Origin of the sequence: Algibacter lectus (assembly GCF_004368925.1) — a bacterium.
GTDB classification, from domain to species: Bacteria; Bacteroidota; Bacteroidia; order Flavobacteriales; family Flavobacteriaceae; genus Algibacter; species Algibacter lectus.
The window spans coordinates 1-57,671 of the sequence record NZ_SORL01000011.1 but is presented as its reverse complement, the minus strand read 5'-3'; the positions used below and the strand labels follow the sequence as shown (position 1 = coordinate 57,671).

The following is a 57,671-nucleotide window of genomic DNA, read 5'->3' as shown; positions in this document are numbered from 1 at the left end:
TCATTCGATTTTCGGCAGCATTTCTTTTAGGTTTAGCTTTTTATTTCAAACGTTTAATAAGTCCCAAACTATTACAAGTATTCAGTTTCTCTTTATATGTTATCCCCATTATACTTTTAATCTTAGGTCTCTCAGGTAAGTTTAACATATTTAAAATGGATGAATATATTCAGGGTGATTACACAACAGAAATAACTGAAAATGGAAAAACAAAAAAAGCATCTTTAACGAATGATACACGTACATTTTTATATGTTGAAGCTCTAGGCTCGGCGTTAAAGAATAACTATATACTGTTTGGGCGTACACCCTCACGCGGTTACGATTCTGTTTCTTTTGGTAATGAAGCTAAATTTGTTCTAAAAACAGGTAAACAAGAACGTTTTGGGTCTGAAGTAGCTATACTAAACATTTTTACTTGGAACGGGCTAATTGGAGTAATACTCTATTTTCTTGTATTTGCTAAGGCGTCGTTTTTGGCATTATATAGATCTAAAAACTATATAGTAAAACTATTAGGAGTCTTTGTTGCCTTTAGATGGGCCTACTCTTTTGCAGAAGAATTTACCATATTTGGACTACAATATATATTTTTATGGATTACTATTGGAATATGCTACTCAACAAAGTTTAGAGGAATGAATAATACTGAAATAAAAATTTGGGCTAGTAGTATTTTTGAAAAACGATATCGAAAAATAGAATACCTTATTTACAAAAAAAGAATGGAATGGTTATTAAAAAAATAGCAGTACTCTTAACATGTCATAACCGCAAGGCTAAAACGTTAGAATCTTTAAAAAGCCTTTATTTAAACAAAGTACCGTCTGGCTATACCTTCGACGTTTTTTTAGTAGACGATGGCTCTACCGATGGTACAGCAGAAGCTGTTAAAGAAGAATTTCCCAAAGTAAATATCATTACAGGTAATGGTAATTTATTTTGGAATCAGGGTATGCGATTAGCATGGAAAACTGCTGCTAACTCCAATGCATACGATTTTTATTTATGGTTAAATGATGATACTATAATAGAACCTAATAGTCTAAATCATCTTTTTGATTGCTATGAAGAAATCATTGCCATTGATGAAAAGCCATCCATTATGACAGGAGCGTGTTATTTTTTTTCTAATGAAAAAAAATTCTCATATGGAGGCAGAACAGAAGCAGGCCCAGTTATACCAAATGGAAAACTGCAAAAATGTAAATACATAAATGGGAACATTGTATTAATCCCAAAATTAATACACGACCAATTAGGAAACTTATCGTCGGATTACACGCATGGCATGGGGGATTATGATTACGGCCTAAGAGCTATAAATAAAGGCTTCAACTGCTATACAACAAAAGAATATGTTGCAAATTGCCCACCAAATGAAGGAATTCCTGGCTGGTGTAACCCAGAACTATCTTTAACAAAAAGATGGAAACAATTACACTCTCCATTAGGTTTAAATATTAAGGAGTATAATACATTTAGAAAAAAATTCTGGGGACAAAAATGGATTTTATTTGCATTAAAAGCTTATGCGAAAATGATTTCACCTAAGACTTATAGTAAAATTTCAAATTAACACCCTAATAAGATGCTTGTACCAATTTGCTTATTCACATACAATCGATTAGACGAAACCATACTTACAATTAACGCCTTAAAATCTAATTATTTAGCAGAAGCAAGTGACTTATACATTTTTTCTGATGGAGGAAAAAACGAGAGCGCTTCTAAAAAAATTGAAATTGTTCGCAAATATTTAAAAACAATAACTGGGTTTAAATCTATTACTATTTTTGAATCTGAAACAAATAAAGGTCTTGCAAATTCTATAATAACAGGTGTTACAAAAATTCTTGATAAGCATGAAAAGATTATTGTTCTAGAAGATGATTTAATAACAAGTCCAAACTTTTTAGATTTCATGAATCAAAGCTTGAATTTTTACAAGAATGATGCAAACATTTTTTCGATCTCAGGTTACACATTTGACTTAAAAAGCTTACCGATTGACAAAGATTTTTACTTTGGATATAGAGCATCCTCTTGGGGTTGGGCCATATGGAAAAATAGATGGGAAATTATCGATTGGCAAGCTTCTGACTATCACGAATTCAGTACTAACAAAACATTAAAAAAACGTTTTAATAGAGGCGGATCGGATATGTCAGGGATGCTACGGAATCAAATGGAAAGCAAAATAGACTCTTGGGCGATACGCTTTTGTTACCACCAATTTAATCAAGATTTAAAAACTGTATTTCCAAATAAGTCAAAAGTTCAAAGTATTGGATTTTCTAAAGAGGCAACTCATACCTCTGGAACAAAACGTTTTATTACCGAACTAGACGAAGGTTATAAAACAGTATTCAAATTTGAAATATTTGATGAGATGAATAACACTTTGGTTAAAGAATTTCAGAATAAGTTTTCTATAAAAACAAGACTACTTGATAAAATCAATCAAATTATTCAATTCTAATTTTAACTTTTATTTTTAATTAATTACATATACACCTGTTTAGTGAAAATATTAATAATACATAATAAATACGGCAAATTTAGTGGTGAAGAAGCTGTTGTAGAGGCTCAAATAGCATTATTACAGGAAAATGGTCATGAAGTAATCACTTATTTTAGAAGCAGTGAAGAATTGGAAGACATGACCAATGCAAAGTTAAAAGCTTTTGTATCTGCATTTAGCAATCCAACGTCAAACAAGGCTATAAAAGATATTCTCTTCAAAGAAAAGCCCGATGTAGTTCATATTCATAACTTATACCCATTGATTTCTCCTGCTATTTTACCGATGATAAAAAAAATGGGGTTTCCAATAGCCATGACTGTTCATAATTATCGCTTGTTATGCCCTAGTGGTTTGTTTTTTTCAAATGGGAAAATTTGTGAAAAATGCACGGGTTCATCTAAAGAGTTAAATTGTATTACAAATAATTGCGAGGGTTCCCTTTTCAAGAGTACCGGTTATGCCTTACGAAATATGTGGTCTAGATTAAAAAACTATTACACGAGTAATATTGATGTATTTCTATGTTTAACTGAATTTCAAAAACATAAATTGGTTGCTAATGGTTTTTCGAGTGAAAAATGTGAGGTGTTACCAAATTTTCACAATAAAACTATTAAAGATATTGATTACAATATAAAAAACAGGAACTATGTAGCTTTTGCTGGCCGTATTAGTCCTGAAAAAGGCATACCATTATTATTAGCAGCCGCAAAAAGATTACCTCATATTCCTTTCAAATTAGCAGGAGGTATGCGCGATGGCTATGAGCAAGAATTAGACATTCCTGAAAATGTAGAATTTAAAGGCATGATACCTTCTTCTGAATTATCTCATTTTTACACAAACGCTCGTTTTTTAATACTATCCAGTATTTGGTATGAAGGCTTCCCTATGGTATTTCCAGAAGCTATGGCGCATAAGCTACCCATTGTGGCTCCTAAAATGGCAGGATACCCAGAAATAGCGGAAGATAATTTTAACGGATTACTATTTGAACCCGGTAACGCAGATGCATTATCAACTGTAATAGATACACTTTGGAATAATAACGAATTGGCTACAAAATTAGCTGAAAATGGTTTTGAAAAGGTGAAGATAAAATACAGTTCTCATGCCTACTATAACATATTGACAAACAATTATAAAAACATAATTAGCACATGCAATTAAAAGATTTAGTAGATAATAAAGTTTATACTAATCCCATTTCGGAAATTAGTATAGATAACAAATCCATTATTAACACTATAAATCCACATTCCTATTGTGAAGCTAAAAAAGACAGCGAATTTACTAAAGCTCTACTAAGTAGCGATGTACTATTACCCGATGGATCTGGAATTGTATTAGCCTCTAAAATTTTATCAGGAAAAACCATAAATAAAATTGCTGGAGCAGATATTCACCAATATTTATTAGAACAAGCTAACTTAAAAGGGGATAAAGTTTTTTATTTAGGAGCCTCTGAAAACACTTTGCAACTTATAGAAAAAAGAATAGCTAAAGACTACCCGAACATTTCGGTATCGAGTTACTCACCGCCCTATAAACCTGAATTTACCTCAACAGATACGAGTAAAATGCTTGCCGCAGTAAATAGCTTTAACCCTAAAATTCTCTTTGTAGGTATGACAGCCCCAAAACAAGAAAAATGGGTGTATGCAAACCAAACATCTATAAACGCTAATATTGTAACCTCTATAGGTGCTGTGTTCGATTTTTATGCAGGTACTGTAAAACGCTCTAGCCCTTTTTGGATAAAATTAGGTTTAGAATGGTTACCCAGATTAGTAAGAGAGCCTAAACGGTTATGGAAACGTAATTTTGTCTCTACCCCCTTGTTTTTATGGGATCTCCTTAAAACTAAATGTGGCATTTAATCTTTATAAAAATATTCAATATGCAAGATCCCCTCTCAAGCTTAATATTCCTCGCCATAGTAAGCGCCATCTTTTCATTTGGCCTAGTAAGCTATATTATTCCAAAAATTATATTTATGGTGAACTTCCATAATTTAAACGAAGTGCCAGGCGAGCGCAGTTCGCACACCAGAGCAACCCCTACTATGGGTGGACTCGCCTTTTTTGTGACTTTGATACTCAACTTATTTTTGTTTAAACCGGTAGACACCGAATATATTGGATTAAATTTAGCAGCAGCCATCACCATTATATTCATTGTGGGCTTAAAAGATGATTTAGCGGTATCAACTCCCAGAGCCCGTGTTATTGTAGAAATTTTCGCCATTTGCATTGTGTTTTTACATTCAGACTTCCATACGGCTTCACTAGCCGGTTTTATGGGTATTCACGAGGTACCGACAATACTTTTAGATGTGTTTCATGTTATTATTGCACTCACCATAATTAATGCTTACAACCTTATTGATGGTGTGGATGGTTTAGCTTCTACTTTAGGTATTTCCATTTTCTCTATGTTTGGGCTTATCTTTTTAACCATGGGTTTAAACTATTACTTTTTAATATGCGTGAGTCTTATTTGTGTTTTATTAGCCTTTATGCGTTATAACTTTTCGCATGAGAAGAAAATTTTTATGGGCGACACGGGGTCTTTAGTGATTGGTTTCTGCATAGCCATATTAACCTTGAAATTTTTAACCTTAGACACTACGCTATTTCACAAATTCACTTTTGCGCCGCAAAACAAATTGTTAATTGTAGCCGCTATTTTAGCTGTTCCGTTGTTTGACATGATGCGTGTTATTGGGGTGCGCCTCTTAAAAAAACAAAGCCCGTTTACAGCTGACAGAAACCATATTCATCACATATTATCAGACTTAGGCTTAGAACATTACAAAATAGCCATACTATTAGGCTTATTAAATTACACCTTAGCGATTATTCTAATTTTTTTCGCTTCAATTTTTAACTCCTTTCAAATGATGTTTATATTGCCAATTATTTTCGTTTTACTTTTGGCTATATTCCATAAACTTAAATTGCTGTCATTAAAAAAAATAAACAACTAAAGAATCTCTCGAACATGAAAAAAACATACCTAGGCTTAATTACAACTGTTATCACTTTACTCCTTATTAATAGTTGTGCCTCTTCAAAAGACATCCAATATTTCCAGAATGTTGAGGATGGTGTTTTAAAAGATTCTAAATTATCCTTTGGAGCTAAAATACAGAGTGGTGATCTTTTACTTATAAATGTATCGACTATTAATGCAGAAGCTGCTGTTCCTTTTAATCTTTATGACACACCTATGCTTCAAAATTCGGTAGCCGGAGCAAAACCCATAGCATACTTAGTTGATGATGATGGTAATATAAACTTCCCTGTATTAGGCCGTTTGAAAGTTGCGGGATTAACAACAAATAACTTAATTAAAAAGCTAGAACTCGACCTAGTGGAATATATAACCAAACCGACTATAAACATCCGTTTTGCCAACTTTAGGGTATCTGTATTAGGTGAAGTAGCAAGACCAGGATCTTACCAAGTACTCAACGAAAGAATTTCTGTTATAGAAGCCATTGGTTTAGCGGGAGACCTCACTATTTATGGACAAAGAGATAATGTGTTATTGGTGCGTATAGAAAACGGAGAGAAAGTTTTTGTAACCCTCGATTTAACAAATAGTGAAATATTTGACTCACCTTATTATAATCTTAAACAAAACGATATTATTTACATCTCACCTAATAAAACGAGAGTGAATGCCTCTGCTGTTGGTCCTAATACAGGAATCATAATATCTTCGGCTTCTTTGCTTATTACTGTATTGGCTCTAATTATAAAATAACAACATATGTCAAATCAAGAAAAATTTCAAGACTTTATGCTTGTTGAAGAGGAGAGTATAAATATCCGTCAACAAATTGAAAAATATTTATTTTATTGGAAGTGGTTTGCATTAGGCCTTATTATGGCTATAATGTCTGCTATTGTCTATTTGCGCTACACACCAAACTCTTATGAGGTATCTACAACTATTTTAATAGATGATGAGGGTAATGGCGGTCTCTCTTCTGAATTAGCGGCCTTTGAAGAATTAGGCATCGGTGGAGGCAATAAGAAAAACATAGAAAATGAAATGGGGATTTTAAAATCTAGAAGTTTAATGACCCGTGTTGTTAAAAAACTAGACCTCAACATTTCTTACTTTAAAGAAGGTAATGTTAGAGACACCGAAATTTATAAAGAGGAACTGCCTTTTAAAGCTTCTTTTTTCATAAAAGATTCTACATTCTTTGATCAAGGCACATCATTTACCATTAAAGTACTTTCGGACACCACTTTTGAATTATCTAGCACCGATGAAAAATCCGGAGTCACTTATACCTATGGTGAAAGCATTATTCAACAATACGGAGACCTTATCATTACACCTATTGATATTTCCAAAGATGATATTAACACGGTTTATATTGTTAATACAGCTCCTTTAAAAGCGGTTGTCAACAGCTATATAAGAGCGATTAATGTTAGCCTCTTATATGAAAAAGCGAGCATTCTAGAATTAAAACTAAAAAGCCCGGTAAAATTAAAAGCTCAGCGTGTTTTAGATGAATTAATTCGTCAATATAACAAAGATGCCATAGAGTATAAAAGCTTAATTGGTAACAACACAGATAAATTTATTAACGAAAGGTTAGAGCTTATAGAAGAAGATCTTAAGAAAGTTGATAAAACAGCAGAGACCTTTAAAACAACAAACCAACTAACAGATATCCCTTTAGAAACTGGTATTGTTTTAGAAACAAATTCGGTAGTTGAAAAAGAAATTATTGATTTAAACACCCAATTAAAATTAGTTAATTATGTGACAGAACATATGAGTTCTGGTGATCATAGCTTAATACCAGAAAACTTAGGGATTAACGCTAGCGATGTGAATTCGAGTAGTAATCAATACAACGAAATATTATTAGAACGCAACAGAATAGCGCAAAGTTCAGGAAAAAGCAACCCCGTACTTTTAAACTTAGAAGCACAACTATCTCAGTTGCGCAGCAGTGTCTCTCAAGGCTTGACCAACTTAAAGCGTAGTTTATCTATTTCTTTGGAGCAAGCTAAATCACAGGAACGCTCTATTGACAGCAGAATAACCTCAGCACCGAGAAAGGAACGCGAGTTTAGAGACATACAACGTCAGCAGCAAATTATAGAAACACTGTATTTATTTTTATTAAAAAAACGAGAAGAAAACTCTATTTCTCTTGCAGTAACCGTCCCAAACGCTAAACTTATTGATGCCGCAGATGGTAATGACGATGCGGTAAGCCCTAAACGCAAAATGATTTACGCCGTTGCATTGTTTTTGGGGCTATTAATACCTTTCGTTATATTATCTTTAATATTCATTTTAGATACCAAAATACATAATCAAGAAGATTTAGAAGATGTATTAAAGACGCCTATTATTGGAAATATACCTAAGACCTTAGATGGTAATAAAATATTAACCAAATCGGATCGTGGTAATGTCGCAGAGGCCTTTAGAATGTTAAGAACCAACATGAACTTTATGCTAGGTAATTTAAAAGAGCAATCTAAAGCGATTTATGTAACCTCGACTATTCCTGGAGAAGGAAAAACCTTTGTATCAATTAATTTAGCAACAGTACTCGCTATGTCTAACAAAAAAGTACTGCTTATTGGCGCGGATGTCCGTAAACCTAAAGTAGCCGAATATCTAGATATGACGGAAGCAACCAATGGTTTAACCGTGTTTTTAGCGGATAAAAGTATACAAATTAACCAAATTATTGAAACGGCTAAAAATGGTGATTTTGATGTGATACAATCTGGAATGGTACCACCAAACCCATCGGAATTATTAATAAACGGACGCTTTGATGAGGTGCTTAATTATGGTAAAGAACATTACGACTATGTTATTGTAGATACCGCTCCGGTAAACATGGTGACTGACACCTTACAAATTGCCTCGAAAGCCGATTTATTTATCTATTTGGTACGCGCGAATTATTTAGACAAACGTCTTTTAGAAATCCCCAAAAAGCTATATAACGAGAAACGAATACCAAATATGACGGTTGTAATAAACGGAACTGATGTGAAGAAAGGTTACGGCTATGGCAACGGCTATGGGTATGGCTACGGACATGAAGAAGAGAAAAAGTCTTGGCTTAAAAGGTTAACCAACCGAAGCTAAAAAAGTACACGGCTCTATTTAGAACCAACACTAATATCATTCTAATAAAAAAACCGATGAAGCTAGACTTCATCGGTTTTTCCTTTTTATAAACTATTAAATATGGTCTAATTGATTCTACTAACTCATTTAACTTCACTAAACACTTTATGAATTACTAACGTTTAAGAGCAAAATAACCTCGTAATTCTTTATTTTCATTATTTTCATCTTTATAATGTGCTACAAACCAATAGCTCCCATCTGGAAGTGGCGTACCTCGGTATGTACCATCCCATCCGTTTTGATTCGGTTTTATTTGTTTTAACAGGGCGCCATGGCGATTATAAATAAACACCACCGCTTCTGGATGCGATTCTAAACATTTAATATTCCATGATTCATGATAACCATCGCCATTAGGCGTAAAGAATTTAGGATAAAAAATAAGATCAACGGTACCTTTAATTTCAGTAGTACAAGCGTAAATATCACGAACCGCTACATCATGTTGACTACATCGGGATACCTTTTCGAAAACAGCCTTACTTTGCCAAATGCCTCCATCTAATTGGTATTCATAAAACCCACTACCTCCTGTTACATATAGTTCGATAGTTCGATTTTCGCTAAAACTATCTGGTGAAATAATAGTCGACAATTCCAATGGTTCTATGGAATATACCTCAATACGTTTGGTAATAGATTGTGCACATTCATCACTATTAGGAGTAAACGTATAAGTTGTCGAAATATTATTATTTATAATTGGAGACCATAAACCTTTAATGCCTTCTATAGATGTTGTGGGTAATGAATCGATTAAAACACCTTCGCAAACACCATTTACAATATCGAAAGTAGGAATCGTTATGGTTACAGTAATTTGCTCTGCACATTCATCAATATTTGGAATAAAGGTATAGGTTGCCGTTTTACTAGTATCTATTTCTGGAGACCATACACCTTTTATTCCTTCATTAGATTCTGTTGGTAAAACAGAAACGGTATTAGCACCACACACATCGTTTATAAAATCAAAAGTAGGAGTAACAATTGGAAAAACAGTTATGGTTATTAATTCATTAAAAATCTCGCCACATTGGTCAGTAATAGTAACGGTATACTCTGTAGTAATATTTGGAGACAATATTGGCTTCGAACTACTAGCGTTACTAACTCCTGATATCGGTAACCAAGAATATGTAACACCGTTAGAAATACTAACATCCTTTTCTATAGCTTCACCGGAGCAAATAATTTCATCGCTCGCAATTAAATCATCAATAAATGAGATACGGTTAAGGCAAACCTCTTGTAAATTAGTAGCTCCACCAGTTCCCCCAACAAACCCAAAATAGACACTATCATCATTGTTGAAAATAGAACTTTTAAAATCTTGCCTTTTTGATAGTCTCAACACACAATCAAAATATACATTAATAGTTTGTATTGAAGCAATCCACTCTACCTTTACGTCATGCCAGGTATCATCTTCTATATTGCCATCTGTACTTAGAACAGCACTCACTGGCCCAGCCAAATTGGATGGCAACCTATGATCAGTAACTCCATTTTCAATGAGTGCTATATGGTCTTCCTTTATATCTCCACTAGTCGGATTATAATACGTATCAAATTCTAATGTCAATGAAGGCGAAATACCTCTATACCCCATTCCTCCAGCAGCACTTCCAATTTCCGCTTCAGGAGTCCCTTTAAACACAAGCCCCATACCATCAGCTCCAGAATCATCCTTACCAAAATAAGCTTGATAAGCAATAATAAAATCATTAGAAAAATCGATAGAATAATCAAACCAAACACCACCAGCCTGCCCCCTTAAATCTGGCGTAATTTGAAAGCAATTTTCACCTAAACTAGAAGCATCGCCAATAGTAGTTGCCTTTAACTGCGCCATAGCAAGATGACCACAACACATAACAAGGACAAACAGGAATACTTTTTTTATGGAGCTGCTTAAAAAAGCCATTCTAGAAGATTTAATAACTAAGCGAAATATACAAGTTTTACAATAGAACCACTCTTATTTTCTTACAAAATCGGTGATTATTATCGTTAATTTAATATTAGAAGCTGTTGTATTTTAATTAATAACAAATTGATAAAAACACAGCCTAAAAACTCAAAATGTCGCAACTAAAAAAGCCTTATTAAAAAAACGAGATATAGCCTGAGTTCACTTAGCATCAATTCACTAAAAACTCAGGCACTATTAACAAAATAGCAAAAGCCATCTTTTATTCCGCATAGGTTATTTAAGTAAACTTAATACCCTAAATCCAGCAATTCTTTTTCGCTATAAACACCACCTGATTTTGGTTTTACATCTCGCAATGCTTTTATTTGCTCAACGTCTATTCCTTTTGATCCTTCGGAAAAGGTACTATGTAAATAGCTAATAATATTTTTAATATCACGATCGGTAAACGCAGGGTTATTAGCAAGTCCGGGCATTGTTCCGTTTAATTCATACAATGTTCCATTAACATGTACAGGTCCTGCCAAACCATGCAACAATACCAATGCCAACCTTTTAGTTGAGCCTCTTACATATTCTGAATTTTCTAATGGCGGTGCTAAACCATCAACACCTTCACCATTAAACCCATGGCAAGTTGCACAGAAGTTTCTAAATATTTTATATCCAAACGTGTTAGACATCGCTGGCTTAACCTCCGTATTTTTCGCCTTATTACTTTGCTTGTTTAAAATGGTTTTATCTAAAACAACACTTAACACGTTTTCAGAAACCATACTTTTTTCTTCATCTAAAAATATTTTGTACGCTTCCTCTACACCTCTTAAACTACTAATAAGACTCTGCTGATAGATAATATTTTCGGCATATCGATTTGAAAGTTCAAAAAGAATTGGAAATATCTGCCCCGTTGAAACTTGTGCCCAACCGCCTAAAGTGCTTAAAATATACAAATCTAATTCAGCATCATCCCTTTTAACTAACCCCGCTATGAGCGGTAGTACGGAAACCAAATTACTTTCACTGGCATAATTTTCCAACAACACTAATGTATGATTTAGAACTTCCGTCTCACTTTCCGAAGATAAAAGCACTTCCAATGTATTAAAATCAAGTTGCCCCAAACCGTTTAAAGTATGCAAAGCATGTATTTGAGCGATAGCATTTTGTGTATCTAAAGCTACATGTTCCAAAAGCGAAACTGCCTTATTATCACCTTTAAAAACTAATAATTGTTGCGCCCTATCGCGTAACCAACCATTTTTACTGCCTAGTAAACCTACCAATTCTGAAGTTGATAATTTTTCAACATTAATAATATCCTTCGGTGAGTTTTCATTTTTTACCACACGTAATATACGCCCCATACCAACAATGGTATCTAAAGCTTTTTTGGCGTATTGATTTTTTAAATAAGCGGTTAAAAACACTTTATCCTGAAGAATACCACGATGCATATCCACGATATACATATTACCATCAGGACCATTATTCAAATTTACCGGACGAAAACCTTCATCTGTGGAGGCCAAAAATTCGGTTTCAGCAATGGCTTGTGTAGCGCTTACTATTTCATCTTCAAAAGTTAAAATATTTCGTTTTACCACATTGGCTTCGGGCGCACAAACAAAGGCATTTTCTCTATATTGAGCACCAAAATTATTACCTGTGTAAATTAAAGGACCGCATGCGGATGTGACATTAACCAATAAACTATCCTTATCTAAAACACCATTTACATAGCCTCGGTTAACTGAAGTGGGATGCAACGGATACACGCGTTGATCGACTGTTAACCGCTTGTTTAAAGCTGCTCCACCTTTAAAATACGGATTTTTATCGGTAACATTTGGCAACACATAGTCTCCCATTAATTGCACTGAATTGGTATTATAGTACAACCTACCAAAATTATCTTTTGTGATACCCCACTGCCCCCTAAAAGCAGTTTGTTCTTTTTTCCATTTTCCGTTTTTTCGTTGGTATCTGTATTTAGATTTTGCATTATAAATCCAATTATCTAAATGCATCATTAAACCATTTGGCTGATGTTCTACATTACCACCATAGGCGTAAGCAGAATCGACTAAAACTTTATTAAGAGGCTTATCATCTTCAATATCCACAAACCAAAGATTTGGTGGTTCTGCATACAATAAACCGCCATAAACATGAGAAATAGCGCGCGGTAATACCAAACTGTCTAAAAATATTTTGGAATGATCGGCAACCCCATCATGGTCTGAATCTTCCATTATAGAAATTACACCATTGGGCATTTCATCACCAATGCCTTTTAAATTTCGCATATACCCCTTCATCTCAACAACCCACATACGCCCTTGATTATCATAATCCATAGCCACTGGCGCTTCAATAAAAGGCTCTGAAACAGCGACTTCTAAATGAAACCCATCTTCTATTTGATAGGAATCTAGTGAGATTTCAGGCTCCTCATACGATACTTTTTTACAGCCAATAATAAAAATTAATAGAATGAGATTTAATACTAAAGTTTTACTTGAAGCGATTTGAGTTATAAAGGAACGCGTTTGAAATGCCATTAATTATTAGTTTTCAGGGAGTTTTAAAGTACATTTTTATGCCCTTTATGTTGTTTTTATAATCATAAAATTACAACAATTTTGAAAAGTAGAAAACTAGTAAAATCATAAAGGTTTCAGAAATTTCAATTATTCAAAAGAAACTTGAATAAACTAAAAAAACCTCTTGATTTCTCAAAAGGTTTTTAGTCGGGGTGGCAGGATTCGAACCTGCGGCCTCCACGTCCCAAACGTGGCGCGATAACCGGGCTACGCTACACCCCGAATATGATTATCTCTAACCGGGTGCAAATATACATTTTTCTATAATATAGACACTATTTTTTTTAGTAATTTTAAAAAAAATTATCTTTAGTTTACAAAGCAGTCAAACAACACCTGTTTTTCATGCTTAAACCAAATCAACTGTATATAGCTAAACCCTACAATGAAAACTTATAAATCTTTTATTTTCAACAAAATAACCATCATTGTAATTTTATTTTTCAGCTATACCTCTGGAAATGCGCAGCAAATTATCACTGGGCGAATTCTTGAAAAAGAAAATGGTACAGCACTTCAATTCGTCACTATTACAAATCATGAAAACAAAATAGTTTCAACTTCTAATCATTTAGGATATTTTAAAATATCGAATTCTGGTGTGTACCGCGTTTCAAAAACGGGCTATCAAACCAAAACGGTAGATTTAAAATCCGACAACGTTATAATTCAACTGGAATTAAATCCTGATCGATTAAACGAAGTGATTGTGAACGCCTATCAATTGCCTTTAGAACTAAAAAAAGCAAATACCACTATCGATATTATTTCATCTAAAAATTTAGAGCGCAGTAATACCACCTCACCTATTCAAGTACTGAATCGCGTTCCAGGAGTTTTTATGCAATCGGGCGCATTAAACACAAACAAAATTTCAATACGAGGTATTGGTTCTCGAAATTTATACGGGACATCTAAAATACGTGCTTATTTTCAAGATATCCCGTTAACGTCTGGTAATGGAGAAACTACCATTGAAGATTTTGAACTCAGTGCTTTATCCCGATTTGAAATTATAAAAGGTGCCGGTTCTAGCATTTATGGCGCTGGGCTAGGTGGCACCATACATTTAACGCCAGAGCATGCTTACCTCAATCAAACTTCAGCTGAAACAGATATCACAATAGGTTCTTTTGGTTTAGTAAAAAGTGTTTTAAACGTCAACCACGGAACAGATAAAAACAGCTATAAACTAATCTACAGCAACACGGAAAGCGATGGTTACCGCGATAATAATGCATACAACAGGCAAACATTCACGATAAACACCAATCATTATTTAAGCCAAAAAGATGACCTATCTATTATAGCCAGTTATGTGGACTTGAACGCTTTTATCCCGAGTTCCTTAAATGAAGATGCGTATAATAACAATCCGAAATCTGCCGCCTTTACATGGGCACAGGCCCAAGGGTATGAAGATGCACAACGTGGTATATTTGGAGCATCATGGAATCACCAATATCACGACAACCTAAAACAAACTACCAGTATTTTTACATCTTTTAAAAAGGCTTATGAACCGAGACCTTTTGATATTCTAACCGAAAACACATGGGCTTACGGATTAAGAAGTCGTTTTTTAGGACGATGGAAAAAATTTAATTACACACTAGGTGGCGAATTCTTTAAGGACCGCTACATATCCAAAAACTACGAAAATTTATATCAAGAAGCTCCCGAAGGATCCGGCAGTATTGAAGGTGATAAATTTTCCGATTTCAAAGAAAACAGAACCTATTACAATCTCTTTTTTGAAAGCAACTATCAAGCTTCAGAAAAAACAATGCTGTCTTTTGGGTTAAACCTAAACAAGACCGCATACACTTTATCAGACCGTTTTATTTCAGATGAAAATCCCGACCAATCTGGCGACTATAGTTTTAAAGCCATACTGTCTCCTAAATTTGGAATATCGCATCAATTATCAAAACACATCAGTTTATATTCTAATATTAGCCATGGTTTTTCTCCACCTTCAACTCAAGAAACCTTGCTTCCTGATGGTTTAGTAAATACGGATATAAAACCAGAAACAGGTTGGAATTTCGAACTAGGAACACGAAGTGCTTTTTATAATAATCGCTTACAATTTAACCTCGCTTTATACAGATTAGATGTGCGAAACCTTTTAGTCGCTAGACGAACGGGTAACGACCAATTTATAGGCGTTAATGCAGGCCGAACGCTACACAATGGATTAGAAACCGTTATAAAATATCAATGGCTAACATCTAAAAAAATATCGCTAAACCAATACATCACGTACTCCTTAAACCATTTTGAATTTAAAGATTTTGAAGCTGATGGAAATAATTTTTCGGGCAACAAACTAACTGGTGTGCCATCTAACCTATTAAACACAGGTTTAGATTTAGATACTGCGTTCGGTCTTTATGCCACCGTAAATTACCAATATGTAGGGCGCATACCAATAACAGATGCCAACACACTATTTTCCGATCGCTACAGTTTAACCAACATAAAACTGGGTTTTAAGCACAACTTAAGTAACAACCTAAATTTGAATATCCATTTTGGTTTGGATAATGTTTTTAATACGCATTACGCCTCACAAATACTCATTAATGCCACAGGTTTTGGTGGTGCCGCGCCAAGATATTATTATCCAGGGCAACCATTAAATTATTACGCTGGAGTTAACTTAAGTTATAAGTTTTAACTAAATTTATAAAAAAAACGAAAAAATGAAACAATTTCACATACTATACACCATACTCGCCCTTTCGTTAAGTGCTTGTGCGCAACAAAGCGAATCTAAAATAAAAGCCGAACCGCCCGTGGCTTTAAATTACACTACAGAAGTTGTTGTTCCCGATTTAAATATTCCTTGGGGCATGGTTTTTCTACCAGATGGTAGCATGCTAATTACAGAAAAAGCAGGCGAACTTATTCATTTTAAAAACGGAACAAAAACAAATATTTCAGGCTTACCAGAAGTGTATCTTCGTGGTCAAGGTGGTTTATTAGATATTGAAATTCATCCCGATTATGCACACAATGGTTGGATTTATATAACATACGCTTCCGCGGAAGGTGAAGGCGATGGTGGTAATACCGCCCTTATGCGTGGCAAATTAAAAAATAACGCCTTTGTTGAAAAACAACTGTTATATAAAGCCGGACCAAACACGAAAAAAGGACAACATTTTGGTTCTAGAATTGAATTTGATAACGATGGTTACCTTTATTTCTCTATTGGTGAACGTGGTAATCGTGACGAAAACCCACAAGATATTACACGCGACTGTGGTAAAATATACCGACTTAACGACGACGGTAGTATACCTACAGACAATCCGTTTGTAAACACACCAAATGCTAAAACAGCCATTTATAGCTACGGACATCGCAATCCACAAGGCATGGCAATCCATCCGGAAACTGGAGCCATTTGGGTTAATGAACATGGACCAAAAGGTGGCGATGAAATTAATATTATAACAAAAGGCAAAAATTACGGTTGGCCCGTAATCTCGTATGGTGTAAATTATAGTGGTACGGCCTTTACAGAAATTACCGAAAAAGAAGGCATGGAACAGCCGTTATTTTATTGGGTGCCTTCTATCGCGCCAAGTGGTATGACCTTTGTTACTTCAGATAAATATCCAGATTGGAAAAATAATATATTAGTTGGCTCTCTAAAATTTCAATATTTAGAGCGTTTAGTGCTCGAGAATAACAAAGTTGTAAAACGCGAAGAATTGTTTAAAGATATTGGCCGTGTACGTAACGTTATTCAAGGACCAGATGGTTATATTTATGTAGCCGCAGAAGGCACTGGCATTGTTAAAATTATTCCGAATAAATAAAATTTAAATTATGAAATTAATTGCATGTTGCTTTTTAATTTGCTGTTCGCTATACAGCATAATTCCGACTAAACCGAATTATACACAAACCGACCCACTAAAAGAAAGTATTGTTCGTGGTCGTGAAATCTATAACGATTTTTGCATGTCTTGCCATTTACCTAGCGGAAAAGGTGTAGAAAAAGTGTATCCGCCATTGGCAAAATCTGATTATTTACAAACAGAACGTATTGCGAGTATAAAAGCTATAAAATTTGGACTCACAGGACGCATTGTTGTAAACGATAAAATATACAACGGCACCATGATGCCATTAGGTTTAAGTGATGATGAGGTGGCCGATGTTATGAATTACATTACCAATGCTTGGGGCAATAAAAACGACAAAATAATTACGGAAGACGAAGTTGCAAAAATTAAAAAATAAAGATTACTTAAACCTTTACAATTAATTAACTTTGCAAAAAAACAAAAACACATGCTAATTATAGGAATTGCAGGCGGTACAGGCTGCGGAAAAACAACGGTTGTTAATCAAATTCTACACGAATTGCCAGAGGGTGAAGTGGGTATCATCTCGCAAGATTCTTATTATAACGACAACTCACACTTATCTTACAACGAGCGTGGTAATATAAATTTCGATCATCCAAGATCTATCGATTTCGATTTATTAGCAACACATTTAAAAGCATTAAAAAAGGGAAAAAACATACACCAACCCGTATATTCTTTTGTAAAACATAATAGAACAGGCGATACTATTTTAACACACCCGAGAAAAGTAATGATTGTTGAAGGTATATTAATACTAACAAACCCGGAGCTTCGTGATATGTTTGATATTAAAATATTTGTACATGCCGATACCGACGAGCGTTTAATTAGACGTTTAAAACGTGACATTAGCGAGCGTGGCCGTGATATAAATGAGGTTTTAACGCGTTACCAAACTACGCTAAAACCCATGCACGATCAATTTATCGAGCCTATGAAAGAATATGCAGATATTATTATACCAAACAATAAATACAATACGGTTGCAGTAAATATTGTGCGTACTATTATTAACGACAGACTCTAAATGGCGAAATTCAATAAAAATACAAGTAAATATTTAAAACCTTTCAAAAATTGGTTTATCTTGATATTTACTGGTTTCCTGATTTGGATGATTTTTTTCGATGCGAACTCTTGGGTTATTCATCACGAATTAAACTCGGATATTGAAGCTCTAGAAAATGAAAAAGAGTATTATCAACGAGAAATTGAAAACGATAATAAAGCCATTAAAAAGTTAAGCTCGGAAGATGGCTTAGAGAAATTTGCTCGAGAAGAATACTTCATGAAACGAGAAAATGAAGACATTTACATTATTGAATATGAAGATAGCTTAAAAGTAAAACAAGATGATTAAAGGTTTGTTTGATGGTTTCGATTCGGTTTCAACTAAACAGTGGAAACAAAAAATTCAGTTCGATTTAAATGGAGCTGATTTTAACGATACCCTTATCTGGAACTCAAACGAAGATATTGCCGTAAAACCATTTTATAACGCAGACGACTTAAAAAAGCACACACCTTCAACCTCTAATATTTCCCCTTGGAGAATTGGGCAAACTATATTTGTTGCCCATACTGAAAAATCGAATTTAAAAGCTGTAGATGCCATTAAACGCGGAGCAGAACATATTCATTTCATTATTCCTTCCGAAGAAAATATTTCAATAGAACATTTAATTAAAAACATTGATACCGATAGTATTTCTATTCATTTAGAATTACAATTTTTATCAGTAGGTTTCATAAAAAGTATACACACCCTTCCGGGGAAAAAGAACATTAGTATTGCCGTTGATATTATCGGGAACCTTTCAAAAACAGGGAATTGGTTTAATAACCTAACCGATGATTTCTCGAAGTTTGAAACCAGTTTTCAGTCTTCTCAATCCATTAGCATCAATACTAGTCTGTATCAAAATGCAGGCGCAAATATGGTTCAGCAATTGGCCTACACCCTAGCCCATGCCAATGAATATCTCAATCATTTAAAACTAAACCCAGAGTCTTCAGCATCTATTCAAACGATTTTCACAGTTTCGGTAGGTTCTAATTACTTCTTCGAGATTGCAAAACTGAGAGCGCTTAGGATACTTTGGAGCACGTTAGCTTCAGAATACCAAATTAACACCGATTGCTATATTAGTGCAGTTCCAACAAAACGCAATAAAACACTATACGATTACAACACCAATATGCTGCGCACAACCACCGAGTGTATGAGTGCGATTTTAGGTGGCGCAAATAATGTATGTAATTTACCTTACGACGCCATTTACCATAAAGACAACGAGTTTGGCGAACGTATTGCCAGAAACCAACTGCTTATTTTAAAGTATGAAAGCGCTTTTGACAAAGTAAATAATGCTGCCGATGGTGCGTATTACATAGAATCGCTAACCGAGCAATTAGCAGAAAAAGCATTAGAATTATTTAAAGATATTGAACGTAATGGCGGATTTTTAAATCAGTTAAAGTCAGGCACCATTCAACGTAAAATAAAAGAAAACGCAACCAAAGAACAAGAGCAATTTAATAGTGGTGAACGTATTTTATTAGGCACAAATAAACACAGTAACCCAAACGATAAAATGGCAGAACAATTGGAGATTTATCCTTTTGTAAAAATTAACAAAAGAAAAACTTTAATTGTTCCCATTATAGAAAAACGAATAGCAGAACAAATAGAACAAACCAGATTAAAAAATGAAAAACAAAATGAAATCGACAATTAACTTTATTTTATTTTTAGGAGCTTTAACTGTAGTAAGCTGTAAAAAAGAAAACACGTTTAACGATTACAAATTTTCAGAAAAAGGCAGCGTTATTACGTGCAATAACCAAAACACAGCCTTAATAAACGAAGCCTTATTTAGCTTTGAAGCCGATATTGCAGTATTTTATGCACAAAACGGACAAGAGAATGTACCTAATGCCTATGGGCAGTTTCTTAGAGCGGCAAGTATTAACCGTATTAAATACGAAGACATAGTTTCGCCACATACCGTAAAAGTTTTTGAAGCTTTAAAACATGTAAACGATCTTTGGGATGCTAACAACCCAGATAGTCATTTAAACTATAAAGGCGACTTACTAGAATGTATTTCGAGCAACCTAAAAGACAAAAAACTAAAAACAACTTATGATGCTCTAGTTGCCACTAATAGCATGAAACCAGAATTATTTGGAACGCCATTAGCTAGAAATTACAGAGCAGCAGCATCGGATAAAAATCTAGCAGCTTATATTGCTTTAGACTTATATTACGCTAAACTTTTTGGTATCGATTTATCGAATGTAAAAGAAAAAACTGTTGTTGAACAAAAAGTAGATTTTAATAAAAGACCAACAAAATAAGCATATACCTTGAGAAAAAATCTTCAACATATCACTTTAAAGGCAAAAACTGAAGGCGCTAATTTGGATGTCGATAAACAAGAACCGTTTATCACTTCCGAAGGTATTCCGTTTAAACCTACTTATTCTAAAGTAGATCTTGAAGACTTAGAACATCTCGATTTTGCTGCAGGAATTCCACCGTATTTACGTGGCCCATACAGCACCATGTATGCTAAAAGACCTTGGACCATTAGGCAATATGCAGGTTTTTCTACAGCCGAAGACAGTAATGCATTTTACAAACGTAATTTAAAAGCTGGACAAAAAGGACTTTCAGTAGCTTTTGATTTAGCTACACATCGTGGTTACGATTCTGATCACGAACGCGTCGTCGGTGATGTTGGAAAAGCAGGTGTTGCCATAGATTCGGTGGAAGATATGAAAATACTTTTCGACCAAATTCCGCTCGATAAAATTTCGGTTTCTATGACCATGAATGGCGCTGTTTTACCCATTATGGCCTTTTATATTGTGGCTGCAGAAGAACAAGGCGTAACACCAAACTTGCTTGCAGGCACTATCCAAAACGATATTTTAAAGGAGTTTATGGTGCGTAACACCTATATCTATCCTCCAAAACCATCGATGCAGATTATTTCGGATATTTTTGAATATTCGAGCAAGCACATGCCTAAATTTAATAGTATTAGCATTTCCGGCTACCACATGCAAGAAGCTGGTGCTACCTGCGATATTGAACTGGCTTACACTTTAGCCGATGGTTTAGAATACATTAGAAAAGGTCTAGATGCAGGCTTAGATATTGATACGTTTGCACCGAGATTATCCTTTTTTTGGGGAATTGGTATGAATCATTTTATGGAAATTGCTAAAATGCGTGCCGCTCGTATGTTGTGGGCCAAATTAGTAAAGCAATTCAATCCTAAAAATCCAAAATCATTATCATTACGTACACATTGTCAAACATCAGGTTGGAGTTTAACCGAACAAGACCCGTTTAACAATGTCGCTAGAACAACTATTGAAGCTACCGCTGCAGTATTTGGAGGTACGCAAAGTTTGCACACCAATGCTTTAGATGAAGCTATTGCGCTACCAACCGATTTCTCGGCACGTATTGCAAGAAACACGCAAATCTATTTACAAGCAGAAACACAAATTACAAAAACGGTAGACCCTTGGGCTGGCAGTTATTTTATTGAAAAGTTAACCGCCGATATCACAGAAAAAGCATGGACTTTAATTGAAGAAGTTGAAGCGCTTGGCGGCATGACAAAAGCCATTGAAGCGGGAATACCTAAACTTAGAATAGAAGAAGCTGCTGCTAGAAAACAAGCTAAAATAGATTCTAACCAAGATATTATTGTTGGTGTAAACCAATATGTTTTAGAGGAAGAAGCTCCAATTTCTACGCTAGAAGTCGATAATGAATCGGTTAGAAATTCTCAAATTGAACGCTTAAATACTATAAAGTCGAGCAGAAATTCTGAAAAAGTAAAAATAGCTTTAGAAAATTTATCTGAAGCGGCACGTACAGGAGAAAATAATTTATTAGCTTTAGCTATTGAAGCTGCAAGAGAACGTGCAACTTTAGGTGAAATTAGTGATGCCCTAGAAGTTCAATTCGGACGCTATAGAGCACAAACCAAATCTTTTTCTGGTGTGTATAGTAAAGCAATAAAAGACGATAAATCCTTTAAGAAAGCTCAAGAATTAGCCGATATTTTTGCTGAGCAAGATGGAAGACGCCCAAGAATTATGATTGCCAAAATGGGGCAAGATGGTCATGATCGTGGTGCTAAAGTTATAGCAACTAGTTATGCCGATATTGGTTTTGATGTTGATATTGGTCCGTTATTTCAAACACCCGCAGAAGTTGCTAAACAAGCCGTTGAAAACGATGTACACATTTTAGGTGTATCTTCTTTAGCTGCCGGACATAAAACCTTAGTACCACAAGTTATTGAAGCTTTAAAAAACTATAATCGTGACGACATTATGGTTATTGTTGGGGGTGTAATACCGAAACAAGATTATCAATTTTTATTTGATGCTGGTGCAATTGCTGTTTTTGGCCCAGGAACAAAAATTAGCGAAACAGCAATAAGAATTTTGGAGATTTTAATTGATTAAAATTTAACCTAAAAACTTCAATAACATGATTGCAAATACTATTGATGAGGTTATTGAACAATTAGAATACATCATTCAAGATTCTATTGTAGAAGAAAGCACACTTGGTTATTTTGCGGCTCTATACCAAAAAGTAACGATTACCGTAAAAAACAAATTAGGTACAAATTATTTCGATGATGATATACGCATGGAGAAATTAGATGTCATTTTCGCAAATCGCTATCTAACCGCTTATGCCAATTACAAAGAAGGCAAACCTATTTCTAAATCTTGGTTATCGGCCTTTACAACGGCAACACAATGGCGCCCAATAGTATTGCAGCATTTACTTTTAGGAATGAATGCACATATTAATTTAGACCTTGGTATCGCTGCAGCAGAAATAACAAATCCAAATACAATCAGTGATTTACAGGCCGATTTCAATAAAATTAACACCATTTTAAGTGCACTAGTTACTGAGGTTCTAGACGATTTGTCTCAAATTTGGCCCACACTAATAAAAATATTAAAATTCACGAATAAGGTGGACGATTTTTTAATAAACTTTAGCATGACTGTAGCTAGAGATGGCGCTTGGACATTTGCCAATGCTTTAGTAAACCAACCTAATGTGTTTTCCAAAGATCAGGCTATACTGCAACGCGACTTAGACATTACTGAGTTTTCAAAAACCATTACAAATCATAAATTCACAGTAAAAATGATACTTTTGGCCGCGAGAATTGGCGAACGTGGAAATGTTTCTGATAAAATTAAAACACTACTATAAATAAAGCATAAAAAAAGAACGACTAGCGTTCTTTATTCTTTAACATCTTTAAATACATGTTTTCTACTTTTGTACGTGCCCATGGCATTCTGCGCAAAAATTTTAAACTAGATTTCACAGATGGATTATCGGTAAAGCATTTTATTTTAATATTATAGCCCATATACTCCCAACCATAATGCTCTACCAAATCGTTTATAATTTGCTCTAACTTTATACCATGTAACGGGTTATTTGGTTGCGATTCCATCTACTAATGCTTTTATTTTAACTGCTTTTTCAAAATGATCCAGTTTATGGGTTTCAATCCACCAAGTAGCGGCTTCCATTAACAACTCCGGGTTATCATTCTTATTTTTAAAAAATGCATAAAAGGAAACTCCAACGGAGCCTCCTTTTGCTGCTATTTTTTTATCGCAAACTTCAATAATTTTATCTTTTAAAACCTGCTTCATCTTTTATTTACGTCTATCTGTATTACGTTTTGGACGCCTAGAATTACTGCTTTTATTGGAACTTTTACTAGAGTTTCCAGATTTATTAGATGATGGTCTAGAATTTCTATTTTGACGACCTTGCCCTTGTTTAATAGGTTGTGTAGATGCATTTGGGTCAGGCTCAAAACCTTCCAATACTTCCACAGGAAGCTTATTACCAATAAGTTTTTCGATGTCTCTTAAAAACGTAGTTTCATCTGCACTAACAAGCGATAAAGCAACACCATTGGCTCCTGCTCTACCCGTTCTACCAATTCTATGTACGTAATCTTCTGGAATGTTAGGAATTTCAAAATTGATAACATGTGGTAATAACGGAATGTCCAATCCACGTGCAGCAATATCGGTAGCCACTAACACACGAATGCGTCCGCTTTTAAAACCTGCCAATGCTTTTGTACGTGCACCTTGACTTTTATTTCCATGAATGGCCGCCGCAGAAATTCCTGCTTTATCCAATTTCTCACAAAGTTTGTTTGAACCGTGTTTTGTACGCGCAAAAACTAAAACTTGCTTCCAATTTCCATCAGAAATTAATTTTATAATTAAAGGCGTTTTTAAACCTTTAGCCACACGATATACTTTTTGAGTAATCGCTTCTACAGCTGTATTCTCCGGAGTGGCTTCAACCTGAACCGGATGATTTAAAATACCATGAGCTAACTTTTTAATATCTTTAGAAAACGTAGCCGAGAACATTAAATTCTGGCGTTTTTCTGGCATCGATTTAATAACGCGCTCAATATCACGTAAAAACCCCATATCTAGCATACGGTCTGCTTCATCTAAAACAAAAATCTCCACACGTTTAAGTGATAGTAATCCTTGATTTTGCAAATCTAATAAACGTCCCGGAGTCGCTACTAAAACATCAATACCCTGACGAAGTGTTGCTACTTGTGGCTTCTGGTTTACACCACCAAAAATAACGGCACTACGTAAATTTAAAAACTCACTATATTCTCTAACATTAGCATAAACCTGCGCTGCTAACTCACGCGTTGGCGTTAAAATTAGGGCACGTATTGGTCTATACTTTTCTTTCGGATTTTCCGATAAAATATGTAAAAGTGGTAATGTAAAACCTGCTGTTTTCCCTGTTCCTGTTTGTGCCGAAGCTAAAACATCGTGACCTTCCAAAACTGGAGGAATCGCTTTTTCTTGAATTGGACTTGGGGTAGTGTATCCTTTTTTGCTAATTGCTTTTAGCAAGGCTTCGGATAAGCCTAAAGATTGAAATGACATATAAATTGTTTAGAAAGCTCTTTTTGCGAGCCGTTGAGATGACAATTTATGTAGTAAACACCATCTCCTTTTTATTAAGCCGCAAAGGTACACTTATTTTTTTCGTTGTTAGTTTATTTCTTTTTTTTAAACCAAAACGAGTAACTTCGTAATAAATTATCAAAACATTAAATTTTATATGAAAAAGGCCCTACTACTATTAGGATGCGTAATACTTTTATTTTCAAGCTGCCAAAAAGCAAAAAAACAAACCCCTTTAATGACTTATATTGAAGAACCACACTCGTTCGCTAAACCAAATGAAGCGGTTATCACGCATTTAGATTTAGATATAAAAGTCGATTTCGATACTGAAATTATTTCGGGAACAGCCTCTTATTTAATTAACAATAACGATGCCTCCGAAATTATTCTAGACTCAAAATTCTTAGAAATTGAAAAGGTACAAGCCGATGGCACAGACACTAATTTCAAATTAGGAGCTTTTGATTCTCAATTAGGAAACCCTTTAAAAATAGCAATAAAACCAGAGACTAAACGTATTACTGTTTTCTACAAAACCACAGACAAAACAGAAGCATTACAATGGTTAAAACCTCAACAAACAGCCGATAAAGCACAGCCATTTCTATTTACTCAAGGTCAAGCGATTTTAACTAGAACTTGGATCCCGATACAAGATAGCCCTCAAATTAGAGTAACATACAACGCAAAAGTAGCCGTGCCAGCACAACTTATGGCGGTTATGAGTGCTGAAAACCCTAAAACAAAAACTGCAGATGGTGTTTACAACTTTAAAATGACTCAACCCATTTCACCATATTTAATAGCCATTGCCGTTGGAGATATAGCTTATAAACCAATAAGTAACAGAACTGGTGTTTATGCTGAAAAATCGATGCTAGACAAAGCACATTTTGAATTTTCGGATATGGAAAACATGGTTGCTTCTGCAGAAAAACTATATGGTAAATATGCTTGGGAACAATTTGATGTTATTGTGTTGCCACCAAGTTTCCCATTTGGAGGTATGGAAAATCCACGTTTAACTTTTGCTACACCAACTGTAATTGCTGGCGATAAAAGTTTAACCTCACTTATTGCACACGAGTTGGCGCATTCTTGGTCTGGAAACTTAGTAACCAATGCCACTTGGGACGATTTTTGGCTTAACGAAGGTTTTACCGTTTACTTTGAAATGCGTATTATGGAAGCGCTTTACGGAAAAGATCGCGCAAATATGTTGGCAAGAATAGGTCGACAAGATTTAGAAGAAGAACTAGAAGGTTTAAAAGATTCACCGAATGATACCAAACTAAAACTTGACCTTAACGGAAGAAATCCTGACGACGGCATGAACAGTATTGCTTATGATAAAGGGTACCTGTTTTTAAGAACTTTAGAAGAAACGGTTGGTCGTGAAAAATTTGATGTTTTCCTGAAAAATTATTTTGAATCTCATGCATTTTCAACAACCAACACTGAAAAATTCATCAAATATTTAAATGAAAATCTATTAGAAAAAAATGGTATAACGTTTAACACGGAAGAATGGATTTACCAACCAGGTATTCCTGAAAACCAAGCTATTATTGTTTCTGATAAATTTGAACAAGTTGAAAGTATAGTCCAAGATTTTGTTAAAACAAACAACATCGATCAGGAAAAAACAAATAATTGGACGCCTCAAGAATGGGTACATTTTGTTCGTAATTTCCCTGAAGACATGAATACTGAACAGATGCAATTACTGGATAGCACGTTCAATTTAACCAACTCTAACAACTCTTACATTGCTATGGTTTGGTACGAGCAAGCTATCAATCATGATTATCATGGTAATAATGTAGATGAAAAGATTGAAACTTTTTTAACCGAAGTTGGTCGCCGTTGGTATGTTTCAACTATTTATAAAGCTTTTAAAAGAAATAATAAAACCGATGACGCTTTAGTGATTTACAAAAAAGCTCGTAACAATTATCATTCAGTTACTGTGAACACTATTGATGCTATGTTGGGGTTTGTTTCTGAATAACACTCTCAAGTCATATCGACGTGAGGAGATATATCATAACAGTGAGCTAAAAAACTTGTGTGATGTCTCCATGCGTCGACATAACAACAATACTCGTAACAATAAAAAAAGATTACACTTCCCCTTTCAGAATTTTATAAACCAAGGCTTTAGTTGGTTTTTGGCCGTTAATTTTAGATTTAACGGTATCGAAAGTCATTTTAAAATCACAACCTGATTTATAAGCAGTACAACCATAAGCTGTTTTTCCTTTTAAAACCTTACCTACATTACATTTTGGGCAAGTTAAAGCATCGGAATCTGCTTCTGCTGTCGCTGCTGCTTTTTCTGTTTTTTCAACTTTTACTTTCGGTTCTAATTTCAACTTAAAATCATCATCAAAACGAAGCAAACCCTCCACAGTTCCTGCTTCGGTTTTAAAACCTTTCAAATTTACTGTAGATCCTTTTTGAAGCAATCGGATAAATTGCTTTTCAGATATTTTTTTATCCCCAAAACTAAAAGGCAAAACAAATTTACAGCCGTCTTTATAAGCACTACAGCCATAAGCAGTTTTTCCTTTTAAAAGCTGACCTTTTTTACATTTTGGACAAACCTCAGCCATAATACCGGCTTGCTTTTTAACAGTTGCCTTTGCTGCACGGTTTTTAACCACATTAGCTTGCGAAATATTGGCACGTTTAGTTTCGCTTCTTACCTCGTAAACCAAGGCATCTACCATGCGTTTCATGTTTTTTATAAACGCTCCGGCACTATACGTCCCTTTTTCAATATCTTTTAATTGTTTCTCCCAAGATCCTGTGAGCTCGGCAGATTTCAACAATTCATTCTGAATAGTGTCTATCAACAAAATACCCGTAACTGTTGGTAATACTTGCTTTTTATTACGTTTTATGTATTTTCTTTTAAAAAGTGTTTCAATAATATTGGCTCGTGTAGATGGTCTACCAATACCATTTTCTTTCATTAAATCTCTTAACTCTTCATCGTCCACTTGTTTACCCGCTGTTTCCATGGCACGTAATAAAGTTGCCTCCGTAAACTGATTTGGTGGTTTGGTTTCCTTTTCTAAAAACGATGGCTCATGCGGTCCTTTTTCACCTTTTACAAAGGTTGGTAAAATTCCAGATTCTTTTTCTTTAGCGTTCGGGTTTTCAAAAACAACGCGCCAACCTTTCTCTAAAATTTCTTTTCCTGTGGTTTTAAAAACAACGTCGGCCGCACTTCCTAAAACAGTAGTGTTAGACACGATACACTCATCATAAAAAACAGCAATAAAACGTTTTACAATAATATCGTAAACCTGTTGCTGATTGTACTGCAGATTAATTTGAATTCCTGTTGGAATAATAGCGTGGTGATCGGTTACTTTTTTATCGTTAAAAACCTTAGTAGACTTCTTTATTTTCTTCCCTAAAAGCGGTTGCGTTAAAGTGGAATAATTTGTTAACTTCTGAAGTATACCAGATACTTTTGGATACACATCGTTTGGTAAAAAAGTGGTATCTACTCTTGGATAAGTTACTACTTTTTGCTCATATAATTTCTGAACAATTTTTAAAGTTTCGTCTGCAGAAAATCCAAATTTCGTATTACAATATACTTGTAAGCCAGTTAAATCGAACAGTTTTGGCGCGTATTCCTTACCTTTCTTTTTAGTGGTAGATTGTATTTCGAATTCACTCTCCTTTACCTTATTAGCCATAGATTCACCATCTTCTTTTTTAAGAAAACGACCTTCCTCGTAACTAAATAATGTTTCACGATACAGTGTTTGTAATTCCCAATACGGTTGTGGTTTAAAATTTTCAATATCTTTAAAACGCCCTACTACCATGGCTAAAGTTGGTGTTTGCACACGCCCAACGGATAGCACTTGTTTATAACCGCCATGTTTTACGGTATATAAGCGTGTAGCATTCATCCCTAAAAGCCAATCGCCTATGGCTCTAGAAAACCCTGCATAGTATAGATTATCGTAATCTTCAGAAGGTTTTAAATTCTGAAATCCTTCTTTTATGGCTTCCGTTGTTAATGATGATATCCACAAACGTTCTACTTTACCTTTATACTCAGCTTCGTTCATCACCCAGCGTTGTATAAGCTCTCCTTCTTGCCCGGCATCACCGCAGTTTATTACAACATCGGCTTTATCAAATAAACTTTTTACAATTCTAAATTGCTTTTGAATACCATCATTCGCAACCACTTTGGTTTCAAATTTTTCTGGCAACATGGGTAAATTATTCAAATCCCAACTTTTCCAATAAGGCTTATAATCGTTAGGTTCTTTGAGCGTACAAAGGTGTCCAAAAGTATAAGTTACCGCATAACCATTGCCTTCATAATACCCATCGCGTTTAGTATTTGCTCCTAGAACGGTAGCAATTTCGCGGGCAACACTTGGTTTTTCGGCTATACAGACTTTCACTTATTTGGCTTTAAAATAGAAGGTGCAAAATAAGGATTTTGCATGGTATTCAAAGCGCCTTTTATAACGAGTTATTAACGAATTTAAATGCTCGTAAAAGATATTATCTTTAAATTTGTTGTATCAAACCATGATTTTGACCTTAATTGTTTTAAGGCTAAATATTTATATTAAAACACCCTCATTATTTTAAACCAACAAATCACTGAATTCAGGGATATTAATACTTGCTACAAAGCCTAAATTTGCGAATGCCTTTTAAGTTACAAAACATAATTGCATATTTATTTTTATGCTACTGCACTATTGGTTTGACGCAAACACAGACTTCTATAGAATTAGAAGACAAAAAAGTGGATGAACTATACCACCATTTTAATTCTGGTTCGGCAAAAAAAGCGTACAAAGAAGCTCATCAATTTTTAAAAAAATTTAAAACCAATAAAGCCATTGCAAATACCAATTTACTACTGGCCTATTACCATAATAACTACGCAGAAATAGACTCTTCTATTTATTACACTAACCAAGCTCTTGCTCATAAATCTATTGTTAACGACTCTTTAGCCAACCGGCTAACCATATTAGCATACCAGTTATTGGCTCTAAACAACAAAAACAAAGGTTTATATCACGAAAGTAAAAAATGGCACATTAAAGGCGCCGAACTCAGCGAAAAACATAACGAAACAAATCTTTACTATTCACATATACACGGGTTAGCAAGTACTTACATTGCTCTAAACAAAACACAAGAAGCTAAACAGCTTTTTGAGAAATGCATTAAACACTCTAAGGACGCCGAAATTATTTTAGGAAGCTATATAAATCTAGGCTCTATTTACTCATCATTTTCTCAATATCAATTATCTAATATTTACTTACAGAAAGCCAAAGCTATTTGTGAAAAAGACAATAGCAAACAACAGGCTTTAGTAAATGTTATTATTAATATAGGCGATAATTACGTAAACAATGGCGAGATTGATCAAGCTATTTACACCTATGGTGAAGCTAAAAAAATAAGTATTAAAAATAATTTTTATAATTTAGAGCTTATCATATCTGATAAATTAGGCACAGTATTTTACAATCAAAAAAGAAATAATGAAGCCATTTTAATCTATGCAAATACCTTAACAAAAGCTATTAACTCTGACGCTTTAAACATTCAAATGAATAGTTATTTGATGTTAGAAAAACTAGCAGCCCGAAAAGAAGATTATAGCACGGCCTACACATACAGTAAGCGCTACTCCAGAATAAAAGACTCAATAGATAATCTGCAAACAAAAGAAGAGATTAACCGCTTAGAAGTTAAGTTTGAAACGCTTGAAAAAGAAAAGACAATAAAGCTATTAAAAATAGAAAACTTAAATAAAAGTTTAAACATAAAAAACAAAGATGCTGCCATAGAAAAGTACGAACTTCAAAAAGCTATTATTGCTAAACAAAATGAAAATGAAGTTTTACAATTACAAAATCGCGCAGAAAAACGAAAGAGCGAAATAGCCATACTTAAAGAAAAAGAGCAATTAAAGGCCTTAGAATTAGATAGAGAAAAAACCATAAAATATATTGTGCTTGGTGCCTTTTTCATTTTACTAGTACCCACTATTGGTTTATTGGTTATTTACTATCAAAAATTACAAGCTCAGAGTTTACTTAACCTAAAGGAAAAAGAGGTTAACGCACAGCGCGTTAATTCGTTGAAAAAAGATCAGGAAATAAAAATTATAAAAGCGTCTATTAGAGGGCAAGATTTAGAACGAAAAAAGATTGCTCAAGAAATGCACGATAGCATTGGTGGAAATTTAGCAGCGATAAAATTACAGTTCAGTCAACTTTCTAACCACCCAGATAAAGCGCAATTAATCTACAGCCAACTCGATGATACTTACGAGCAAGTTAGAAACTTATCGCATAATTTATTACCAAAAAAAATTAGAGAAAATGACTTTGTATCTTTAATTACAGAATATATAAAAACCGTACAAGAGGCGAGCAACATAAAAATTAATATTCATTTTTATGATGAAGAAAAAATAAACACACTAAACAAAATATTGCAAAACGAGTTGTTTTCTATTTTTCAGGAATTAACAACCAACACGCTCAAATATGCCGACGCCGACACTATAGATATTCAATTAGATTTACTAAACTCTTGTATCTTTTTTATGTATGAAGATAACGGCAAAGGCTTTGATGTATCTGTAACTACTCTAGGTATTGGCTTAACCAATATTAAGAACCGAGTAAACGATTACGATGGCACATTACATATTGACTCTAAAATAAACAGAGGCACAAGTATTAATATAGAAATCCCCTTAGAACAAAAATAAATGAAGCATAACCTTATTATTGCCGACGACCATAAAATGTTTTTAGATGGCTTATTAAGTATTCTTAAAACAGAAAGCAATTACAATATTATATTTACAGCTAAGCATGGTGGCCATGTTCAAAAATATATATCGATAAATACCGAAGAACAAATCGATTTAGTTATTACCGATGTTACCATGCCCGAAGTAGATGGCATTACTTTAAATAAATGGATTAAAGAAAACCATAGAACCATAAAAACACTGGTAGTAAGCATGCATAACACACCAGAAATTATTGATGATTTAATAGAAAGCAATGTAGATGGCTACCTTCAAAAAAACGCACAAAAGGAAGAATTTCTAAAAGCCATTGAAACTATTTTGGGAGGGGAAAAGTATTTTTCAAAAGAAATAAAAGATATTTATCTTCAAAATAAGTTTGAAAAAAATAAAGAAAAAGAGATTAAACTAACAAAGCGCGAAGTTGAAGTAATCTCTTTAATTGCAGAAGAATTCACCACTCAAGAAATAGCAGATAAACTCTTTTTAAGCAAACACACTATTGAGAGTTACAGAAAAAACTTAATTACTAAACTTAATGTTAGAAACCTTGCTGGCCTTACCAAATACGCTATAAAAAAAGGTTACGTTTCATCTTAATAATAAAACACTAATTATAATATAATACTAAGGCGCTTTTTTAAAGCGTCTTTTTTTATGCGTAAAATCTCCTTAGCACTATTAAACACACTCTAACTCTATTTAATAAGCTCATTTTTGACTTTTCATCTAAAAAACTTCATAAACACAAAAAAAAAACAGCAACAACAAACAACTAAAAATCAACCAACTAAAACAAAACACCCTGTTTTCAGGGGATTGATTTTCACCTAATACGGGGTTATTCTAGGGCTTCTATTGCTATACTTTTGTACAAGAAAATAAGACACATGGTAAGTTAAAAACAAACAAAACCTTAACATGCTTATTATAAGAAAAACAAATAAAAATTAACTTTTAAAAATCAAAATTATGACTTTCGGAATTACATTAATCTTATTAAGTATCATTGCAGTACCTTCTTTATTACTTTCAAAAAAACCTAACGCAAAAGAACTTTTAGACAAAATAGAACCTTACCAAGGTTGGATTGGAATTATTTTTTGTTTCTACGGTGTTTGGGGTATTATCTTTTCAATTTTAAACTTAGGTTGGATTACAACTTTCCCAATCTGGTGGGTAACATTATTAGCAGGTAGTCTTGTGCAAGCTGTTTTAGGTTTTATGTTAGGATTTAGCCTAATTAACAAATTTGTTTTATCTAAAAATGAAGCTGCAAAAGAAAAAGCAGTAGCACTTAGAGAGAAATTAGCACCAAAACAAGGCAAACTTGGTATTGTAGGTTTATTCGTAGGTGCCTGGATGATAGTAGCTTCTATATTATTCTTCTAAAAAGTTAAAAATTAATTTAGATTATCATGAAAAAACTCATCTATTTAGTAGCTTTATTCTGTACAATTCCCCTAATTTCGCAAGAGCAAAGCAACACTATTTCTGTTATTGGTGAAACAGAAAAGACCATAATCGACCAAAATTACACCGTTATAATTGCCTTGCAACAAATAATGGTTTATGATGGACAAGTGGAAGTGGAAGCCACATCTTTAGAAGATGTAACACGCAATTACATCAAAAAATTAGATGAAGCAGGTATAGACTTTAGTAGGTTTAGAAGAAACACCTATTATGAGCTAGCCATGTCTTACGGACAAAACAGAGAAACGGCATATTATTATTTAAAAACAACCAATAAGGATGAAGCTAGAAAAATAATAAACTTAAAAGCGTCTGGCGTATCGGTTGCTAGTAGTGAAGTGGAACCTAAAAAATTAACCGATAAAGAATTGGCTGCACTTTCAACAAAAGCCATTGAAAATGCCAGAGAAAAAGCAGAACTTATAGCTAAAAAATTAAATAAAACTATAGGTGAAATTGTAAGTATTTCAGATCAAAACACAAACACGCAGTATATTCAAAGTTACGGCACTACAAGTTTACAACCTCATAGTGTCACTGTAGCTTTCGAACTAAAATAAAAAGGATGTCTATTATTAACAAATTTCAATTTTAAAAAAACATGAAAATTAAATTAGCCGCATTATCAATATTTGCTTTCTGTGCAATATTTAACGCAGAAGCACAAAAATTAAAAAAGTTTGGAAGTTCTATTGAAAAGAAAATCGGACCAAAAACTATTAAAGTACCTTACACAGATGTAATATCTTATTTAGGATATGCTTCTGCAGGAAATGAAGATGAAGTTGTAGATGGTAAAAAGTTCTACTACATTTATTTATGGGTTCCTGCTGTTGCTCCAGAATTAGGAGTTAGAATGCTTTCTCCTGTAGCTAAAACAAAAATTAAAGATGCAATAGAGTCTGCGGCTTACACAGAAAATGCTTCTTCTAGCGATTATTTTGATACTTACATCACTTTAGAACGTTCTACTATTTTCACAAAAGAAAATATTACTGAAGAAGCTGCTAAAAACGCAACTTGGACAAGACTTGCGAGTAACGATGACAGTAGCGAAATGCCTAAGCAACCAAGCGGAAGCAGCTACAACTCTTTATTAAGATACAAAAGTGAAGTTGGAAGCCCAACAAAAGCTTTAACTGCTGGTTTATACAGAATTGGTTTTACAACTTACAAAACAGGTGAAGTTAAAGGAACATTTTTAGCAGAAGTTGCAGCTCCAGTAAAATTACCAGGTGTTGTTATGGCCAAAACTATTGCAGAATTAAAAAAAGGACTATAATACAAAATTACAGACATCCTTTTTCTTAACTTAATTAAGCATCTCTTTTAAAAGAGATGCTTTTTTATTTTAAAACCCACCAAAAGAAAGTTAAAAATTACATCTATAAACCGAATTTAAAACACACTTTGTAAGCTATTGTAATCATAAATATTTCAAGTATTTTCATAACTCATCAATAAAACAGCGACTTACAAATTACACAGCATCACTAAGCTTTTTTTATCTATTTTAGTAATCCCTAAGAACACTAAATAATGAAAAAGATCCCTCTGGCATTACTATTATGCCTAGTAAACTATTGCCAAATTTTTTCTCAAGTTGGTATCGGTACCACAACTCCAGATCCATCATCGATCTTAGAAATTAATTCTCAAACACAAGGTCTTTTACTACCTAGAATGACCTTAACAGAAAGAAATGCTATTGCAGCTCCTGCCGAAGGTTTGTTTATTTACAATCTAGACAGCAAATGCTTTCAATATTACAAAGGTACAGCTTGGTCGGGTTGTTTAGGGGAATCTCCAACCAATGCTTTAGAATGTAGTTCTCCAGCATCTAATGGCGGGTATGCTATAGGCACACCCCTAACAAGCGCGAACACCATTACGGTAGATGTTCTTGTTAATTCAATAGAAGCTTACAACATAAGTACAAATACCGTTAATGGTTATAGCTTTTCTGCCTCAGGAGTCTTTAGTGCTATTGGCCTAAATACCATTACGCTTTCGGGATCTGGAACCCCAATAGCCGAACAAACCGATAGCTTTACTATCACTTATACAGAAAAAGGAGACACCTGTAATATAAATATAGGCGTTACATCTGTTTTATCGAGTTGCCTGGCATACCTTAATGCAGGCTCCACAACCGATGGCATATATTCTGTAGACCCAGATGGAAGCGGTCCAAACCCTGCCTACGATTGCTATTGCGATATGACAAACGACGGAGGCGGATGGACCTTAGTATTTAACCACAATACCGCAGGTGGTTATTGGACAAACGACGCAGAAGCCAGCGAATTTAACGTCGCATCCCCAGGCTTAACTACTAATAAATATTCTATTTTAAGTAAACTAGACGAAATTAAAAGCGCCGCAGCCTACGAGTTTAGAATATATTACCCAACCTTAGGCTTAAGAAACCATTGGAGCCAAACCTTCGACCCAAGAACAAGTGCTTCAACAATTAGACCTGTAACTGGTTACAACGCAATTAATATTGATATGACTAATAATAGTTGGGGAGGTTTAGAGTTATCAGGAGGTAGTACTTATTTAGACGGCTCAGTAAATAGCGGAAGCTGGTTTTACTCTATAGGTAGTGTTAACCAATGGGGCGGAGGCATTCCATCAAACAGCACTGCAGTAAATCATGTTCAATTATTTATTCGTTAAATCTAAATATTACATTTACACTTAGTTATTTATTTTTTAAGAAGGCTATCTTTGCAGCATGCAAACCAAAGTCCTTTTTATAACACCACCGTTTACGCAATTAAACACAGCATATCCAGCAACAGCTTATTTAAAAGGCTTTCTGGAAATACACGATATATCTGTGCCACATTGCGATTTAAGCATTGAGCTTTTTACGGCTGTTTTTAAAAGTGATTTTTTGCGCGCCATGTTTACGGAAGCAAAAGCTTTGGGTAATTATAATTACCCTGAAGTTAGTAAAATGAAATCACTCTACATCTCTAGAGTAGATACCGTTATTGCTTTTTTACAAAAGCATGATATTGAAACAGCTTATAAAATTTTAAAAGCCGATTTTTTACCACAAGGTCATCGTTTAAAACATGTTAACACCAAAATTGAATGGGCAGCAGGCGATCTAGGTATTATAGACAAAGCCAAACATTACGCTACACTTTTTATTGAAGAAATAGGCGATTTTATACAAGCCAACGTCGACGAGTTTTTTGCGTTCACCAAATACGCCGAGCAAATAGCTACATCAGCAAGTAGTTTCAATCAATTAGACGAGTTTTTAAGTTACCAGCCTACACTTATCGAAGAGCAAATGCTCGATATTTTAGTGGCTCAAATTGAAAATCACAATCCAAATTTAGTTTGTTTTACTATTCCCTTTCCAGGGAATTTATTCGCAGCCTTACGCTGTGCCCAATTTATTAAGCAACTTTTTCCAGATATTCATGTGGCTTTTGGAGGCGGATATTGCAACACCGAATTACGCTCACTAGAAGATCCTAGAATTTTTGAATTTGTCGATTTTATATCTCTCGATGATGGCGAAGGCCCGTTATTAAAAATGGTAAACTATCTCGATGGCAACATCGGTATCGACCAACTAGAGCGCACATTTGTTCTAGAAAACAATAAGGTGGTTTATAAAAACAAGATTCCAAATACCATTTATCATCACAAAAATCTTCCTGCACCAAATTATTCAGGATTACCGTATAATAAATACGTCTCTTTTTTAGATGTTGTAAATCCCATGCATCGTATGTGGACCGATGCCCGATGGAATAAACTAACCATTTCTCATGGATGCTACTGGAAACAATGCTCCTTTTGCGATGTTAGCCTAGACTATATTGGCAATTACCAAAATACAACCGCTGTAGATTTAGTCAATAAAATCGAGAAAATAATAAAAGACACCGGCATTACAGGCTTCCATTTTGTAGACGAAGCTGCACCACCAAAAATGTTACGCGCGCTATCGAAAGAGCTTATAAAAAGAAATCTAGAGATTACGTGGTGGACAAACATTAGGTTCGAAAAAACATTCGATTTCGACTTATGCCAAATCATGGCACAATCAGGTTGTATAGCCGTAACCGGCGGACTAGAAGTAGCCTCAGACCGTTTATTATCTAAAATGAAAAAAGGTGTGGATATTGCACAAGTTACCCGAGTAACGCACCATTTTTCACAAAACAATATCATGGTTCACGCCTATCTCATGTATGGATTTCCAACCCAAACCGAGCAAGAAACCATCGATTCTCTAGAGGTCGTAAGGCAATTATTCGAGAGAAACTGTATACAATCGGCATTTTGGCACCAATTTACAACCACAATACACAGCCCAATTGGTCAAAACCCAGAAGCCTTTAGTATCCAAATAACAGGCCCAATTTTCGAAGGTTTTGCACAAAACGATCTGTACCATAAAGACGTACAAGGCGCCGATCATCCTAAATACACAAAAGGTCTAAACTTGGCATTACACAACTATTTAAACAATGCCGGACTCCAAGATAGCTTACAAAATTGGTTCGATTTCCCAATACCTCCAACAAGTCATTCTAAAGGTTTAATAGAAAGTTTTTTAGAAGAATTGGCTATAAAATAATTGGGCGTTACCCGAAAAGGGTCGGGCTTTACGTTACAAGTCCTCGCACCTCCTTTGTCGGGCTGTGGGCTTTTCTCTGCAATCCCTTACGCGGAAAAAACTACTGAGGTTTAACTTTATCTAAAAATTTGTTTTTGTTTAAGCTCGTCCTTGAGTAGATTTTTCACATTCTCTAAATCTATAACGCGATATCTCCTTGCGTCGACATAACAGATACAATCAAAACATATAAACCTTACAAAACTCACTTCTCAACCACAATACCATAACTCATTAAAAGGCCTTCAATGCCTTCCAAAGAAAACTTAGCGCCTTTAATTTTATTTCTTTCAGGGTGAATATTATAATTAATAGCTTTTCGGAAATCGGCTTTTTCTAAATTAGTATTTTCGAAAGTAGCACCTTGAAAATCACAATCACCAAAAGCGCAACGACTTAAATTAGCCTCAGTAAATTCCACACTCTGAAGTTTAGAATTAATCATTTTAGTATAACTTAAATCTACTTGATAAAAGGAAGAGTGATTAAGCTGGCAGTTTTCAATATACAATGCAAATCCAAAAGAATTACAACTTTCAAAATGCACACCCAAAAGTTTACATCCTAAAAGTTTAACATCCTGAAACGATGAACTTGTTAGGTTTGCCGAACTAAAATTGCAATCTATAAACTCGCACTCTAAAAATCTAACTTCCGATAAAAACCCTTCAGAAAAATTACAATTCTTAAACGTACAATATTCGTAATCGCCTTTTGGAATTCGATTTACGGAATAATCTTGTTTATCGAAAATTTCATCTTCAAATAAAGGTGCGGACATCATTTATAAAAATTTATGGACTTAAAAACCGAAGTTAACTTATTTTAAACGAAACTCTAATTAAAAACAATTAGTCTTTCTCAATAATACTTAATGCTAAACGAATTTTAAAATAGTCGATACTCTCATTAAAATAATCAAAATACGCACGGAGCGCTTTTGGAGAACCAAGAGCTTTTTTAGCTTTTCGTACAGCTTCAACATCGCTTTTAGAAACAAAATCGTATAGATTAATTTCTTTGCCCATGCTGTATAACTTAGCAATATGCGAGTAAACAGTGGTTGTACCTAACTTACGCTGCATAGCAATTTCATCTATTGATAAACCCGATTTGTACAAATTGTATGTCTTTATATAAGTATCACCTTTTTTAACTTTTTTAGGTTTAGACCCCATAAAATTCATGATTTCAGCCATAAACTCATCACCATAAACTTCAAGTTTACGCTGCCCTACTCCACTAATTCTTAAAAAATCGTCATCACTTAATGGGCGCTCTTTTTCAATTTCTTTTAATGTAGCATCACTAAAAACTAAATAAGCAGGAATATCTTCCTCTTGTGCTATTTTATATCGTAATCTCCTAAGGCGTTCAAATAAACTATTAGCTACAACCTTAGTTTTTGTTTTTGTTCTTGTTTTTGTGGTTTTGCTCCTTTTTGTTCGTGTATGTTTCTCTTTAATAACAGGTTTTATTTCTGTAATCACTAATGGTTTTGTTAGCGCGACTTTGGCTCCTTTAAACAGCACATTATTTGAAAACTCGGTAAGTTGCAAAGCATTATTTTTATGAAATGCAATTTCGCAAAACCCTTGATTTATAAGTTGAATTACAAAATGTTGCCAATGCTTCCAAGCAATATCATTACCAATACCAAACGTGCGTACATTTTGATAACCTTTTGCCAAAACAGCCGCGTTTTGCGAACCACGAAGCACATCGATAATCATTCCCATCGCTTCTTTTTCTTGTAAACGATAGACTGCCGAAAGAATTTTTTGAGCAATTACAGTACCATCGAAAAACTGTGGAGGATTTTTACAAACATCGCAATTCCCGCAGTTGCCACCAAGCAACTCTCCGAAGTAACTTAATAGAATTTTACGTCGGCATGTGGTTGACTCTGCAAACTGTTTCATTCTATCTAATTTCGCTATCTGTACAGCCTCATTGGTAGCACCGCTTGCAAAATTTTGTAATTGTATAACATCGGCATAACTATGAAATAATAACGCATGCGAGGTTAAGCCATCTCGTCCTGCACGCCCAATTTCTTGATAATAACCTTCAATGTTTTTAGGCATATTATAATGCACCACCCAACGCACATTAGATTTATCTATTCCCATACCGAAAGCAACGGTTGCACAAACAATTTGGGTTTTATCACGAATAAAAGATTCTTGAACTTTACTTCGTTTTTCAAAATTTAACCCGGCATGATACGCTTCCGCATGAATGCCATTGGTTTTTAATTTTTTAGATAGCTGTTCTGTAGTTTTTCGGCTTAGGCAATAAATAATTCCCGACTGGTTTGGTCTGGCATTTATAAATTTAACTATTTGAGAAATTCGGTTATTGGCCGTTCTAACTTCCAATCCTATATTTTTTCTATCGAAAGATGAAATAAAACGCTCGGCATGCTCTATGCGTAATTGTTTTACAATATCTTCTCTAGTTGCTTTATCCGCAGTAGCAGTTAAGGCAATAAACGGAATATTAGGTAATGTAGATTTTAAAAAACCAAGTTGTTGATACGATGGTCTAAAATCGTGTCCCCAAGAAGAAATACAATGCGCCTCGTCTATAGCAACACAGCTAATATATTTTTCAGTTAAAATATTTTGTAACGCCGCTAAACTTTCTGGAGCAACATAAAGTAGTTTTATTTCTGCTGTAATAACACTTTCTATAATAGCAAATTGCTCTTCGCTACTTTGGCTACTATTAAAATAAGATGCAGGAATACCATTGGCGTTTAAACCATCGACCTGATCTTTCATTAGCGCTATAAGCGGAGAAATAACAATGGTAACGCCTTTAAAGGACAACGCCGGAAGCTGAAAACAAATAGATTTACCACCTCCTGTTGGCATAATAACCAAGCAGTCTTTTTTATTGAGTACAGACTCTACAATATCTTGTTGATTTACTCTAAAAGAATCGTAACCAAAATAGTTTTTTAAGTTTGAAAACACCTGATCGTTGGTGGCTGTTCTTGGCATTAATTTAAATGTAAACGGTAAACATTAAAAGCATAATGTTTTACCATTCGCGCTTTTTATTTAATTCCTCCAGAGCTGCTAAATCTTTTTGTGAAACTACTTTTAAGAAAGATGAATGTTGCTCTATAGCATATTCTATCTTTTCTACGATATCTGCATGCGTATCGTTTTCGTAATCTATTTCTAAAGGTTCTTTAATTTCAAAAGATTGAAATATATTTTTCTTCTTAATAAATAATCCTTTTTTATCAAACGATCTACGAAAACCATCGATAACGATTGGTACAACAATTGGTTTGTAACGTTTAATAATATGCGCTGTTCCTTTCCTGATAGGTTTAAAAGGTGTAGTTGTACCTTGTGGAAAGGTAATAACCCAACCATCGTCTAAAGCTTTCCCTATACTAGAAATATCGCTCATTTTAACCTGACGATTAACATCTTTACCTTCCGATCTCCAAGTACGCTCTATACTAATAGACCCCATGTAAGCTAATATTTTTGGTAATAAACCAGCTTTCATCGTTTCTTTGGCGGCTATATAATAAATGTTAAGTTTTGGATCCCAGATATAACCTATGTTTTTTATAGAATCTGTTCTTCCGCTTAAACTCGCATTAAACACATGAAACATCGCTACAACATCTGCAAAATAGGTTTGATGGTTTGATACAAATAGCACATTGGTACCAGGTAAATCTTTTATAATTTCAGAGCCTTCAATTTGAAGTTCATTAAAGCCACGAAACCTTCTATGTGTTATCACACCAAAGATTCTAATTAGCCATTTCTTTAAAAACAATATATGTCCGAACGGATTTCTTTTAAACAATCCCATAAATCACACGTCAAATTGATTAGTTAATATACTAAAATACAAATGTAACAATTCTAACAGATTACAAAAGCTGTTTTAATAAGTCTTTAATTTCGCTAAGCATCATTGCTGTTGCTCCCCAAACTACATGCCCGTTTAAATTAAATGCAGGCACCTCGACTTCAAGACTATACGAGGTTTTTACTGTTTTTTTAATGACTATTTTTTCATCTAAAAAATGTTGCAATTTTATTTCTATAATGGCCTCAACTTCATCATCTTGTTTAATAAAATCGGGTTGATTCTCCAAAACACCTATAAATGGATGGACATAAAAGTTACTTGGCGGAATATAAACCTCGGTTAATTCTCTAATAACCTTAATATTTTTGATAGGTACACCAACCTCTTCAAAAGTTTCGCGAACTGCTGCATCTTGCAACGATTTATCGATAGATTCTAACTTCCCACCGGGAAAAGCGACTTGCCCAGAATGCGCACCTTTGTAGACTTTCCGAAGTATTAAAACAAAGGTTGTTTCGTTTTCGTTATTAGGATAAAATAAAGCTAAAACACCTGCTTTTTTAGCATTTTTAATAGCGTCCTTCTGCTGCCTTAAAAGTTCTTGCCTAAAAGAAGGCACCATTTTAAACTGAGAAGCCTCGGCTGGTAGCGGTATATTTTTTATTTTTGAAATCGATTCTAAAAATTCATCAAAATTCATTGATATGCGTATAGGTTTGCTTTTGTGTTTCTTTTTTTTATTTCTGAATTGTGAAGATAAACAATCTAAGAAGAAAATAACAACAGAAACGGTAGTTACAAAAACGACTAAAAAGGATGCTAAACCTAAAAAAGAGGATACTTTTGAAAAGTTAGATTCCAAAAGTGCTATGGAGTTTTTTCTAGAATATGATAAACACCATAAAGAGAACAAAGTACGTATAACAACCGATTTTGGAAGTTTTGATATTTTACTCTATAATGAAACTAAATTTCACAGATCAAATTTTATTTTTTTAACAAAGCAAAAATATTTTGTAGATACACAGTTTTATCGTGTTATTGACAATTACATGGTGCAAGCCGGAAATAGCGATGATGTGAAAATTTCTAAAAAGCGAGGAAAAATAGGTAAATACTTGCTTCCGCCAGATACTAAACGTGGTTTTAAACATGATAGAGGCGTTATTTCGATGCCAAGTAGTGCCATTGAAAACCCACATAAACTAGCGTCGCCGTACGAGTTTTTTATTATTCAGCAACATGGCGGATCGCATTTTCTAGATGGCGATTATACTGTTTTCGGACATGTAACTCGTGGGATGGATGTTATTGATAAAATTGCAGCTGTAGAAACCGGTAAAGGCGATTGGCCTTTACAGAATATATATATTCGTGATTGTGAAATTATTGAATAGCCACTTGCTATTTCGCTCTTAATTTTAGTTCAAAAACAAAACACAAATAATACAGGAAGTACGATACCTATAATTGATAAAGGCTGCTTAATAGTATAATTTACTAGGCTGCTTTGGGTTAATTTATAATACCTTATTTCTAAACATAAAAACAGAATATAAAGCCACAAATAATAGTAAAACACATAATAGAGTGCAAACATCCCTGATTTATCAATCACTTTAAATGCCATAAATAGAATTACTGCTAAAATATTAACCACCCTAATAATTTTTGTTGTGGTGAATTTTTTAAATTCCTTATGGTTCTTCCTTTCCATTAAATTGTAATCAAGCTTTCCTTCAAAATATATCCTTTTTAAAGAGCCAAGAGAATAACTTTTATCAAGGCAAACAAATCTATTCTACAGGAAAATCGAAATAGGTTTTAGGAAATGGTTCCCATCGTAATGTAAAATGCCACCATTCTTTTGAGTAATTTCTAAAACCATGCTTAAGCATAACCTTTTGAAGTTTTTGTCGATTTTCTTTTTGTTTTTCTGATATGTGTGGATAATTTACCCATGAGGCTTCACCAAAAAAATCGTAAGGACTTCCCATATCTAGAATTTCTCCTGTACTCCCATCTACCAAAGTTAAATCTATAGTACTACCTCTACTATGCCCCGATTTGGTTGCTATATATCCGGCTTTAAATAATGTTCTTTTTTTAATTTTAGGATAAAAAATTGTTTTATTCACCGTATCATTTAAGTCACGGGCCCATCGCATAAAATGGTTTACACCTTGTTGCGGTCTATAACCATCGTACACTTTTAGGCACAAATTTTCATCTTCCAATTCTTCTTGTACTAAACGCAAGGCCTCTGCAGCCTGCTTAGTTAGAATTAAACGATTAGAGTTATAACCATCTACGGGTTGCCCAACAAAGTTATAATTGGTGTTATAGCGTAATTCTACATGCAAGTCTGGTATAACTTCTTTTACATAAACAAAACCCTCTGGTAATTGTGCAAATGAAACCACAGAAGAGAGTAAAACGAGATAAAGATATTTAAAATTCATAATAGCGAAGTTAGCTAAAATAATGTTTCACTAAAAATTAGGCATAAAAAAAACCGAGTTCCCTCAAACTCGGTTTTCTATCATTTGCTTTAGTATTATGAGGTTAGATTTGGGATTCCATTTCAACAACATAATGCAAATACTAATTAATTAATCCATTGATCTAAAAAATGTGTTATTTAGAACTGTTCAAATATATAATTTTGAAACGCAACAAAACGACTAAATACATATGAAATCGATGAAATACATTAAATTTTAACATTTATAGACGAAATATTTAAAATAACCGATGAAATACATGTTTTTTAATTCCGAGAAATCGAAAAACAAAACATTATAACACAAAAAAAGCACCCGAAAACGGATGCTTTTTTTCTAACTAACCAATCAAAATATGAGTTACAACTCTACAGTTTAAAGTAACCACTCAATAAACTTTTACATAAAGTGTAACGTTTAATCTAAAAGCAAACGGCGTGCCAAACTTTATACTTGTATCTTTTTTTTAGATAGTTTTAACTAAAATAATTCAATTATGGGCATTAGTATTTAAAATATAAAAGTGAGATATTTGCTTAACTAAAAAAAAGCATAATTATATATGAATAGAGTACTTGTATTATTACTAGTTTGTTTATTGGTTTCTTGCGGAGAAGAACAACACGATTTAACTGTTAAAGGCCATATTGATGGTTTAAAAAAAGGAACTGTTTATCTTAAAAAAGTAAAAGATTCTACACTTATTAATGTAGACTCTTTGGTTATAAGTGGAAATCCTAATTTTGAATTACATAGTACATTAGAATCTCCAGAGGTTTTCTTTTTATTTTTAGATAAAAACAGTAAGAGAGAAGATGGTATTTCGTTTTTTGCAGATAAAGGTATTACAGAAATAAACACATCTCTTAAAAACTTTATGTACGATGCTAAAATTACAGGGTCGGAACAACAAAAAGTAATGGAAGATTACAAAACCATGATTAGCCGATTTAACGATAGAAACTTAGATTTAATAAAAGAGAAGTTTGATGCTCAAATAGCTGGCGACACCACTAAGCTAAAGAGCTTAGAAAAGCAATATAGCACCATTTTAAAGCGTAGATATTTGTTTACGGTTAATTTTGCACTAAATAATAAAGATAGTGAGGTTGCGCCTTATTTAGCTTTAACCGAAATATACAATGCTAAAACAAGTTTATTAGATACTATTAACGTATCGCTAACCGATAAAGTAAAAGCATCTAAATACGGAAAGGAATTACAAAGATTTCTTGATGAGATTAAGGCTGTTGAAAAAGAGTAACGAAACTTACTTTTTAAACATAAAAAAAGACCTTTCAAATTTGAAAGGTCTTTTTTATTTTTAAGAGCCGATGGAGGGACTCGAACCCACGACCTGCTGATTACAAATCAGCTGCTCTAGCCAGCTGAGCTACATCGGCTTTTTTAACGAGTGCAAATATAGTATCTATATTTAGATATGCAACATAAATGTCAAAAAATTTATCCTAAATTGTTAATTTTTTCGATTAAAGCCAATCCTTTAGTTTCTAACTCTTGGTTAATTGCTTTAAAATGCGCTTTTGCGTTATCGTTTTTAGCGTTTACTTTAACTATCAATTCATCGAAAGTAGCTATTGCTTCATCAATAATTGCTTCACTTTGTTTAGTATCTTTATCTGTGTTTGCATATTCCCAAACATATACTGCTTCTATAATATCACCTAAAACATAATTAATGTCCTTTTTTAGGTTTCTAACATTTGCCATTTTAATTGCTTTTAAATTTTTTACAAAATTAAACATAAACTTCTAAACCGTTTACATTTTTAGTACTATTTTAATATTGCACTGCTATTACTGCACTAAAAGTTAGTTTTACTTCCGTTTTAAAAGAAGAAACTCTGTTTTATTTCCCAGAGTAGGTTACAAAATTGCGCGGTGTTTCATAGAGTGTAATCTCTAAAGCTAATTTATCATCTAGCTTCGGCTTTAGTTTATTGTAGATTACCACAGCAATATTCTCGGCTGTTGGATTTAAATCTTTAAACTCTGGAACTTCAAGGTTTAGATTTTTATGGTCGAGTTGATCTTCAACTTCTGCTTCTATAAGATCTTTTAAAACCTTCATATCCATTACAAAACCAGTTTCCTTATCTATTTCACCGGTAACACTAACTATAAGTTCGTAGTTGTGCCCATGAAAATTAGGGTTGTTGCATTTACCAAAAACGGCATCGTTTTTTTCAAAACTCCAATCTTTGCGATACAATCTGTGTGCCGCATTAAAATGTGCTTTTCTGTTAACTGTAACTTCCATATCAAGCTATATTTATATGCTCGTAAAATTTTTCAAAAATAATTTTAAACCATTCTGTATATTCTTCTGGATGTTTAGCCATATCAACTTTCACATCTTCCACAAGCATCCATTTCCAACTTTCAACCTCATCTGGGTTTATAACAGGTGCATCATTATAATGCCCTACCATGATATGATCGAATTCATGTTCTGTTAATCCATTATCAAAAGGAGCTTTATATATAAAGGATGTGGTTTCTTTTAACTCCGCTACAAAGCCCATTTCTTCTTGCAACCGTCTTTTACCTGCTTGTAAATTACTTTCACCATCGCGTTGATGGCTACAACATGTGTTAGTCCAAAGTCCAGGAGAATGATATTTAGTTAATGCACGTTGCTGTAACATCAACTCATTTTTATCGTTAAAAATAAATACAGAAAATGCACGATGCAAAACTGCTTTTTCATGAGCTTCCATTTTTGGCATTAAACCAATTTGCTCATCTTTTTCGTTTACTAAAACAACTTTTTCTTCAATCATAGAACACAAAAATACCAACTAATTTTTAAAATAAAGAATAATACCAATTTAAACGGAAGAAGCCTACCTGCCAATGTATACTTAAAATGAGGTTATAATGATAATTAGAAGGGGTTTATCTTTTTTAAAATTTAAAACCTTATAATAAATGTATTTTTACGGCTATATTTGCAATCGCTTTTCAACATAAATTTATGAGTTTTTTAAAAGAAATACAACGCAGACGAACTTTTGGTATTATCTCGCATCCCGATGCCGGTAAAACGACCTTAACAGAAAAATTACTTTTATTTGGTGGAGCCATCCAAGAAGCTGGTGCCGTAAAAAGTAATAAAATAAAGAAAGGAGCCACGAGTGATTTTATGGAAATTGAACGTCAGCGTGGAATTTCGGTAGCAACCTCTGTACTTGCTTTTGAGTACAATGGTATTAAAATTAATATTTTAGATACACCTGGTCACAAGGATTTTGCTGAGGATACATTTAGAACGCTTACTGCTGTAGATAGTGTTATTGTTGTTATTGATGTTGCAAAAGGTGTTGAGGAACAAACGGAAAAACTAGTTGAAGTTTGCCGTATGCGAAACATCCCGATGATTGTTTTTATTAATAAAATGGATCGTGAAGGTAAAGATGCCTTCGATTTATTAGATGAAGTTGAACAAAAACTAGGTTTAAAAGTAGCTCCTTTAAGTTTCCCAATTGGAATGGGTTACGATTTTAAAGGTATTTATAATATTTGGGAGAAAAACGTTAATTTATTTAGTGGTGATAGTAGAAAAGATATAGAAGAAACTATTGAAATTTCCGACTTAGCATCACCAGAATTAGATAAACTAGTAGGAGAAAAAGCAGCCAACACACTTCGTGAAGAGATTGAACTTGTTGAAGGTATTTATCCTGAGTTTGATAAAGAAACATACCTTAATGGTGAGCAGCAACCTGTGTTTTTTGGTTCTGCCTTAAATAATTTTGGAGTTCGCGAATTGCTAGATTGTTTTGTTGAAATTGCACCAAAACCGCGACCAAAACAAAGTGAAGAACGTTTAGTAAAACCTGATGAAGATAAATTTACTGGTTTTGTATTTAAAATACATGCCAATATGGATCCAAACCACAGAAACCGTTTAGCCTTTGTTAAAATTGTTTCGGGAGAGTTTAAACGTAACGCGCCTTATTTACACGTTCGCCATAATAAAAAAGTAAAATTTTCTAGTCCGAATGCCTTTTTTGCAGAAAAGAAAGAGATTGTAGACATCTCCTACCCTGGTGATATTGTAGGTTTGCAAGATACCGGAACTTTTAAAATTGGTGATACTTTAACAGAAGGTGAAATTTTAAACTATAAAGGTGTACCTAGTTTTTCTCCAGAACATTTTAGATATATTAATAATGCCGACCCATTAAAATCAAAACAACTTTTTAAAGGTATCGACCAATTAATGGACGAAGGTGTAGCACAATTATTTACTCTAGAACTAAACGGAAGAAAAGTAATTGGAACAGTTGGAGCACTTCAATATGAAGTTATTCAATACCGACTAGAACACGAGTATGGTGCTAAATGTACCTATGAGAATTTAAATGTTTTTAAAGCTTGCTGGGTTGAACCAGAAGATCCTAAAAACGATGAATACAAAGAGTTTGTGAGAGTGAAACAACGTTTTCTTGCAAAGGATAAACAAAACCAATTGGTGTTTTTAGCAGATTCGGCTTTCTCTTTACAGATGACACAACAGAAATATCCAAGTATTAAGTTTCATTTTGTTTCTGAATTCTCTTAAAATATAAAAAAGCCACTTTTTAAAAGTGGCTTTTTTTATGTTTTATATTTTGCTCTTATTTATCTAAGCAAGACTTTCCGTTTATACTAGTTACTATAAATTCACTACGTCTATTTTTATTATGTTCTTCTTCTGTACAAGTAGATCGATTATTAGAATCGCAATCACAATGGTTTATTAACTGAGATTCACCATAACCTTTAGCTGTTAATCTACTAGCCTCTATACCTTTACTTATTAAGTAGTTTTTAGTAGATTTAGCTCTATTGCTAGATAGTGTCTCGTTGTAAGCATTGGTACCTCTACAATCTGTATGACTACGTATATCAATTTTTAAAGTTGGATATTGATTCATTAAAACCAATACCTTTTGTAAATCGACTTCAGCATCGTATCTAATATTATACTTATCAAAATCGAAATAAACCACAGGAATATCTAAAATTTTAGCTAAATCTGCACATGGTGTAATGGCTTGGATATTAATTTCCAAATTCAGATTAATTACCATATCCTCTGTCCCCATTAAGGTTACAAAGTTCTTTTCGTCTCCTATATAATCTGTCTTTTCTGCACGAATTAAAAAGGGTTCATTACAAGTTAACTTAGAAAAACTATAAGCTCCTGCTTGATCGGCAATAACGGTTTCTATTTTATCTCCAGCTTTAGAATACAATGTTACCGTTGCCTCCGCTAGTAATTCTTGCGTATTTTTATCTAATACCGTTCCCGTTACAATTTGCTCACACTCTATCGCTTTAAAGCTGTAAATATCATCATCACCTTTTCCGCCTTCTCTGTTTGATGTGAAGAAACCTTCTTTAGTTCCTAAATTTTCATAATAACCAAAATCGTCTTTAGAACTATTTATTGGCTTTCCTACATTTTCAACAATTAAAGGTTGATTACTTTCACGCTTATTTTCAAAATCTCTAACTACATAAACATCTAAACCTCCTAAACCTGAAAGTCCGTTTGATGAAAAATACAAATCACCTATTTCATTTATAAAAGGAAACGTTTCTTGAGCCTCTGTATTTATAGAAGCACCTAAATTTTCAGGATCACCTAAAGTACCATCCTCTAGAATATCTACTTCATATAAATCGGATTGACCAATAGTTCCTGGCATATCGGAAGCAAAGTACATTTTAGTTCCTCTTACATTAATGGCCGGGTGTGCTACACTATAATCACTACTATTAAAATGAACAGATTCTACATTACTCCAATCTCCATTTATGTTTTTTGTAGCTTTAAATATTTTTAACCTATTTACACCTTCATCATCTTTTTTATAGCGCTTTTTATAATAATTATTTCTTGTAAAATACATAACCTCATCATCTGGAGTAAAAGCAGCTGTAGACTCGTGGTACTTTGTATTAATATATTCATTAAAGGCTACCACGTTTTTATAAGTGCCATCGGCTTGTTTTGTTGCTTTGTATAAATCTAGGTAAGGTTGCTTGTTCCATTGGTATATTTTGTCTCCTAATCTTGAAGAAGCAAATATTAATTCATCTTTATATTGATTGGTTCCAAAATCTGATTTTTCAGTATTCAAATCCAGATTTACAACTTGCAAGTCTCTACTTAGCGATAAAATAGACTCTAAATAATCTTTTTTACTAGCAAAAGCTTTCCCTCTTAAATCATCTTTATTAGCCTCATAAAATTTTTGCATCCAAGCATCAGACTCTTCATAAGATTCTGTTGCTTTTAATGCTTGAGCGTACCTAAAGTAGTATTCACTATCTAAAGCGGTCTCTCCAACTTCTTCAAAAAGTTTGCCGTACCATTTGGCGGCTTCTTTCATTTCGTTATTAAAATATAATGAATTGGATAATTTTTGTAATAAGCTAACCGAAGTGTAACCATTATTGGCTACTTCAAGTAAAATATCACTTGTTTTTGCGTACGAAAAATTATCGTAAGCTTTATTTGCTTTTTGATAATCGGCCTTTTGCGAATAACTTAGTACTGCACTTAGACTTAAAAATATAGTTAATATGTGTATTTTCATTTTCATAAGGTTAGGCTTTAAAAGAATCTTGGGGATAATAAACGTCCTGCTTTGCGTAATTCAAAACGTAACATAATTTCGTGAGAACCACTATTGTAGTTATTTAAACCAGTGGTTGTTAAATCGTATGCATAACCTACATATAAACCATCTGATATTTGAAAACCAGTAAGTAAACTTACAGAATCGTCCCAACGCCATGCTAAACCAAGCGTTAATTTTTCTCTATATAATCCATTTAATGATATATCGCCAATTACCGGTGCTCCAGAAACGGCTTTTATAAATGCTGAAGGTTTCAGTTTTAAATCATTATTAATATCGAATACATAACCTGTAATGGCATAAAAATTTATACGCTCTGTAGCTATCGATTCTATAAAATCATCGTAATGATCTGTGGTTAATAAATTAGGTGCAGAAACTCCTAAATACCATTCTCTATTACTAACGTATACACCAACACCAACAGTAGGTGATAATCTACTAATAGGCTCATTAAAAAGAGGATCGGTGGTTTGATACTTACCTTTACTCCAATCTGTACTTAATTGATGAAGCCCTGCTTTAACCCCAAATGATAAGGTAGTATAATCGTAATCTAAAGGTATGCTATAACTTAAATTGGCATCGATATATGTTTCTTCGGCTGGCCCTAAAGCATCATTTACTACAGATAATCCTAAACCAATACGCTCGTTTCTTAAAGGTGCATGAATACCTAAAGTTTGCGTTTTTGGAGCACCATCGATCCCAACCCATTGTGTTCTATATAAACCGGTTATACTTAAAACCTCTCTTTGCCCTGCGTATGCCGGATTGATACTCATAGTATTATACATATATTGAGTATACTGCGGATCTTGCTGTGCAACGGCATCTAAACTACTAAATATGACTAAGCACATTAATAATAGAAAAGACTGTGTATTTAATTTGAATTCTTTCATTTTTATAAATTCTATTTCTTAAAGATAATATTATCTGTTAATATATAACCATCCTACTTTAGGTTTCAAACCGTTTCCTAAGTCTAAAACATAATAATATGTTCCTACTGGAAGTTTTTCTGATTGCAGTACTGTACTTCTACCATCGGAAGTTCCATCCCATTCGTTACTGCTACTATAGCCTTTTTTCTTGTAAACTACATTCCCCCAACGGTTATAAACTTCTAAACTGTTATTTGGGTAATTATCTATACAATTAATAACTAGAGTATCTCCATAGCCATCTCCATTAGGTGAAAACTCGTTTATAACAGATACACAACCAAGCTCTGTAACTGTGGCATCTTCTTCTAAATCGCCATCAAAATCATCACCATCATCACTTATATCGGCAACAATTTGATTGTTAGCAGTTTTCCCTGATACAGAAACACTATTGCTAACGCCTCCTGCGTTTAAAGCTTGCTCGTTAATTGTAAATGTAGCAGTGTAAGTTGCTATTTCTCCAATTAACAAGGTACCTTCTGGACTGCCTAAATCGGCACTATCAAAAGTTGGCTCACTAGTTAATGTTAGTGTTTCATCATTTGCATCTAAGAACGTATCTATTAAAGCAATCTCTGTTAAATCGTAATCTCCAGTATTTTCAACGTAAATAGAATACCTAATTTGTTCTCCTAAATTTGTTCCTGCTGCATCTGCTATTTTAGTGACAGTTATTTCTGCAACGCACCCAGTTGATATTGGACTACATGGATTTGTTTCATCTGAAATCCCCGTTGGAATTGCTTCCGTACTTGGGTCATCGATTCCTGTTGTTTCTTCACAATCGGTAAAACCATCACCATCTGTATCAACAGAACTTGTACATGTTGCTTCATTCACTGTTACCGATACAGTTGCTGTATCACAACTTTGTGCTGTTTCGTTATCACAAACCGTATAGTTAAATGAATCTGTACCATTAAATCCTGAATCTGGCGTATATGTTACAACATCATCACTCGGATCATTTGGTGTTCCGTTTGGATCGGTGATTACTACTGTTCCATTTGCAGGATCTGTAGTTACTAATGTCCCTATTGTTGGAACGTAAGTATCATTTTCATAAACATCGACCACTAAAGGTGCATCTTCTTCTGTTTCTACTGTATCTGGTTCTACATCTACAGGTGTAACCGTTGATGTATTTACCGTAATGGTTACAGTTGCCGTATCACAATTACCAGGAACAGCAACTTCACAAATTGTATAAGTTACAGTGTATGTTCCAGGTGTTGTATTAGGAGCAACATCTACACTTCCGTCCGCATTTACTGTTAATGGTCCGTTGGTGTTTGGTGTTACCGAAATATCATTAACATCTACAGCTACTCCGTTTAAAGTATCATTATTTAAAAGATCTGTATATGTAATTCCTGCACTACCTTCTGTTACTGTAGCCGTGTAATTATCTTCTATGGCATCGATAGGTGTTGCTTCAACTATAATAGTTACTGTTGAAGTGTCACAATTTGAAGGATTTAGATTCTCACAAATTGTATATGAGACAACATAAGTACCTGCAATAGAACCTGAAGGCACAATTACATTACCATTAGCATCTATTGAAACACCATTTAACCCATCATTACTATCTAAAGTAATTGTGATATCTGTATCCAAAACAGGATCCCCGTTTAAAGTATCATTGCTAGTAACATCACCAACATTTCCTCCTGTAGTTCCGTTTATTGGAGTTGTACTAAAATCATCAACCATCGCATCGATTACTGCCGGTTCAACTACTACGGTTACTGTTGTAGTATCACAATTAGTTGGGTTTAAATTTTCACAAATAGTATATGTAATATCATAACTACCTGCAAGTGTTCCTGCTGGAACGTTTACAAGTCCATTAATATCGATACTAGCTCCTACTAAACCATCATTATCATTAAGTGTAATAGAAATATTAGCATCTGTTACAGGGTTTCCATTAAGTGTATCATTCAAAGTAACATCCCCTACAACACCTCCATCAATACCGTTAATTGGTGTTGCTGTGAAATCATCAACTATTGCATCTATAACCGCTTCTCCTACAACCACAATAGCTGTAGTTGTATCACAATTAGTCGGGTTTAAATTTTCACAAATAGTATATGTTATGGTATACGTTCCTGAAGTTGAACTTGGAGGCACAATTATACTTCCATCATTATTAATAGCAACTCCAATTAATCCGCCATTATCATCTAAAGTAATATCAATTGAATTATCATCTACAAGAACTCCATTTAATGTATCATTTAATGTGACATCTCCAGCTGTTCCTCCTGTTTGCCCATCAATTGTGGTTGCACTAAAATCATCACTAATAGCATCAATATTTGCAGCTCCAACAACAATAGTTACTGTTGCTATATCACAATTTGAAGGATTTAGCACTTCGCAGATTTGATATTCTAAAACGTAAGTTCCTGCCGTAGTGTTGGCTGGAACATTTATAGTTCCGTCTGTATTTATTGTTGCTCCATTTAACCCTGCGATATCTGTTAACGACACTACAACATCATTATTTGCAAAAGGATTTGCGTTAATAGTATCTCCTCCGAATACAGAAGCGGTAATACCTCCAGTTAATCCGTTAACTGGCACTGCCGTAAAATCGTCATTAACAGCTTCAATAACTGGAGCTTCAACAACAATAGAAATCACAGCATTATCACAGTTTCCTGAATTTATGTTTTCGCAGATTTGATAAATCACACTGTAAGTTCCTGCTGCAGTTCCAACAGGCACAGTGATATCTCCATTGGCATCAATTATAATCCCTGTTAATCCACCATCATTAATTATTGCTATAGTTACTTCTGAAGCTAATACAGCATTACTTTCTAGTGTATCATTCAATAAAATATTTCCTGGCGCTCCACCTTCAGAACCATTAATTGGTAATGCAGTAAAGTCGTCATTTATAGCATCTATTGTTCCTGCTCCAACTTCTAAAACTGCAGTTGCCGTATCACAGTTTGTTGGATTTATAACATCACAAATTTGATAGGTTATAGTGTACGTTCCTGCAGAAGTTCCTGCCGGAACCTCGACAACTCCATTTGCTCCTATAGCAACACCTGTTAATCCACCATCTGAAGTTAATGTGACATTAACTTCACTTGATGTTATTGGATCTCCATTTAGTGTATCATTACCAAGCACATTTCCAACAGCTCCACCATTTGTCCCGTTTACCGGACTTGCAGTAAAATCATCAACAACAGCATCAATTATTGGTAAATCAATTACAATTATAGCAGTTGCTGTATCACAGTTTGAAGTGTTTAAAACTTCGCAAATTTGATATTCAACATTATAAGTGCCTCCTACTGAATCCTCAGGAACATTAATGGTTCCATCATTATTAATGGTTACTCCCGTTAATCCGCCATCATCAAATATACTCGAAGTTACTGCTGTATTAACAAAAGGATCACCATTTAAAGTATCATTTGTATATACTGAAGTAGTTGTTCCTCCATCTAAACCGTTAAAAGATGTTGCTGTAAAATCATTATTAACAGCATCAATAATAGCTGCACTAACTAATACGGTAACATTTGCAGAATCACAGTTTGTTGGATTAAGGTTCTCGCAAATAGTGTATTCTATTGTATAAGTCCCTTCAGGTGTATTTGGCGGAATAATTAAATTTCCATCGGCGTCAATACTCGCACTTGGTATACCACCATTATCAGTAATAAATATTTTTCCATCATCGATAGGATCTCCGTTTAATGTATCGTTTAATGTAACATCTCCAGCAATACCACCTTCTAGTCCATTTATAAGGTTTGAAGTGAAATCATCATCAGTAGCTCCAATTGTTGCGGGCTCAACTACAACTGTAACCGTAGTAGTATCGCAATTACTTGAATTTAAATTCTCGCAAATAGTATAAGTCAACACATAAGATCCAGCAGGTGTACCAGCAGGCACATTTACCTCGCCTGTAGCACTAATACTAGTGCCTACTAAACCACCATTATCATCTAATGTAATTGTTATTTGAGAATCTGTAACCACAACACCGTCTAAAGTATCATTGAGAGTAACATCGCCTACTATTCCTCCATCATATCCATTTATCGGCGTTACGCTAAAATCATCAATTATAGCATCAATAACTGCTTCTTCAACAACAATTATTGCTTTTGTAGTATCACAGTTCGTCGCAACCGCTATTTCACAAATAGTATAAGTTATTGTATATGTTCCTGAAGTCGTTCCTGCTGGTACGATTACATTTCCATTGGCATCAATACTTACGCCTATAAGTCCCCCATTACTATCTAAGGTTATATTAATTTCTGAATCATTTACCGCAACTCCATTTAAAGTATCGTTAGCAGTAACATCACCAGCAGTTCCTCCTGTTTTTCCATTTATAGGAGTTGCTGTGAAGTCATTTATAACAGCATTGATAGTTCCACCAACTTCAATATCTACAGTTGTGGTATCACAGTTACTTGGTACTGCTTTTTCACAAATAGTATAGGTTAAGCTGTAGTTTCCTGAATCGGCGCCTGCTGGTACAATTACGTTTCCATTAGCATCGATGGTGACTCCGGTTAATCCGCCATCATTATCTAAAGTGATGTTGATTAAGGTATCATCTACTGCTGCTCCGTTTAAGGTATCGTTGGCTGTAACATCGCCTGCCGTTCCTCCAACAACACCATCTACTGGTGCGGCTGTGAAATCGTTGATTGCAGCATCGATTGTGCCATCGACTACGATATCTACGGTTGTGGTATCACAGTTACTTGGTACTGCAATTTCACAAATCGTGTAGGTTAAGGTGTAGTTTCCTGAATCGGCGCCTGCTGGTACAATAACATTACCGTTAGCATCGATGGTTACCCCGCTTAATCCACCATCATTATCTAAAGTGATGTTGATTAAGGTATCATCTACTGCCGCTCCGTTTAAGGTATCGTTGGCTGTAACATCGCCTGCCGTTCCTCCAACAACGCCATCTACTGGTGCCGCTGTGAAGTCGTTGATAACAGCATCGATTGTTCCGTCTACTACGATATCTACGGTTGTGGTATCACAGTTACTTGGTACTGCTTTTTCACAAATAGTATAGGTTAAGGTGTAGTTTCCTGAATCGGCGCCTGCTGGTACAATTACGTTTCCATTAGCATCGATAGTGACTCCGGTTAATCCACCGTCATTATCTAAAGTGATGTTGATTAAGGTATCATCTACTACTGCTCCGTTTAAGGTATCGTTGGCTGTAACATCGCCTGCGGTTCCTCCAACAACGCCATCTACTGGTGTGGCTGTGAAATCGTTGATTACAGCATCGATGGTGCCATCGACTACGATATCTACGGTTGTGGTATCACAGTTACTTGGTACTGCAATTTCACAAATAGTATAGGTTAAGGTGTAGTTTCCTGAATCTGAACCTACTGGTACAATTACGTTTCCGTTAGCATCGATGGTTACTCCGGTTAATCCGCCATCATTATCTAAAGTGATGTTGATTAAGGTATCATCTACTGCTGCTCCGTTTAAGGTATCGTTTGTGGTAACATCGCCTGCGGTTCCGCCTGT

45 protein-coding genes and 2 tRNA genes (1 of these 47 running past the window's edge) are annotated in these 57,671 nt (G+C 34.2%); 28 read left to right on the top strand and 19 right to left on the bottom strand.

Annotated elements, in window-relative coordinates; translation table 11 throughout:
* The 8 genes from DFQ06_RS15395 to DFQ06_RS15360 form a co-directional block, all read left to right on the top strand.
* On the top strand, positions 1–749 hold the 3' portion of the coding sequence (locus tag DFQ06_RS15395) for a hypothetical protein (RefSeq protein WP_133968676.1). 562 nt of this gene lie to the left of the window's left edge; only the last 749 of its 1,311 coding nucleotides appear in the window; its start codon lies off the left edge, out of view; the stop codon is at positions 747–749.
* Complete coding sequence (locus tag DFQ06_RS15390) at positions 731–1,579, top strand: glycosyltransferase family 2 protein (RefSeq protein ID WP_133968674.1); 849 nt, start codon at positions 731–733, stop codon at positions 1,577–1,579. Before DFQ06_RS15395 ends, DFQ06_RS15390 begins: the two co-directional genes overlap by 19 nt.
* Before the next feature lie 12 nt (positions 1,580–1,591).
* Positions 1,592–2,482, top strand: a complete 891-nt coding sequence (locus DFQ06_RS15385; RefSeq protein WP_133968672.1) for a glycosyltransferase family protein — start codon at positions 1,592–1,594, stop codon at positions 2,480–2,482.
* Between the two features lie 42 nt (positions 2,483–2,524).
* On the top strand, positions 2,525–3,697 hold the full coding sequence (locus DFQ06_RS15380) for a glycosyltransferase family 4 protein (protein ID WP_133968670.1): 1,173 nt from the start codon (positions 2,525–2,527) through the stop codon (positions 3,695–3,697).
* Positions 3,688–4,407, top strand: a complete 720-nt coding sequence (locus DFQ06_RS15375) for a WecB/TagA/CpsF family glycosyltransferase (protein WP_133968668.1) — start codon at positions 3,688–3,690, stop codon at positions 4,405–4,407. The genes DFQ06_RS15380 and DFQ06_RS15375 overlap by 10 nt, the downstream gene beginning before the upstream one ends.
* A gap of 116 nt (positions 4,408–4,523) precedes the next feature.
* Positions 4,524–5,516, top strand: a complete 993-nt coding sequence (locus DFQ06_RS15370) for an MraY family glycosyltransferase (RefSeq protein WP_159140091.1) — start codon at positions 4,524–4,526, stop codon at positions 5,514–5,516.
* A gap of 14 nt (positions 5,517–5,530) precedes the next feature.
* A complete protein-coding gene (locus tag DFQ06_RS15365; protein ID WP_133968664.1) occupies positions 5,531–6,298 on the top strand; it encodes a polysaccharide biosynthesis/export family protein in 768 nt (255 codons plus the stop codon).
* Positions 6,299–6,304: 6 nt separating this feature from the next.
* Positions 6,305–8,674 carry a GumC family protein gene (locus DFQ06_RS15360; RefSeq protein ID WP_133968662.1) on the top strand — a complete coding sequence of 790 codons (2,370 nt, stop codon included), beginning with the start codon at positions 6,305–6,307 and terminating at the stop codon, positions 8,672–8,674.
* Between the two features lie 157 nt (positions 8,675–8,831).
* Here DFQ06_RS15360 and DFQ06_RS15355 read toward each other — a convergent pair whose 3' ends face one another.
* From DFQ06_RS15355 to DFQ06_RS15345, 3 genes are all read right to left on the bottom strand, one after another.
* On the bottom strand, positions 8,832–10,646 hold the full coding sequence (locus tag DFQ06_RS15355; RefSeq protein ID WP_133968660.1) for a lectin-like domain-containing protein: 1,815 nt from the start codon (positions 10,644–10,646) through the stop codon (positions 8,832–8,834).
* 296 nt (positions 10,647–10,942) lie between these two features.
* A complete protein-coding gene (locus tag DFQ06_RS15350) occupies positions 10,943–13,219 on the bottom strand; it encodes a DUF7133 domain-containing protein (protein WP_133968659.1) in 2,277 nt (758 codons plus the stop codon).
* A gap of 189 nt (positions 13,220–13,408) precedes the next feature.
* A tRNA-Pro gene (locus DFQ06_RS15345) sits at positions 13,409–13,483 on the bottom strand.
* Positions 13,484–13,646: 163 nt separating this feature from the next.
* On the opposite strand from DFQ06_RS15345, the gene DFQ06_RS15340 reads away from it, so the two are divergent.
* From DFQ06_RS15340 to DFQ06_RS15300, 9 genes are read left to right on the top strand one after another with little or no spacing between them, the layout of a single operon-like run.
* On the top strand, positions 13,647–15,944 hold the full coding sequence (locus DFQ06_RS15340) for a TonB-dependent receptor domain-containing protein (RefSeq protein ID WP_133968657.1): 2,298 nt from the start codon (positions 13,647–13,649) through the stop codon (positions 15,942–15,944).
* Between the two features lie 25 nt (positions 15,945–15,969).
* Positions 15,970–17,094, top strand: a complete 1,125-nt coding sequence (locus DFQ06_RS15335; protein ID WP_133968655.1) for a PQQ-dependent sugar dehydrogenase — start codon at positions 15,970–15,972, stop codon at positions 17,092–17,094.
* A gap of 10 nt (positions 17,095–17,104) precedes the next feature.
* A complete protein-coding gene (locus tag DFQ06_RS15330; protein ID WP_162857680.1) occupies positions 17,105–17,521 on the top strand; it encodes a c-type cytochrome in 417 nt (138 codons plus the stop codon).
* 51 nt (positions 17,522–17,572) lie between these two features.
* A complete protein-coding gene (gene udk / locus DFQ06_RS15325) occupies positions 17,573–18,178 on the top strand; it encodes a uridine kinase (RefSeq protein WP_042497892.1) in 606 nt (201 codons plus the stop codon).
* Complete coding sequence (locus DFQ06_RS15320; RefSeq protein ID WP_042497887.1) at positions 18,179–18,511, top strand: FtsB family cell division protein; 333 nt, start codon at positions 18,179–18,181, stop codon at positions 18,509–18,511.
* The gene (locus tag DFQ06_RS15315; protein ID WP_133968653.1) at positions 18,504–19,889 is read left to right on the top strand and encodes a methylmalonyl-CoA mutase subunit beta; all 1,386 of its coding nucleotides are present in this window, start codon (positions 18,504–18,506) and stop codon (positions 19,887–19,889) included. Before DFQ06_RS15320 ends, DFQ06_RS15315 begins: the two co-directional genes overlap by 8 nt.
* Entirely contained in the window at positions 19,873–20,511 is a 639-nt protein-coding gene (locus tag DFQ06_RS15310; RefSeq protein WP_133968651.1) for a hypothetical protein, read from the top strand. Before DFQ06_RS15315 ends, DFQ06_RS15310 begins: the two co-directional genes overlap by 17 nt.
* A gap of 9 nt (positions 20,512–20,520) precedes the next feature.
* Positions 20,521–22,647 (top strand): methylmalonyl-CoA mutase, encoded by a 2,127-nt coding sequence (scpA, locus tag DFQ06_RS15305; protein ID WP_074938477.1) that lies wholly within the window; start codon positions 20,521–20,523, stop codon positions 22,645–22,647.
* Positions 22,648–22,672: 25 nt separating this feature from the next.
* Positions 22,673–23,422, top strand: a complete 750-nt coding sequence (locus tag DFQ06_RS15300) for a DUF5995 family protein (protein ID WP_042497881.1) — start codon at positions 22,673–22,675, stop codon at positions 23,420–23,422.
* 22 nt (positions 23,423–23,444) lie between these two features.
* Here the strand turns inward: DFQ06_RS15300 and DFQ06_RS15295 are convergent, their stop codons facing one another.
* The 3 genes from DFQ06_RS15295 to DFQ06_RS15285 are packed head-to-tail and all read right to left on the bottom strand — an operon-like array spanning position 23,445 to position 25,164.
* Positions 23,445–23,672: a VF530 family protein gene (locus tag DFQ06_RS15295; RefSeq protein ID WP_042497878.1), complete on the bottom strand. Its 228-nt coding sequence runs from the start codon at positions 23,670–23,672 to the stop codon at positions 23,445–23,447.
* On the bottom strand, positions 23,653–23,877 hold the full coding sequence (locus tag DFQ06_RS15290; protein WP_133968649.1) for a DUF6500 family protein: 225 nt from the start codon (positions 23,875–23,877) through the stop codon (positions 23,653–23,655). The genes DFQ06_RS15295 and DFQ06_RS15290 overlap by 20 nt, the downstream gene beginning before the upstream one ends.
* Positions 23,878–23,880: 3 nt before the next feature.
* Positions 23,881–25,164 (bottom strand): DEAD/DEAH box helicase, encoded by a 1,284-nt coding sequence (locus DFQ06_RS15285; protein WP_042497872.1) that lies wholly within the window; start codon positions 25,162–25,164, stop codon positions 23,881–23,883.
* A gap of 178 nt (positions 25,165–25,342) precedes the next feature.
* Here DFQ06_RS15285 and DFQ06_RS15280 point away from each other — a divergent pair, with 178 nt between their 5' ends.
* A complete protein-coding gene (locus DFQ06_RS15280) occupies positions 25,343–27,199 on the top strand; it encodes a M1 family metallopeptidase (protein ID WP_042506222.1) in 1,857 nt (618 codons plus the stop codon).
* Between the two features lie 112 nt (positions 27,200–27,311).
* Here DFQ06_RS15280 and DFQ06_RS15275 read toward each other — a convergent pair whose 3' ends face one another.
* Positions 27,312–29,630: a type IA DNA topoisomerase gene (locus DFQ06_RS15275; RefSeq protein WP_133968647.1), complete on the bottom strand. Its 2,319-nt coding sequence runs from the start codon at positions 29,628–29,630 to the stop codon at positions 27,312–27,314.
* Between the two features lie 251 nt (positions 29,631–29,881).
* On the opposite strand from DFQ06_RS15275, the gene DFQ06_RS15270 reads away from it, so the two are divergent.
* The 7 genes from DFQ06_RS15270 to DFQ06_RS15240 all read left to right on the top strand — a co-directional run bounded on the left by DFQ06_RS15270 (position 29,882) and on the right by DFQ06_RS15240 (position 38,111).
* Positions 29,882–31,978, top strand: coding sequence for a tetratricopeptide repeat-containing sensor histidine kinase (locus DFQ06_RS15270; RefSeq protein ID WP_133968645.1), 2,097 nt, complete (start codon positions 29,882–29,884; stop codon positions 31,976–31,978).
* Positions 31,979–32,623: a response regulator transcription factor gene (locus DFQ06_RS15265; protein WP_074938466.1), complete on the top strand. Its 645-nt coding sequence runs from the start codon at positions 31,979–31,981 to the stop codon at positions 32,621–32,623.
* A gap of 372 nt (positions 32,624–32,995) precedes the next feature.
* Positions 32,996–33,415 (top strand): hypothetical protein, encoded by a 420-nt coding sequence (locus DFQ06_RS15260; protein WP_042506226.1) that lies wholly within the window; start codon positions 32,996–32,998, stop codon positions 33,413–33,415.
* A gap of 26 nt (positions 33,416–33,441) precedes the next feature.
* The gene (locus DFQ06_RS15255; protein ID WP_133968643.1) at positions 33,442–34,059 is read left to right on the top strand and encodes an SIMPL domain-containing protein; all 618 of its coding nucleotides are present in this window, start codon (positions 33,442–33,444) and stop codon (positions 34,057–34,059) included.
* A gap of 41 nt (positions 34,060–34,100) precedes the next feature.
* Positions 34,101–34,781: a Lipl32 family lipoprotein gene (locus DFQ06_RS15250; protein ID WP_042506272.1), complete on the top strand. Its 681-nt coding sequence runs from the start codon at positions 34,101–34,103 to the stop codon at positions 34,779–34,781.
* A 257-nt stretch (positions 34,782–35,038) separates the two neighbouring features.
* Positions 35,039–36,181 carry a fibrinogen-like YCDxxxxGGGW domain-containing protein gene (locus tag DFQ06_RS15245; RefSeq protein ID WP_133968641.1) on the top strand — a complete coding sequence of 381 codons (1,143 nt, stop codon included), beginning with the start codon at positions 35,039–35,041 and terminating at the stop codon, positions 36,179–36,181.
* Between the two features lie 58 nt (positions 36,182–36,239).
* Entirely contained in the window at positions 36,240–38,111 is a 1,872-nt protein-coding gene (locus DFQ06_RS15240) for a B12-binding domain-containing radical SAM protein (RefSeq protein ID WP_133968639.1), read from the top strand.
* 244 nt (positions 38,112–38,355) lie between these two features.
* Here DFQ06_RS15240 and DFQ06_RS15235 read toward each other — a convergent pair whose 3' ends face one another.
* The 4 genes from DFQ06_RS15235 to DFQ06_RS15220 form a co-directional block, all read right to left on the bottom strand.
* Entirely contained in the window at positions 38,356–38,934 is a 579-nt protein-coding gene (locus DFQ06_RS15235; RefSeq protein WP_235833563.1) for a pentapeptide repeat-containing protein, read from the bottom strand.
* 67 nt (positions 38,935–39,001) lie between these two features.
* The gene (gene recQ, locus DFQ06_RS15230) at positions 39,002–41,158 is read right to left on the bottom strand and encodes a DNA helicase RecQ (RefSeq protein ID WP_133968637.1); all 2,157 of its coding nucleotides are present in this window, start codon (positions 41,156–41,158) and stop codon (positions 39,002–39,004) included.
* A 40-nt stretch (positions 41,159–41,198) separates the two neighbouring features.
* Positions 41,199–41,996, bottom strand: a complete 798-nt coding sequence (locus DFQ06_RS15225; protein WP_042497856.1) for a lysophospholipid acyltransferase family protein — start codon at positions 41,994–41,996, stop codon at positions 41,199–41,201.
* A gap of 61 nt (positions 41,997–42,057) precedes the next feature.
* Positions 42,058–42,699 (bottom strand): NUDIX hydrolase, encoded by a 642-nt coding sequence (locus tag DFQ06_RS15220; RefSeq protein ID WP_042506232.1) that lies wholly within the window; start codon positions 42,697–42,699, stop codon positions 42,058–42,060.
* A gap of 4 nt (positions 42,700–42,703) precedes the next feature.
* Here DFQ06_RS15220 and DFQ06_RS15215 point away from each other — a divergent pair, with 4 nt between their 5' ends.
* Entirely contained in the window at positions 42,704–43,396 is a 693-nt protein-coding gene (locus tag DFQ06_RS15215; RefSeq protein WP_042506235.1) for a peptidylprolyl isomerase, read from the top strand.
* 399 nt (positions 43,397–43,795) lie between these two features.
* Here DFQ06_RS15215 and DFQ06_RS15210 read toward each other — a convergent pair whose 3' ends face one another.
* Positions 43,796–44,461: a M15 family metallopeptidase gene (locus DFQ06_RS15210; RefSeq protein ID WP_083415805.1), complete on the bottom strand. Its 666-nt coding sequence runs from the start codon at positions 44,459–44,461 to the stop codon at positions 43,796–43,798.
* Positions 44,462–45,065: 604 nt separating this feature from the next.
* Between DFQ06_RS15210 and DFQ06_RS15205 the strand changes: the two genes are divergently transcribed.
* A complete protein-coding gene (locus DFQ06_RS15205; protein ID WP_042497845.1) occupies positions 45,066–45,767 on the top strand; it encodes a DUF4369 domain-containing protein in 702 nt (233 codons plus the stop codon).
* Between the two features lie 65 nt (positions 45,768–45,832).
* Here DFQ06_RS15205 and DFQ06_RS15200 read toward each other — a convergent pair.
* From DFQ06_RS15200 to idi, 4 genes are all read right to left on the bottom strand, one after another.
* Positions 45,833–45,906 (bottom strand) — tRNA-Thr (locus DFQ06_RS15200).
* Positions 45,907–45,967: 61 nt separating this feature from the next.
* Complete coding sequence (locus tag DFQ06_RS15195; RefSeq protein WP_042498109.1) at positions 45,968–46,234, bottom strand: hypothetical protein; 267 nt, start codon at positions 46,232–46,234, stop codon at positions 45,968–45,970.
* A gap of 139 nt (positions 46,235–46,373) precedes the next feature.
* Positions 46,374–46,784: a 6-pyruvoyl trahydropterin synthase family protein gene (locus tag DFQ06_RS15190; protein WP_042506240.1), complete on the bottom strand. Its 411-nt coding sequence runs from the start codon at positions 46,782–46,784 to the stop codon at positions 46,374–46,376.
* 1 nt (position 46,785) lies between these two features.
* Positions 46,786–47,307: an isopentenyl-diphosphate Delta-isomerase gene (gene idi, locus DFQ06_RS15185; protein ID WP_042497843.1), complete on the bottom strand. Its 522-nt coding sequence runs from the start codon at positions 47,305–47,307 to the stop codon at positions 46,786–46,788.
* A gap of 194 nt (positions 47,308–47,501) precedes the next feature.
* Here idi and DFQ06_RS15180 point away from each other — a divergent pair, with 194 nt between their 5' ends.
* Positions 47,502–49,091, top strand: coding sequence for a peptide chain release factor 3 (locus DFQ06_RS15180; RefSeq protein WP_042497841.1), 1,590 nt, complete (start codon positions 47,502–47,504; stop codon positions 49,089–49,091).
* A gap of 55 nt (positions 49,092–49,146) precedes the next feature.
* Here DFQ06_RS15180 and DFQ06_RS15175 read toward each other — a convergent pair whose 3' ends face one another.
* The 3 genes from DFQ06_RS15175 to DFQ06_RS15165 form a co-directional block, all read right to left on the bottom strand.
* Entirely contained in the window at positions 49,147–51,117 is a 1,971-nt protein-coding gene (locus tag DFQ06_RS15175; RefSeq protein WP_235833560.1) for an OmpA family protein, read from the bottom strand.
* 17 nt (positions 51,118–51,134) lie between these two features.
* Positions 51,135–52,067 carry a PorP/SprF family type IX secretion system membrane protein gene (locus DFQ06_RS15170; protein ID WP_133968633.1) on the bottom strand — a complete coding sequence of 311 codons (933 nt, stop codon included), beginning with the start codon at positions 52,065–52,067 and terminating at the stop codon, positions 51,135–51,137.
* Between the two features lie 30 nt (positions 52,068–52,097).
* Positions 52,098–57,671 (bottom strand): Ig-like domain-containing protein (locus tag DFQ06_RS15165; RefSeq protein WP_133968631.1); only part of this gene is annotated, 5,574 nt, incomplete at its 5' end.

What these genes read in the sequence shown, in the direction of transcription:
- idi (WP_042497843.1), bottom strand. Translation starts at nt 47,307, where the DNA reads ATGATTGAAGAAAAAGTTGTTTTAGTAAACGAAAAAGATGAGCAAATT.
- DFQ06_RS15300 (WP_042497881.1), top strand. Translation starts at nt 22,673, where the DNA reads ATGATTGCAAATACTATTGATGAGGTTATTGAACAATTAGAATACATC.
- DFQ06_RS15390 (WP_133968674.1), top strand. Translation starts at nt 731, where the DNA reads ATGGTTATTAAAAAAATAGCAGTACTCTTAACATGTCATAACCGCAAG.
- DFQ06_RS15205 (WP_042497845.1), top strand. Translation starts at nt 45,066, where the DNA reads ATGAATAGAGTACTTGTATTATTACTAGTTTGTTTATTGGTTTCTTGC.
- DFQ06_RS15260 (WP_042506226.1), top strand. Translation starts at nt 32,996, where the DNA reads ATGACTTTCGGAATTACATTAATCTTATTAAGTATCATTGCAGTACCT.
- DFQ06_RS15270 (WP_133968645.1), top strand. Translation starts at nt 29,882, where the DNA reads ATGCCTTTTAAGTTACAAAACATAATTGCATATTTATTTTTATGCTAC.
- DFQ06_RS15330 (WP_162857680.1), top strand. Translation starts at nt 17,105, where the DNA reads ATGAAATTAATTGCATGTTGCTTTTTAATTTGCTGTTCGCTATACAGC.
- DFQ06_RS15195 (WP_042498109.1), bottom strand. Translation starts at nt 46,234, where the DNA reads ATGGCAAATGTTAGAAACCTAAAAAAGGACATTAATTATGTTTTAGGT.
- DFQ06_RS15190 (WP_042506240.1), bottom strand. Translation starts at nt 46,784, where the DNA reads ATGGAAGTTACAGTTAACAGAAAAGCACATTTTAATGCGGCACACAGA.
- udk (WP_042497892.1), top strand. Translation starts at nt 17,573, where the DNA reads ATGCTAATTATAGGAATTGCAGGCGGTACAGGCTGCGGAAAAACAACG.
- DFQ06_RS15385 (WP_133968672.1), top strand. Translation starts at nt 1,592, where the DNA reads ATGCTTGTACCAATTTGCTTATTCACATACAATCGATTAGACGAAACC.
- DFQ06_RS15355 (WP_133968660.1), bottom strand. Translation starts at nt 10,646, where the DNA reads ATGGCTTTTTTAAGCAGCTCCATAAAAAAAGTATTCCTGTTTGTCCTT.
- DFQ06_RS15255 (WP_133968643.1), top strand. Translation starts at nt 33,442, where the DNA reads ATGAAAAAACTCATCTATTTAGTAGCTTTATTCTGTACAATTCCCCTA.
- DFQ06_RS15265 (WP_074938466.1), top strand. Translation starts at nt 31,979, where the DNA reads ATGAAGCATAACCTTATTATTGCCGACGACCATAAAATGTTTTTAGAT.
- DFQ06_RS15215 (WP_042506235.1), top strand. Translation starts at nt 42,704, where the DNA reads ATGCGTATAGGTTTGCTTTTGTGTTTCTTTTTTTTATTTCTGAATTGT.
- DFQ06_RS15175 (WP_235833560.1), bottom strand. Translation starts at nt 51,117, where the DNA reads ATGAAAATACACATATTAACTATATTTTTAAGTCTAAGTGCAGTACTA.
- recQ (WP_133968637.1), bottom strand. Translation starts at nt 41,158, where the DNA reads ATGCCAAGAACAGCCACCAACGATCAGGTGTTTTCAAACTTAAAAAAC.
- DFQ06_RS15170 (WP_133968633.1), bottom strand. Translation starts at nt 52,067, where the DNA reads ATGAAAGAATTCAAATTAAATACACAGTCTTTTCTATTATTAATGTGC.
- DFQ06_RS15315 (WP_133968653.1), top strand. Translation starts at nt 18,504, where the DNA reads ATGATTAAAGGTTTGTTTGATGGTTTCGATTCGGTTTCAACTAAACAG.
- DFQ06_RS15360 (WP_133968662.1), top strand. Translation starts at nt 6,305, where the DNA reads ATGTCAAATCAAGAAAAATTTCAAGACTTTATGCTTGTTGAAGAGGAG.
- DFQ06_RS15350 (WP_133968659.1), bottom strand. Translation starts at nt 13,219, where the DNA reads ATGGCATTTCAAACGCGTTCCTTTATAACTCAAATCGCTTCAAGTAAA.
- DFQ06_RS15375 (WP_133968668.1), top strand. Translation starts at nt 3,688, where the DNA reads ATGCAATTAAAAGATTTAGTAGATAATAAAGTTTATACTAATCCCATT.
- DFQ06_RS15370 (WP_159140091.1), top strand. Translation starts at nt 4,524, where the DNA reads ATGGTGAACTTCCATAATTTAAACGAAGTGCCAGGCGAGCGCAGTTCG.
- DFQ06_RS15240 (WP_133968639.1), top strand. Translation starts at nt 36,240, where the DNA reads ATGCAAACCAAAGTCCTTTTTATAACACCACCGTTTACGCAATTAAAC.
- DFQ06_RS15320 (WP_042497887.1), top strand. Translation starts at nt 18,179, where the DNA reads ATGGCGAAATTCAATAAAAATACAAGTAAATATTTAAAACCTTTCAAA.
- DFQ06_RS15280 (WP_042506222.1), top strand. Translation starts at nt 25,343, where the DNA reads ATGAAAAAGGCCCTACTACTATTAGGATGCGTAATACTTTTATTTTCA.
- DFQ06_RS15310 (WP_133968651.1), top strand. Translation starts at nt 19,873, where the DNA reads ATGAAATCGACAATTAACTTTATTTTATTTTTAGGAGCTTTAACTGTA.
- DFQ06_RS15250 (WP_042506272.1), top strand. Translation starts at nt 34,101, where the DNA reads ATGAAAATTAAATTAGCCGCATTATCAATATTTGCTTTCTGTGCAATA.
- DFQ06_RS15335 (WP_133968655.1), top strand. Translation starts at nt 15,970, where the DNA reads ATGAAACAATTTCACATACTATACACCATACTCGCCCTTTCGTTAAGT.
- DFQ06_RS15180 (WP_042497841.1), top strand. Translation starts at nt 47,502, where the DNA reads ATGAGTTTTTTAAAAGAAATACAACGCAGACGAACTTTTGGTATTATC.
- DFQ06_RS15220 (WP_042506232.1), bottom strand. Translation starts at nt 42,699, where the DNA reads ATGAATTTTGATGAATTTTTAGAATCGATTTCAAAAATAAAAAATATA.
- DFQ06_RS15340 (WP_133968657.1), top strand. Translation starts at nt 13,647, where the DNA reads ATGAAAACTTATAAATCTTTTATTTTCAACAAAATAACCATCATTGTA.
- DFQ06_RS15365 (WP_133968664.1), top strand. Translation starts at nt 5,531, where the DNA reads ATGAAAAAAACATACCTAGGCTTAATTACAACTGTTATCACTTTACTC.
- DFQ06_RS15225 (WP_042497856.1), bottom strand. Translation starts at nt 41,996, where the DNA reads ATGGGATTGTTTAAAAGAAATCCGTTCGGACATATATTGTTTTTAAAG.
- DFQ06_RS15245 (WP_133968641.1), top strand. Translation starts at nt 35,039, where the DNA reads ATGAAAAAGATCCCTCTGGCATTACTATTATGCCTAGTAAACTATTGC.
- DFQ06_RS15295 (WP_042497878.1), bottom strand. Translation starts at nt 23,672, where the DNA reads ATGGAATCGCAACCAAATAACCCGTTACATGGTATAAAGTTAGAGCAA.
- DFQ06_RS15210 (WP_083415805.1), bottom strand. Translation starts at nt 44,461, where the DNA reads ATGAATTTTAAATATCTTTATCTCGTTTTACTCTCTTCTGTGGTTTCA.
- DFQ06_RS15285 (WP_042497872.1), bottom strand. Translation starts at nt 25,164, where the DNA reads ATGTCATTTCAATCTTTAGGCTTATCCGAAGCCTTGCTAAAAGCAATT.
- DFQ06_RS15235 (WP_235833563.1), bottom strand. Translation starts at nt 38,934, where the DNA reads ATGATGTCCGCACCTTTATTTGAAGATGAAATTTTCGATAAACAAGAT.
- DFQ06_RS15290 (WP_133968649.1), bottom strand. Translation starts at nt 23,877, where the DNA reads ATGAAGCAGGTTTTAAAAGATAAAATTATTGAAGTTTGCGATAAAAAA.